Origin of the sequence: Bradyrhizobium dasycarpum (assembly GCF_042019905.1) — a bacterium.
Taxonomy (GTDB): domain Bacteria; phylum Pseudomonadota; class Alphaproteobacteria; order Rhizobiales; family Xanthobacteraceae; genus Bradyrhizobium; species Bradyrhizobium japonicum_B.
Genome location: NZ_CP169574.1, coordinates 6,068,153 through 6,124,764, shown reverse-complemented (window position 1 = coordinate 6,124,764; position 56,612 = coordinate 6,068,153). Strand labels below are relative to the sequence as shown.

General features: G+C 64.8%; 49 protein-coding genes and 5 pseudogenes (2 of these 54 running past the window's edge). 30 read left to right on the top strand and 24 right to left on the bottom strand.

From position 1 onward, the window contains the following. Window positions 1-1,041, bottom strand: partial view of an efflux RND transporter periplasmic adaptor subunit gene (locus ACETMP_RS29195; protein ID WP_375158828.1) — the 5' portion only. 228 nt of this gene lie to the left of the window's left edge; the window shows 1,041 of its 1,269 coding nt (coding positions 1-1,041); it begins with the start codon at window positions 1,039-1,041; its stop codon lies off the left edge, out of view. Between the two features lie 332 nt (window positions 1,042-1,373). Here ACETMP_RS29195 and ACETMP_RS29190 point away from each other — a divergent pair, with 332 nt between their 5' ends. Further along, on the top strand, window positions 1,374-2,306 hold the full coding sequence (locus ACETMP_RS29190) for a DMT family transporter (RefSeq protein WP_375158827.1): 933 nt from the start codon (window positions 1,374-1,376) through the stop codon (window positions 2,304-2,306). Window positions 2,307-2,501: 195 nt separating this feature from the next. Here ACETMP_RS29190 and ACETMP_RS29185 read toward each other — a convergent pair whose 3' ends face one another. Continuing rightward, window positions 2,502-2,891, bottom strand: a complete 390-nt coding sequence (locus tag ACETMP_RS29185) for a DUF1330 domain-containing protein (protein WP_375162021.1) — start codon at window positions 2,889-2,891, stop codon at window positions 2,502-2,504. 104 nt (window positions 2,892-2,995) lie between these two features. Between ACETMP_RS29185 and ACETMP_RS29180 the strand changes: the two genes are divergently transcribed. Continuing rightward, on the top strand, window positions 2,996-3,931 hold the full coding sequence (locus ACETMP_RS29180) for a DMT family transporter (RefSeq protein ID WP_375158826.1): 936 nt from the start codon (window positions 2,996-2,998) through the stop codon (window positions 3,929-3,931). A gap of 146 nt (window positions 3,932-4,077) precedes the next feature. Beyond that, window positions 4,078-5,055, top strand: coding sequence for a Bug family tripartite tricarboxylate transporter substrate binding protein (locus ACETMP_RS29175; protein WP_375158825.1), 978 nt, complete (start codon window positions 4,078-4,080; stop codon window positions 5,053-5,055). 176 nt (window positions 5,056-5,231) lie between these two features. Here ACETMP_RS29175 and ACETMP_RS29170 read toward each other — a convergent pair whose 3' ends face one another. Next, window positions 5,232-6,917, bottom strand: a complete 1,686-nt coding sequence (locus tag ACETMP_RS29170) for a methyl-accepting chemotaxis protein (RefSeq protein ID WP_375162020.1) — start codon at window positions 6,915-6,917, stop codon at window positions 5,232-5,234. Window positions 6,918-7,171: 254 nt separating this feature from the next. Here ACETMP_RS29170 and ACETMP_RS29165 point away from each other — a divergent pair, with 254 nt between their 5' ends. From ACETMP_RS29165 to ACETMP_RS29150, 4 genes are all read left to right on the top strand, one after another. Then, window positions 7,172-8,215: a C-terminal binding protein gene (locus tag ACETMP_RS29165; RefSeq protein WP_375158824.1), complete on the top strand. Its 1,044-nt coding sequence runs from the start codon at window positions 7,172-7,174 to the stop codon at window positions 8,213-8,215. Window positions 8,216-8,301: 86 nt separating this feature from the next. Continuing rightward, window positions 8,302-9,642 carry an ABC transporter substrate-binding protein gene (locus tag ACETMP_RS29160; protein WP_375158823.1) on the top strand — a complete coding sequence of 447 codons (1,341 nt, stop codon included), beginning with the start codon at window positions 8,302-8,304 and terminating at the stop codon, window positions 9,640-9,642. Between the two features lie 139 nt (window positions 9,643-9,781). After that, a complete protein-coding gene (locus ACETMP_RS29155) occupies window positions 9,782-10,738 on the top strand; it encodes a carbohydrate ABC transporter permease (protein ID WP_257193018.1) in 957 nt (318 codons plus the stop codon). Continuing rightward, window positions 10,731-11,630 carry a carbohydrate ABC transporter permease gene (locus ACETMP_RS29150; protein ID WP_373568113.1) on the top strand — a complete coding sequence of 300 codons (900 nt, stop codon included), beginning with the start codon at window positions 10,731-10,733 and terminating at the stop codon, window positions 11,628-11,630. Before ACETMP_RS29155 ends, ACETMP_RS29150 begins: the two co-directional genes overlap by 8 nt. Window positions 11,631-11,635: 5 nt before the next feature. Here the strand turns inward: ACETMP_RS29150 and ACETMP_RS29145 are convergent, their stop codons facing one another. Continuing rightward, on the bottom strand, window positions 11,636-12,529 hold the full coding sequence (locus ACETMP_RS29145) for a LysR family transcriptional regulator (protein ID WP_375158822.1): 894 nt from the start codon (window positions 12,527-12,529) through the stop codon (window positions 11,636-11,638). A 352-nt stretch (window positions 12,530-12,881) separates the two neighbouring features. On the opposite strand from ACETMP_RS29145, the gene ACETMP_RS29140 reads away from it, so the two are divergent. Continuing rightward, window positions 12,882-13,886, top strand: a complete 1,005-nt coding sequence (locus ACETMP_RS29140) for an alpha/beta fold hydrolase (protein WP_375158821.1) — start codon at window positions 12,882-12,884, stop codon at window positions 13,884-13,886. Window positions 13,887-14,031: 145 nt separating this feature from the next. After that, window positions 14,032-15,387: an esterase-like activity of phytase family protein gene (locus ACETMP_RS29135; protein WP_375158820.1), complete on the top strand. Its 1,356-nt coding sequence runs from the start codon at window positions 14,032-14,034 to the stop codon at window positions 15,385-15,387. Window positions 15,388-15,441: 54 nt separating this feature from the next. Here the strand turns inward: ACETMP_RS29135 and ACETMP_RS29130 are convergent, their stop codons facing one another. From ACETMP_RS29130 to ACETMP_RS29105, 6 genes are all read right to left on the bottom strand, one after another. Further along, the gene (locus ACETMP_RS29130) at window positions 15,442-16,269 is read right to left on the bottom strand and encodes a TonB family protein (protein WP_375158819.1); all 828 of its coding nucleotides are present in this window, start codon (window positions 16,267-16,269) and stop codon (window positions 15,442-15,444) included. Beyond that, window positions 16,269-16,709 carry a TonB system transport protein ExbD gene (gene exbD / locus ACETMP_RS29125; RefSeq protein ID WP_375158818.1) on the bottom strand — a complete coding sequence of 147 codons (441 nt, stop codon included), beginning with the start codon at window positions 16,707-16,709 and terminating at the stop codon, window positions 16,269-16,271. The genes ACETMP_RS29130 and exbD overlap by 1 nt, the downstream gene beginning before the upstream one ends. Before the next feature lie 4 nt (window positions 16,710-16,713). Next, entirely contained in the window at window positions 16,714-17,490 is a 777-nt protein-coding gene (gene exbB, locus ACETMP_RS29120; protein ID WP_375158817.1) for a tonB-system energizer ExbB, read from the bottom strand. A gap of 23 nt (window positions 17,491-17,513) precedes the next feature. Next, window positions 17,514-18,029 carry a heme utilization cystosolic carrier protein HutX gene (gene hutX, locus ACETMP_RS29115; RefSeq protein WP_375158816.1) on the bottom strand — a complete coding sequence of 172 codons (516 nt, stop codon included), beginning with the start codon at window positions 18,027-18,029 and terminating at the stop codon, window positions 17,514-17,516. Window positions 18,030-18,053: 24 nt separating this feature from the next. Further along, complete coding sequence (locus ACETMP_RS29110; protein ID WP_375158815.1) at window positions 18,054-18,389, bottom strand: antibiotic biosynthesis monooxygenase family protein; 336 nt, start codon at window positions 18,387-18,389, stop codon at window positions 18,054-18,056. Between the two features lie 119 nt (window positions 18,390-18,508). After that, window positions 18,509-20,902, bottom strand: coding sequence for a TonB-dependent hemoglobin/transferrin/lactoferrin family receptor (locus ACETMP_RS29105; protein ID WP_375162019.1), 2,394 nt, complete (start codon window positions 20,900-20,902; stop codon window positions 18,509-18,511). Window positions 20,903-21,173: 271 nt separating this feature from the next. Between ACETMP_RS29105 and ACETMP_RS29100 the strand changes: the two genes are divergently transcribed. From ACETMP_RS29100 to ACETMP_RS29085, 4 genes and pseudogenes are all read left to right on the top strand, one after another. Continuing rightward, the gene (locus ACETMP_RS29100; protein WP_375158814.1) at window positions 21,174-21,380 is read left to right on the top strand and encodes a hemin uptake protein HemP; all 207 of its coding nucleotides are present in this window, start codon (window positions 21,174-21,176) and stop codon (window positions 21,378-21,380) included. Between the two features lie 6 nt (window positions 21,381-21,386). Continuing rightward, window positions 21,387-22,341 (top strand): annotated as a pseudogene (locus ACETMP_RS29095) (hemin ABC transporter substrate-binding protein). Further along, window positions 22,338-23,429 (top strand): FecCD family ABC transporter permease, encoded by a 1,092-nt coding sequence (locus ACETMP_RS29090; RefSeq protein WP_375158813.1) that lies wholly within the window; start codon window positions 22,338-22,340, stop codon window positions 23,427-23,429. Before ACETMP_RS29095 ends, ACETMP_RS29090 begins: the two are co-directional and overlap by 4 nt. Then, window positions 23,426-24,227, top strand: a pseudogene (locus ACETMP_RS29085) (heme ABC transporter ATP-binding protein). The gene ACETMP_RS29090 and the pseudogene ACETMP_RS29085 overlap by 4 nt, the downstream one beginning before the upstream one ends. Window positions 24,228-24,367: 140 nt before the next feature. Here ACETMP_RS29085 and ACETMP_RS29080 read toward each other — a convergent pair. After that, window positions 24,368-26,047, bottom strand: coding sequence for a mucoidy inhibitor MuiA family protein (locus tag ACETMP_RS29080; protein WP_375158812.1), 1,680 nt, complete (start codon window positions 26,045-26,047; stop codon window positions 24,368-24,370). A gap of 165 nt (window positions 26,048-26,212) precedes the next feature. After that, the gene (locus tag ACETMP_RS29075; RefSeq protein WP_375158811.1) at window positions 26,213-26,833 is read right to left on the bottom strand and encodes a response regulator transcription factor; all 621 of its coding nucleotides are present in this window, start codon (window positions 26,831-26,833) and stop codon (window positions 26,213-26,215) included. Between the two features lie 203 nt (window positions 26,834-27,036). Here ACETMP_RS29075 and ACETMP_RS29070 point away from each other — a divergent pair, with 203 nt between their 5' ends. Continuing rightward, complete coding sequence (locus ACETMP_RS29070) at window positions 27,037-28,068, top strand: AraC family transcriptional regulator (protein WP_375158810.1); 1,032 nt, start codon at window positions 27,037-27,039, stop codon at window positions 28,066-28,068. A 2-nt stretch (window positions 28,069-28,070) separates the two neighbouring features. Here ACETMP_RS29070 and ACETMP_RS29065 read toward each other — a convergent pair whose 3' ends face one another. Continuing rightward, a complete protein-coding gene (locus tag ACETMP_RS29065; RefSeq protein ID WP_375158809.1) occupies window positions 28,071-29,282 on the bottom strand; it encodes an NnrS family protein in 1,212 nt (403 codons plus the stop codon). 129 nt (window positions 29,283-29,411) lie between these two features. On the opposite strand from ACETMP_RS29065, the gene ACETMP_RS29060 reads away from it, so the two are divergent. After that, window positions 29,412-30,122, top strand: coding sequence for a Crp/Fnr family transcriptional regulator (locus tag ACETMP_RS29060; RefSeq protein WP_375158808.1), 711 nt, complete (start codon window positions 29,412-29,414; stop codon window positions 30,120-30,122). Between the two features lie 118 nt (window positions 30,123-30,240). Here ACETMP_RS29060 and ACETMP_RS29055 read toward each other — a convergent pair. Both ACETMP_RS29055 and hemN read right to left on the bottom strand, forming a co-directional pair. Continuing rightward, a pseudogene (locus tag ACETMP_RS29055) lies at window positions 30,241-30,439 on the bottom strand (DUF1858 domain-containing protein). A 117-nt stretch (window positions 30,440-30,556) separates the two neighbouring features. Continuing rightward, entirely contained in the window at window positions 30,557-31,909 is a 1,353-nt protein-coding gene (hemN, locus tag ACETMP_RS29050; protein WP_375158807.1) for an oxygen-independent coproporphyrinogen III oxidase, read from the bottom strand. A gap of 165 nt (window positions 31,910-32,074) precedes the next feature. On the opposite strand from hemN, the gene ACETMP_RS29045 reads away from it, so the two are divergent. The 5 genes and pseudogenes from ACETMP_RS29045 (at window position 32,075) to ACETMP_RS29025 (ending at window position 37,489) form a co-directional block, all read left to right on the top strand. After that, on the top strand, window positions 32,075-32,275 hold the full coding sequence (locus ACETMP_RS29045) for a hypothetical protein (protein ID WP_375158806.1): 201 nt from the start codon (window positions 32,075-32,077) through the stop codon (window positions 32,273-32,275). A gap of 278 nt (window positions 32,276-32,553) precedes the next feature. Further along, window positions 32,554-33,651, top strand: a complete 1,098-nt coding sequence (gene nirK, locus ACETMP_RS29040; RefSeq protein ID WP_375158805.1) for a copper-containing nitrite reductase — start codon at window positions 32,554-32,556, stop codon at window positions 33,649-33,651. Window positions 33,652-33,704: 53 nt separating this feature from the next. Next, window positions 33,705-34,584, top strand: a pseudogene (locus ACETMP_RS29035) (SUMF1/EgtB/PvdO family nonheme iron enzyme). A 177-nt stretch (window positions 34,585-34,761) separates the two neighbouring features. Next, the gene (locus tag ACETMP_RS29030) at window positions 34,762-35,787 is read left to right on the top strand and encodes a Fe(3+) ABC transporter substrate-binding protein (protein WP_375158804.1); all 1,026 of its coding nucleotides are present in this window, start codon (window positions 34,762-34,764) and stop codon (window positions 35,785-35,787) included. 55 nt (window positions 35,788-35,842) lie between these two features. After that, complete coding sequence (locus tag ACETMP_RS29025; protein ID WP_375158803.1) at window positions 35,843-37,489, top strand: ABC transporter permease; 1,647 nt, start codon at window positions 35,843-35,845, stop codon at window positions 37,487-37,489. 133 nt (window positions 37,490-37,622) lie between these two features. Here ACETMP_RS29025 and ACETMP_RS29020 read toward each other — a convergent pair whose 3' ends face one another. Next, window positions 37,623-38,273 (bottom strand): CoA transferase subunit B, encoded by a 651-nt coding sequence (locus tag ACETMP_RS29020; RefSeq protein WP_028138350.1) that lies wholly within the window; start codon window positions 38,271-38,273, stop codon window positions 37,623-37,625. An 18-nt stretch (window positions 38,274-38,291) separates the two neighbouring features. Continuing rightward, window positions 38,292-38,999, bottom strand: a complete 708-nt coding sequence (locus tag ACETMP_RS29015; RefSeq protein WP_011089830.1) for a CoA transferase subunit A — start codon at window positions 38,997-38,999, stop codon at window positions 38,292-38,294. A gap of 286 nt (window positions 39,000-39,285) precedes the next feature. Here ACETMP_RS29015 and ACETMP_RS29010 point away from each other — a divergent pair, with 286 nt between their 5' ends. The 4 genes from ACETMP_RS29010 (at window position 39,286) to ACETMP_RS28995 (ending at window position 44,602) form a co-directional block, all read left to right on the top strand. After that, window positions 39,286-41,178 carry an AsmA family protein gene (locus ACETMP_RS29010; RefSeq protein ID WP_375162018.1) on the top strand — a complete coding sequence of 631 codons (1,893 nt, stop codon included), beginning with the start codon at window positions 39,286-39,288 and terminating at the stop codon, window positions 41,176-41,178. Between the two features lie 208 nt (window positions 41,179-41,386). Further along, complete coding sequence (locus ACETMP_RS29005; RefSeq protein WP_375158802.1) at window positions 41,387-42,772, top strand: ABC transporter substrate-binding protein; 1,386 nt, start codon at window positions 41,387-41,389, stop codon at window positions 42,770-42,772. A 94-nt stretch (window positions 42,773-42,866) separates the two neighbouring features. Beyond that, complete coding sequence (locus ACETMP_RS29000; RefSeq protein WP_028138353.1) at window positions 42,867-43,739, top strand: carbohydrate ABC transporter permease; 873 nt, start codon at window positions 42,867-42,869, stop codon at window positions 43,737-43,739. Further along, on the top strand, window positions 43,736-44,602 hold the full coding sequence (locus ACETMP_RS28995) for a carbohydrate ABC transporter permease (protein WP_375158801.1): 867 nt from the start codon (window positions 43,736-43,738) through the stop codon (window positions 44,600-44,602). The genes ACETMP_RS29000 and ACETMP_RS28995 overlap by 4 nt, the downstream gene beginning before the upstream one ends. Before the next feature lie 114 nt (window positions 44,603-44,716). Here ACETMP_RS28995 and ACETMP_RS28990 read toward each other — a convergent pair whose 3' ends face one another. The 5 genes and pseudogenes from ACETMP_RS28990 to ACETMP_RS28970 all read right to left on the bottom strand — a co-directional run bounded on the left by ACETMP_RS28990 (window position 44,717) and on the right by ACETMP_RS28970 (window position 51,976). Next, the gene (locus ACETMP_RS28990) at window positions 44,717-45,529 is read right to left on the bottom strand and encodes an ABC transporter permease (protein ID WP_375158800.1); all 813 of its coding nucleotides are present in this window, start codon (window positions 45,527-45,529) and stop codon (window positions 44,717-44,719) included. A 4-nt stretch (window positions 45,530-45,533) separates the two neighbouring features. Next, on the bottom strand, window positions 45,534-46,448 hold the full coding sequence (locus ACETMP_RS28985) for an ABC transporter permease (RefSeq protein WP_375158799.1): 915 nt from the start codon (window positions 46,446-46,448) through the stop codon (window positions 45,534-45,536). Beyond that, window positions 46,445-47,615: pseudogene (locus ACETMP_RS28980) on the bottom strand (ABC transporter ATP-binding protein). Before ACETMP_RS28980 ends, ACETMP_RS28985 begins: the two are co-directional and overlap by 4 nt. A gap of 61 nt (window positions 47,616-47,676) precedes the next feature. After that, the gene (locus ACETMP_RS28975) at window positions 47,677-49,146 is read right to left on the bottom strand and encodes a glycerol-3-phosphate dehydrogenase (protein ID WP_375158798.1); all 1,470 of its coding nucleotides are present in this window, start codon (window positions 49,144-49,146) and stop codon (window positions 47,677-47,679) included. A 142-nt stretch (window positions 49,147-49,288) separates the two neighbouring features. Then, window positions 49,289-51,976: an EAL domain-containing protein gene (locus tag ACETMP_RS28970; RefSeq protein WP_375158797.1), complete on the bottom strand. Its 2,688-nt coding sequence runs from the start codon at window positions 51,974-51,976 to the stop codon at window positions 49,289-49,291. 202 nt (window positions 51,977-52,178) lie between these two features. Here ACETMP_RS28970 and ACETMP_RS28965 point away from each other — a divergent pair, with 202 nt between their 5' ends. Next, window positions 52,179-53,282: an NAD(P)/FAD-dependent oxidoreductase gene (locus ACETMP_RS28965; protein ID WP_375158796.1), complete on the top strand. Its 1,104-nt coding sequence runs from the start codon at window positions 52,179-52,181 to the stop codon at window positions 53,280-53,282. A gap of 127 nt (window positions 53,283-53,409) precedes the next feature. On the opposite strand, the gene ACETMP_RS28960 is transcribed toward ACETMP_RS28965, so the two are convergent. Further along, a complete protein-coding gene (locus ACETMP_RS28960; RefSeq protein WP_028138361.1) occupies window positions 53,410-53,589 on the bottom strand; it encodes a YdcH family protein in 180 nt (59 codons plus the stop codon). A 330-nt stretch (window positions 53,590-53,919) separates the two neighbouring features. Here ACETMP_RS28960 and ACETMP_RS28955 point away from each other — a divergent pair, with 330 nt between their 5' ends. From ACETMP_RS28955 to ACETMP_RS28945, 3 genes are all read left to right on the top strand, one after another. Then, complete coding sequence (locus ACETMP_RS28955) at window positions 53,920-54,126, top strand: YdcH family protein (protein ID WP_008546179.1); 207 nt, start codon at window positions 53,920-53,922, stop codon at window positions 54,124-54,126. Window positions 54,127-54,241: 115 nt separating this feature from the next. After that, window positions 54,242-54,460, top strand: coding sequence for a hypothetical protein (locus ACETMP_RS28950; protein ID WP_026201909.1), 219 nt, complete (start codon window positions 54,242-54,244; stop codon window positions 54,458-54,460). Window positions 54,461-54,481: 21 nt separating this feature from the next. Beyond that, entirely contained in the window at window positions 54,482-54,733 is a 252-nt protein-coding gene (locus ACETMP_RS28945) for a hypothetical protein (RefSeq protein WP_375158795.1), read from the top strand. A gap of 3 nt (window positions 54,734-54,736) precedes the next feature. Here ACETMP_RS28945 and ACETMP_RS28940 read toward each other — a convergent pair whose 3' ends face one another. Then, window positions 54,737-55,462 carry a GGDEF domain-containing protein gene (locus tag ACETMP_RS28940; protein WP_375158794.1) on the bottom strand — a complete coding sequence of 242 codons (726 nt, stop codon included), beginning with the start codon at window positions 55,460-55,462 and terminating at the stop codon, window positions 54,737-54,739. Window positions 55,463-55,603: 141 nt separating this feature from the next. On the opposite strand from ACETMP_RS28940, the gene purE reads away from it, so the two are divergent. Beyond that, entirely contained in the window at window positions 55,604-56,092 is a 489-nt protein-coding gene (gene purE, locus ACETMP_RS28935; protein ID WP_257176763.1) for a 5-(carboxyamino)imidazole ribonucleotide mutase, read from the top strand. Beyond that, window positions 56,089-56,612: the 5' end (the start) of a 5-(carboxyamino)imidazole ribonucleotide synthase gene (locus ACETMP_RS28930; RefSeq protein ID WP_028138365.1), read on the top strand. It continues 583 nt past the right edge of the window; the window shows 524 of its 1,107 coding nt (coding positions 1-524); it begins with the start codon at window positions 56,089-56,091; its stop codon lies beyond the right edge, outside the window. Before purE ends, ACETMP_RS28930 begins: the two co-directional genes overlap by 4 nt.

Sequence of the window (56,612 nt, the reverse complement as noted above, 5' to 3'; positions counted from 1 at the left end):
GGCGGCAATCTCGATGTCGACCGAGACCGTCATGTCTTGGCGCAGATAGTCCGGAGGGTCGGCGACCGTCAGCTTGACCTCGACCGAGGCGCGCGAAATGTCGATGCCGGGATTGATATAGCTGATGGTGGAGGCAAACCTCCGGTCCGGATAGGCGTCGGCCGAGGCGAGCGCGTTCTGCCCGAGAGCAATCTTGCCGAGATTGCGCTCATCGATCTGCAGCACGAGCTGCACGTCCCCGTCCGGCGCCAGCACCAGCAGGGCCTTGCCGGGCTGCACCACCGTGCCGCGCTCGACATTGCGCGTGATCAGGACGCCGTCGCGCGGTGCGGTAATCGTTGCATAGCCGAGCCGGGACTCGGCCGTATCGAGATTGGCGCGCGCCTGGTTGGCCTGCGTCTGCGCCATCACGTAGTCGCTGCCGCCCGGGCTCGCGGTGTAGACCTGGAATTGCGCGGCACGCATGGCGGCGCGTGCGACGTCGAGCGTCTTCTGGGCGTCATCAAGTGCGGCGCGGGTCGCATAGCCGTTGCGCTCGAGCTGGGCGGTGCGGTCATAGGTCTGCTGGGCATTGAGCAGCGTGGCCTGCGCCTGGGCCAATGCCTCCTTGGCGGAGGGCAGCGTCAGTTCCTCGAGTTGTCTGATGCGCGCCTCGGCCTGCGCCACCGCGCCTTCCGACTGGACGACGGCCGCCTTCAATTCGCGTGCCTCCAGCGAGATCAACGGCTGGCCCTTGCTGACCCTTTCGCCTGCCCGAACCAGCACCTCCTGCACGGTGGCCGTGATCTGGCTGCCGATCTCGACCCGGTAAGGCGTTTCGACATGGCCGCTCGCCACCACCGTCTCAACCAGCCGGCCCTGCCTGACCTGATCGACAACGATCGTCGGCCCCACGAGCATGCGGACGCTCTGCCAGACGCCAAGGCCGAGCAGAACGATCGCGAGGAGGATGAACCATTTGTGAGCGAGGAATCCCGACCACAGCGCCGCGATGGAGGGCCGGTCCTTGTGCTGCCGCAGGATGATTGTTTGCTCGACCATGCCACTGCCATGCGGCTCGCGCGAAAGCCACGCGACCGACGTCTCGCTTCGATTGCTGGCCATGAGGATCTGGCCGATACCGAGACGCTAGCGGGGCGCCGGAAGTTGAGATTGTTCTAAGTCAATAGGTTACGCTGAATTTAGGGGCGCGCGTGGTTTCGCCTCCCTGTCGGGCCGGCGGCCCAGGTTCCCCGCAATGACGTGCATGGGCGTGATGCACCAGCCCCATTGATATTCGGGGCATTTCCGTGTCTTTGAGACTGGCCGGGCGACGAAACGGCCCGCCACCGGGCCGGGCCCCGGCGTATGACTCGGGGGCCATACCCATCACAATGTCCGCCACCGGTCAGACCACGAGCGCGGAGAAGTCCGGTCACAGCTGGATCGCCAACCAGCCTTACCTGCTGCTCAGCATCACCGCCTTGTGCTGGGCCGGCAATGCCATCGTCGGGCGGCTCGCCGCCGGCCACATCCCGCCGGTCACGCTGTCGTTCTTGCGCTGGCTCTTTGCCTTCCTGCTGGTGCTGCCGTTCGCCTGGAAGCATCTGGCCCAGGACTGGCCGGCCATCCGCGGCAAGCTCGGCCCGATGGTCACGCTCTCGATCACCGGCATCGGCGCCTTCAACACCCTGCAATATTGGGCGCTGGAGCACACCCAAGCCCTCAACACGCTGCTGCTGCAGTCGGCCGCGCCGCTGATCGTGGCGCTGTGGTCCCTCGCCATCCTCGGCATCCGCCTCACCGCGGCACAGGCGTTCGGCGTGCTGCTGTCGATGTGCGGCGTGCTCACGATCCTGCTGCACGGCGATTTCACCACGCTGTCGAACATCGATTTCAACAAGGGCGACCTCATCTTCATCATCGCGCTCGTCATCTTCGCGCTGTACTCGGTGCTGACGCTGAAGCGGCCGCCGATGCACGGCCTATCGTTCCTCGCCTTCACTTTCGGGGTCGGCGCCGCCTGCCTCGTTCCGCTGGAGATCTGGGAATTGTCCGCGCGGCCCGTGATGAAGCTCGACGGGCCGAACCTGCTGACGCTGTTCTACGTCGCGGTGTTCCCCTCGACGCTCGCCTATCTCTGCTTCAATCGCGGCGTGCGCCTGATCGGCGCCAACCGCGCCGCGCCGTTCTTCCACGTCGTGCCGGTGTTCGGCTCGATCATGGCGATGGCGTTCCTCGGCGAGCACCCGCAGGCATTCCATTTCATCGGCTTTGCGCTGGTGCTGTCGGGTGTGTTCGTGGCGTCGCGGAAGCAGGCGACGTAGCCGTCGCTTTCATTCAAGCAGAGGTGCCGCTTTCACCCTCCCCTGGAGGGGAGGGTCGATCGCGCAAAGCGCGAGCGGGGCGGGGTGATCTCTCCACTCGGGCACTGTTTGATGTGGACCGTCACTCCGCCCCGCTCCGCATTGCGCTTCGCTTCATGCGCAGCGACCCAGGGGGAGGGTAAGAAAGAGCGCAGGCTATTTCATCTTGAACTTGCTGTAGGCCTCGCTCGTCGCGATGATGACGTGCTCGGCGCAGCCGTTGACGCGGTGCGGATCGGCCTCGCGCTCGTAGGCCTCCGACGTCATCATGTCCAGGAAAGCCGCGACGGTCGGATAATAGACCAGTGCGACGAAATCCCAGCCGTTGCCGGCGTGCGGACCGAGTGCGACCGCCTTGGCCTCGCCGGTCCAGAGCAGCGAGCCGCCGCGCGCCTTGATCATCGGCACCGTGATGGCGCTGTAGCGCAAATAAGCGTCCCAGCCGGATCCGTAGCCGTCGCGCGAGCGCGCGTGGAAACGCATCAGGTTCAGCATCACCACCGGCGCCTGCGGATCGAGCCGCTCCAGGCCTTCGATGTTCAACATGTTGACCGCCAAGGGCACCTCCCCGATCATGCCTGCATTGTAGCATTGCGACCCCGTGACTTGTGCCACGACGCCGATCCGGCGCAAGCTCCCAGGCAACGCCAATGACGATCGCTTCGCCCGCGCCAAAGGCCTCCAATCCGGCCGGTTGGCTCAACAATCAGCCTTATCTGCTGCTCAGCCTGAGCTCGCTGTTCTGGGCCGGCAACATCGTGCTCGCGCGTCATGTCGGCGCGCATGTGCCACCGCTGACGGTGACCACGATCCGCTGGTTTGGCGTGTTCCTGATCCTGCTGCCGTTTGCCTGGCCGCATCTGAAGCGGGACTGGCCTGCCTTGCGCAGCAGTCTGCCCTTGATGCTGTTCCTGTCGCTGGTGGGCTTCGCCTACAACAACGCGATCTCGTACTGGGCGATGCAATATACGGAGGCGCTGAACGCGCTGCTGATCCAGTCGGCAGGTCCCCTGTTCGTGGCACTGTGGTCGCTGGTGCTGTTCGGCGTGCGGCTGACGGGTGCGCAATTCGCCGGCATCGCGATTTCGCTCGTTGGCGTACTGATCATCATCCTGCGGGGCGATCTCGCTGCGCTGGCCGGCATCAGCTTCAACAGGGGCGACATCATGTTCGCCTCCTCGCTGGTGGCGTTCGGGATCTACTCCGCCTTCATCCCGCGGCGGCCGAAGATCCATCAGCTGTCCTTCCTGTCTTTCACCACGTGGTGCGGGGCGACGATGCTGCTGCCGACGGCGATCTGGGAGGCGGCAAGCGGCCGCGTCCTGCAACTCGACGGCATCACGCTGGCGACGCTGGGCTACATCCTGATCTTTCCCTCGACGCTGGCCTATCTGTTCTTCAACCGCGGCGTGGCGCTGATCGGACCGAACCGGGCTGCGCCGTTCTTCCATTTGGTGCCGGTATTCGGCTCGGCGATGGCGATCCTGCTGCTCGGCGAGAAACTGCAGCCGTTCCACCTGATCGGCTACGCCCTGGTGCTCGCCGGCGTCGTGATCGCCTCGCGTCAGGGGTCGGCCGGCAAGTAATTCCGCACGGCGGACGCGGTTCAGCGGCGCATCACTGCGTGCTGTGCTGCGCCCAGGGGCACGAGAATACGTGCGATGACGCATCTTCCACTTTGCCCTTCGAGCAGCTAGGTTCCCCACCAACCAAAAAGAGGGAACGTCTCAAGATGATTTCAGCGCTGATTCGAAACTTGCGTGTCGTGGCTGCGGCCGCATTGTGCTTCGCCACCGCATCCACGGCCCAGGCCGACAATTATCCGAGCCGCAACATCACGCTGGTGCTGCCGTTCGCGGCCGGCAGCGGCACGGACACCACGACGCGGCTGATCTCGCAGCATTTGTCGCAGGCGCTCGGCGTCGGCATCGTGATCGAGAACAAGGCGGGCGCCAACGGCATGCTCGCCGCGACCTATGTTGCGAAGGCCGCCCCCGACGGCTACACGCTGCTGGTGACCACCAACACCACGCATTCGGCCAATCCCTATCTGCTCAAGAGCCTCACCTACGATCCGGTCAAGGATTTCACTCCGATCGCGCGCACCGGCGACCTGCCCTTCATGCTGGTGGTCAATCCGGAGGTGCCGGCCAAGACGGTCGCCGAGCTCGTCGCCTATGGCAAGGCCAATCCGGGCAAGCTGAGCTATGCCTCGGGATCGTCCTCGGCCATCGTCTCGGGCGCGACCTTTGCGCACAATGCCGGGCTCGACCTCCTGCACGTGCCCTACAAGAGCTCGCCGCCGGCGCTTAACGACGTCATGGGCGGACGCGTCTCGATGATGTTCGTCGACATCCTGACCGGTCTGCCGCACGTCAACGGCAACGCGCTGCGCGCGCTCGCCGTCACCACCAAGGATCGCTCGCCGCTGGTGCCGCATCTGCCCTCGATGCAGGAGGCCGGCGTACCGGACTTCGACATCTCGTCCTGGCAGGGCTATTTCGGCCCGGCCGGCCTGCCCAAGGAGATCGTGACGCGGCTCAACGCGGAGATCAGGAAGATCATCGAGAATCCGGAGATCAAGGCCAAGCTCGCAACGCTCGGCATGGACGCCTTCTCCGGCACGCCGGAACAGCTCGAGGCGTTCGTAAAGGATCAGCTCGTGCTGTGGGACAAGCTGATCACGAACGCGAAGATCGAGAAGCAGTAGGCCGGTCTGGTGTCCCGGACGCGGCGCGGCATGAAATGACGCGACGCTGAGCCGGGACCCAGAGTGCCGCTCGCATGGGCCCCGGCTCTGCAGCGCACCGCTGAAGAAGCGCTGCCATAGCGCGTCGAAGACGCGCGTAAACGCGCTTACGGCGTCCGGGGCACGAGAGCTCGTGATTACGCCGCGCGCACCTTGGCGAGGAAGCCGTCCACCGCGCTACGCAGCGCGCCGGACTGGGCGTCCAGCTCGCGGGCGTTGGTGAGCACATCGCCTGCCGCCGCGCCGGTCGCTTCCGCGGCCGAGGTGACGCTGCCGATATGGGCGTTGATCTCACCCGATCCGGCCGCGACCGACTGGATGTTGCGGGCGATCTCGCGGGTGGCCTCGCCCTGCTGCTCGATCGAGGCGGAGATGCCCGCGGTGATCTCGCTCATTTCCGCGATCGTCTGCGTGATGCCCCCGATCGCGACCACCGCATCGCTGGTCGAGGTCTGCATCGCCGCAACCTGAGCCGAGATCTCCTCGGTAGCCTTGGCGGTCTGGTTGGCGAGCGCCTTGACCTCGGAGGCGACCACGGCAAAGCCGCGGCCGGACTCGCCGGCGCGTGCCGCCTCGATGGTGGCGTTGAGCGCGAGCAGGTTGGTCTGCGCCGCGATCGAGTGAATGAGCTTGACCACCTCGCCGATCTTCTCGGCGCCGGTGGAGAGCTCCTGCACCGTGGCGTTGGTGCGCTCGGCGTCGCTGACGGCGCGGCTCGCAACTTCGGTCGAGCGCGTCACCTGGCGCGAGATCTCCGCAACCGAGCTCGACAGCTCCTCGGCGGCGGCCGCGACCGTGCCGACATTGCCGGAGGCCTTCTGCGAGGCAGCGCCGACCGTCGCCGCACGCGAGGAGGCGTCGCTGGCGGTCGCGGTCATCGACTGCGCCGTCGTCTGCATGCCGGCCGCGGCCGTGGAGACCGAGCGGACGATGCCGTTGACGCTGCGTTCGAAGTCGTCGGCCAGTTCTTCCATCGCATGGCGACGTTCCGCCGCGGCGCGTTGCTGCGCAGCCGCTTCGGTCTGCTCGAGCTCGCGAATCTTCTCCGCATTGGTCTTGAAGATCTGGACGGTCGCGGCCATTGCGCCGACCTCGTCGCCGCGGCCGACGCCGGGAATGTCGCCTTCGAGCTTGCCGTCGGCGAGGTCCTTCATGCGGACGCCGAGGACGCTCAGCGGACGGCTGATGCTGCGACCGATCAGCCAGGCGACGCCACCAGCCACGACCATGATGCCGAGCAGGGAGAGGCCGAGCAGCCAGGCCACGGGCGCCAGCTTGGCATCGAGGTCGTCGAGATACACCCCAGTGCCGACGAACATATTCCAGCCTGGAATCGCCACAGCGTAGGACAGCTTGCGGGTCACGACCTTCTCGCCGGGCTTGTAATATTCGTAGCGCAGCGTGACCTCACCTTTGGCGGCGACACCGTCGCGCAGCTCGCGGGCGAGCTTGCGGCCATTGGTTTCGATGTCGAGGCGATTGGTGCCGAACTGCTTCGGGTCGGGCGTCACCACGGCGATGCCCTCCATCGTATAGGCGAAGATGTAGCCCGAGCCCTTGTCATAGGTCATCGAGCTGCCGCGCCGGACGAACTCCGCAATGGCTGCTTCCTTGGTCAGCTGCCCGGCATCGACCTGCTTCTGCAGACCGAGCGCCATATTGCGCGACATTTCGACCATGGCCTTGGTCTGCTCGAAACGGGCCTCGAGCAGTTGCTGCTGCATCAAATACCCTGCCAATGCCCCCGCGACGCACAGGCCGAGCATGGCCACGGCGACGAGGATGCCGAGCTTCGATGCGATCTTCAGATTGCTCAACTTCACCATGGGCCCCTTGGTTGGTGCGGACACACCGCAAATCTCTTTGATTTGAATCAACCTTTAGTAGGAGACCCCTTAGCAAGTTACTTACGCGCCCCCGTAGAAGCCCGGACCCGGCCACGAAATCCGACAACTTATCTCCATAACGACAACTGGGGATTGTACGCACACGCTCCGATTTCGCGTAAAAGACGCAAAGGCCCGCCCGCGGAGGCGGGTCGCAACAAGAACCGACAAACCAAATCGGGAGCGAGAAGATGCCGAAATACAGGGTGGTGACGCCGAAGGGCGCCAGCTTCACGGTCGCGGGCAGCGATTATTCCTATGAGCGCGAGGCGCTCGATCCGATCGATGCCGAGATCATCGAGGCGCCCGCCGACGAGGCCGGATTCATCGCCGCCGCGAAGAATGCCGACGCGATCTATGCCAAGGGCATTCCCATAACCAAGTCGATCATCGACGCCCTGGACAATTGCAGGGTCATCACGCTCGGCTCGGTCGGGGTCGACAGCGTCGACGTCAAGGCCGCCACCGCCCGTGGAATCCCGGTAACCAACATTCCCGACACCTTCATCGAGGAGGTCGCCGACCACGCCATGATGCTGCTGCTCGCCGGCTTCCGCCGCCTGGTCGAGCAGGACCGCATGGTGCGCGATGGCCGCTGGGCCGAAGGCCGGCCGGCGCTGCTCAAGGTCCCACGCCTGATGGGCCAGACGCTCGGCTTCGTCTCGTTCGGGCGCGTTGCACGTGCAGTCGCGAAGCGCGCAGCGCCGTTCGGCCTGCGCATGATGGCCTATGATCCCTTCATCCAGGAAACGCTGATGTACGACCATGGCGTGATCCCCGCGACGCTGAACGAGGTGCTCTCGCAATCCGACTTCGTCTCGATGCATGCTCCGGCAAGGCCCGAAGTGCATCACATGCTCACCGAGAAGCACTTCCGGCAGATGAAGAAGGGCTCGATCTTCATCAACACCGGGCGCGGCGCCACCGTGGACGAGGAGAGCCTGATCAAGGCGTTGCAAGAAGGATGGATCGCGCACGCCGCGCTCGACGTGCTGGAGAAGGAACCGCCGTCGCACAACAATCCCCTGCTCGGCATGGAGAACGTGACCCTGACCGCCCACGTCGCCTCGGCCTCGGCACGGTTTGACGAGGCGCGCAAGCGCCGAGTGGGCTACGAATTGTCACTGGTGTTGCAGGGCATGTGGCCGGTAAGCTGCGTCAATCCGTCGGTGCTGCAGAACACCACGCTCCGTCGCTGGCAACCCGTCAGCATGGATCGCGGGCCGAACAGCTAGGCGGCCGGCGCAAAGGCGCCAAGGGACCGAAACGACCCTTCACCGGCGGTCAACGCCGGGAAGGGAAAACATATAGGGAGGTACTGATGAGGAACGACATCACCCGTCGTGATGCCTTGGCGCTGGGCCTATCCGCTGCAACCTTCGCCGCCACCGGTGCTGCAGCGCAAACATCCAATATCAAGGCTGCCGACGTTCCGGCACCCAAACGCGAGATTGAGAAGGGTGCATCCTTGCGCATGCTGCGCCCGGTGCGCTTCGTCCAGGCCGACGAGGACGTGTTCCGCGCCAATGCGGCGAAGTTCACCAAGGAGACCGGGGTCGAGGTCAAGGTCGACTTCGTCGGCTGGGAGGACATCAACCAGCAGACCGCGGTCACCTCGAACTCCGGCGCCGGCCCCGACATCATCATCGGCTTCTCCGACGCGCCGCACATCTACATCGACAAGCTGATCGAGCTGACCGACGTCGCGGACTATCTCGGCAAGAGATATGGCGGCTGGCTGCCACTGGCGCAGCGCTACGGCAAGAAGAACAAGAGCGACGCCTGGATCGGGCTTCCGTTCGGCGCCACCGCGGGGCCCCTGATCTACCGCAAGTCGATTCTGCAATCGGTCGGCTTCGACAAGGTGCCGGAAGACCATGCCGGGATCCTCGACCTCTGCCAGAAGCTGCACAAGGCCGGCAAGCCGGCCGGCTTCGCGCTGGGCAATGCCAAGGGCGACGGCAACGGCTTTGCGAACTGGGCGCTGTGGTCACACAATGCCTCCCTGCTCGACGAGGAGGGCAACGTCATTATCAACAGCAAGGAGACGATCGCCGCGCTGAACTGGGTCAAGCAAATCTACCCGACCTTCATCGCCGGCACGACGTCGTGGAACGACGTCAGCAACAACCGCGCCTATTCCTCACAGGAAATTTCCCTGACCGCGAACGGCGTCTCGCTGTACTTCTCGCTGAAGAACGATCCGGCGACCAAGGCAATCGCCGACGACAGTGAGCACCAGCTGCTGCCGAAGGGCCTCGCCAAGGTCTCGCCGATGGCGGGCCTCACCCTGAACGCCATGCTGTTCAAGCACAGCCAGTACCCCAATGCGGCGAAGGCCTTCCTGCAGTTCATGCTGGAGAAAGACCAATACGAGCCCTGGCTCAATGCCAATTCCGGCTATTGGTCGCAGCCACTGGCCGCCTATGCCGAGGCCGCCGTCTGGAAGGGCGATCCGAAGGTCTCGATCTTCAAGGATACGATGAACAGCACCTACTACGACGGCTACAAGGGGCCGATCTCCACGGCCACGGGCGCGGTGAGTGCCGACTACGTGCTGATTCAGATGTGCTCGGCGGTTGCAACCGGCGCGGCCACGCCGGAGGCCGCGGCGGCGGAAGCCGAGCAACGCTGCAAGCGGTACTTCCGGCGGCAGAGGTAACGCGACGACCGAGCCCTCGTCATTGCGAGGAGCACTTGCGACGAAGCAATCCAGACGATCACTCCGAGACAGACTGGATTGCTTCGCTTCGCTCGCAATGGCGATTGTAGCGACAGCATAGAACAGGACGCCGACACCGATGTCCGTGACGACACTTTCCTCCTCCGCCCTGGCGCATCGTCAGCCCTCCTGGCTGGTGCGGCTGTTCGACTACAAGCCGTTCCTGATCGTGATGTGCCTTGCTCCCGCGATCGGGCTGCTCACGGTGTTCCTGACCTATCCGCTCGGTCTCGGCATCTGGCTTGCCTTCACCGACACCACGATCGGCCGACGCGGCATCTATGTCGGCCTCGAAAACTTCCAGTATCTGCTCACCGATCCGCTGTGGTGGAATGCCGTGTTCTACAGCGTGGTCTATACCGGGATCGCGACGTTCGGGAAGTTCGCGCTCGGCTTCTGGCTCGCGCTGCTGCTCAACAACCATTTTCCGTTCAAGAGCCTGTTGCGTGCGATCATCCTGTTGCCCTGGATCGTGCCGACCGTGCTGTCGGCGCTGGCGTTCTGGTGGATCTACGATCCGCAATTCTCGATCATCTCCTACCTGCTCGTCGACGTGCTGCACTGGCGGTCGAGCAATATCGACTTCCTCGGTTCGCCCTGGCCGGCGCGCTTCTCGCTGATCGCCGCCAACATCTGGCGCGGCATTCCCTTCGTCGCGATCTCGCTGCTGGCGGGGCTGCAGACCATCTCGCCTTCGCTCTACGAGGCCGCGATGCTCGACGGGGCCAGCGCCTGGCAGCGCTTCCGCTACATCACCTTCCCGATGATGATGCCGATCCTCGCCATCGTCATGACCTTCTCCATCATCTTCACCTTCACCGACTTCCAGCTGGTCTACGCCATCACCCGCGGGGGTCCCGGCAACTCGACGCATCTGCTGGCGACGCTGGCCTTCCAGCGCGGCATCGCCGGCGGCGAGCTCGGCGAAGGTGCGGCGATCGCGGTGTCGATGATCCCGTTCCTGGTGTTCGCGACGCTGTTCTCCTATTTCGGCCTGGCGCGCCGCAAATGGCAGCAGGGAGAAGACAATGACTGATACCGTCGCGCAAAACGGCACCGCCGACGCCAAAGCCGCGCCCGACACCATGGCGTGGGATTCCGGCCTGCGGCGGCTGATGATGATCTATTTGCCGCTCGGCTGCTTCGTGCTGATCCTGCTGTTCCCGTTCTACTGGATGGCGATCACCTCGTTCAAGCCGAACGCGGAGCTGATGAACTACAAGGCGCACAATCCCTTCTGGATCTCCTCGCCGACCCTCGCCCACATCAAGCATCTTTTGTTCGACACAGCCTACCCGCATTGGTTGAAGACGACGATGCTGGTCGCGATCGGCTCGACCACGCTGTCCCTGGTCGCATCGACGCTCGCTGCCTATGCCATCGAGCGCCTGCGCTTCCGCGGCAGTCCCTATGTCGGGCTCGGGATCTACCTCGCCTATCTCGTGCCGCCGTCGATCCTGTTCATTCCGCTCGCCACCGTCGTGGTGCAATTCGGCCTGTTCGACAGTCCTCTTGCGTTGATCCTGGTCTATCCGACCTTCCTGGTGCCGTTCTGCACCTGGCTCCTGATCGGCTATTTCAAGTCGATCCCCTATGAGCTCGAGGAGTGCGCGCTGGTCGACGGCGCGACGCGGCTGCAGATCCTGCGCCGGATCACGCTACCGCTGGCGGTGCCCGGCCTGATCTCGGCCGGCATCTTCTCCTTCACGCTGTCCTGGAACGAGTTCATCTACGCGCTTGCCTTCATCCAGAGCGGCGCCAACAAGACCGTTCCGGTCGCGATCCTGACCGAACTCGTCACCGGCGACGTCTATCAATGGGGCGCGCTGATGGCGGGATCGCTGCTCGGCTCGCTGCCGGTGGCGATCTTCTACTCGCTGTTCGTGGATTACTACGTGTCGTCGCTGACCGGCGCGGTGAAGGAGTAGCAGAACTAGGCCAGCCGCGCCTTGAGGCGCGGCGTGGCCCAATCCAGAAATGCGCGGAGCTTGAGCGGAGCCGGCTTCCGCTCCGCGTAGATGATATGCACGGGCCAGGGCGCCTGCTCGAATTCCTCCAGCATCAGGACGAGCTTGCCGCAACGTCGTGCAGCCTCCATCTTGTAGGACATCACGCGCGTGACGCCGGCGCCTGCGACGGCCGCTTCGACCGCCGCTTCCGAGTCGCTCACCGTCAATCTCGATCGTATCGGCACCGTGACCTCGCTGCCGTCCTTGACGAACTTCCAGCTCTTTTGCGCCGCATGGCTGTCGACGCCGATACAATCGTGCGACGCCAGATCGGCGGGCTCAATCGGATGACCCCGCTTTGCGAGGTATCCCGGACTGGCGCAGAGCACGAACCGGATCGAGCCAACCCGGGTCGCGATCAGGTTGCTGTCGGGCAGACTGCCGATTCGAATCGACACATCGATGTTGTCGTGGACGGTGTCGACGATGCGATCGGTCAGGACGAGCCGCAGCGCGACCTCGGGATAAGCCTCCATGAACTCGAGCGCGATCGGCAGAAGGTGCATGTGGCCGAGGCCCCACGGCGCCGTGACCGCGAGATCGCCCCTCGGACTTCTGTACTCGCCGGAGACCTCCCTCTCGGCATCGTCCACCTGCGCGATGATCCGCTTGCAGGCCTCGATATAGGACCGTCCCGCATCGGTCAGCGTCATCTGGCGCGACGACCTCTGAAACAGCTGGGCATTCAGCCGCGCCTCCAGCTCGGCAACCGTTCGGCTGACCGTTGCGACCGGCATCCTGAGACGCCGGGAGGCTGCCGAGAAGCTTCCTGTGTCATTGACGGCGATGATGACCGACATCGCCTCCAGCCGGTCCATCAGACGCGTCTTTCCGTAACCTGAGAAGTTGCTTCTCGATTTTAGGGGCTGATCCCGCCGGTCGCAATCGTTTACGCGAAGCTCGCTGCGGACTTTGGAATGGACGGCTGGAAGGTGCCTGGAAAACGATCATTCGACGACGGCCGGACACCGTCCGGCTGCTCGCAATTCCGGCACATCGGACTGGCGCGCGAAGGCAGCGTGCGTTTGCATCCGGCTTCAGCATCCCTCGGCGCACCAATCATCCGCCACCGAGCACAAGTTCGCCGCCCGCTTTGACGACATCATCGCAGAACGCAGCGCCGGGCCCGCGACCGGCGACGAATATCACTTACTCTGATTGGAGATCGACATGAGCACCGAGAACGCCACACGCCCGTCAACCGGCCTCGATCGCCGCCACCTTGTCCTCGGCTTGTCCGGAGTTGCCGTTGCCGCGGCTGCGCCGGCTGCCGCGGCGAAACCACAACGCGATCAAGCCAAAGCCATAAGCTATCCGGTCACATACCATCGGACCAGGACCGTCGACGGGATCAAGATCTTCTACAGGGAAGCAGGGCCGAAGGATGCACCGGTGGTGCTGCTGCTGCACGGCTTTCCGACATCGTCGCACATGTTCCGCAACCTGATTCCGGCGCTGGCCGACCGGTACCACGTGATCGCTCCCGACTATCCCGGCTACGGGCAGAGCGACATGCCGCCACGGGCGACATTCAAGTATACATTCGATCGTTTCGGCGAGCTCGTCGACGGATTGCTCGACCAGCTTGGCGTCAAGCGCTACGCCATGTACGTCATGGACTACGGCGCGCCGGTCGGCTGGCGGCTGGCGCTGAAGCATCCCGAGCGCATCAGCGGCCTCATCGTCCAGAACGGCAACGCCTACGACGAAGGCCTGAAGGAGTTCTGGAACCCGATCAAGCAATACTGGGCCGACGGGTCAGACGCGAGCCGTCAGGCGCTGATGAAGCTGCTGACGCTGGAGACGACCAAATTCCAATACACCGACGGCATGTCCGACGTGAGCCGCATCTCGCCCGACAATTGGGTCCATGACCAGGCGCTGCTGGACCGGCCCGGCAACAACGAGATCCAGCTGGACATGTTCTACGACTACCGAACCAATCTGCCGCTGTACCCGGCAGTGCAGGCCTACTTCCGCAAGCACAAGCCGCCGACGCTGATCGTGTGGGGCAAGAACGATTTCATCTTTCCGGCCGACGGCGCCCATCCTTACAAGCGCGACCTGCCCCAGGTCGAGTTTCATCTCATCAACTCCGGCCACTTCCTGCTCGAGGACAGGTTCGACGAGGTAACGCCCCTGATTCGCGATTTCCTCGCCCGAAAGATCGCCTGACATTCGCGCCCGGCCTCCGCGAAGTCGCCGCGCGCGCGGCGACTTCGCAAGTCCAACAGGGACGACGCTGCGGCCTTTGGCCCGGCTTCACAAAACTGCAATCTGCCGTCCGCATAACGCGTGCGTCCGCCAACAGGAGACGCACATGCGCGCGACTTTTCTCAGCACCGTCGCAACGATCATTCTCACCGCGAGCTCCGCGCTCGCGCAGAGCGAGGGCGAATTCCCGGCCAAGCTGGCCGGCCACGTGGTGATGCCGGCGGAGACTTTCATCGACGCCCCGGCTGACGCACCCGCAGATCTCAAGACCCCAGGCAAATACACCACCGGCAAGCGTGTCGACGCGCTCGGCACCGTCATGGGCAAGTCCTATGAACGTCCGACCGGGGTGTCGCTGCCGTTCAAAGGCCAGCCGCTGCAGGGCCATTCCGGCATCAAGACCATGCCCGACGGCAGCTTCTGGGTCATCACCGACAACGGCATGGGTGCGCGCGCCAACTCGCCGGACTCGATGCTGTACCTGAACCGCTACAAGATGGACTGGGCGAGCGGCAAGATCGAGCGGCTGGAGACCATCTTCCTGCACGATCCCGACAAGAAGGTGCCCTTCCGCATCCTGCATGAGGACACACAGAAGCGCTATCTCACCGGCTCCGATTTCGATACCGAGGGATTCCAGATCGTCGGCGATACCTTCTGGATCGGCGACGAGTTCGGCCCCTATATCCTGAAGGCCGACAAGTCGGGCAAGGTTCTCGGCGTGTTCGACACGGTCGCCGACGGCAAGCCGGTGCGCTCGCCGGACAATTGGGCGGTGGGGACGCCGGCCGCGCCGGGCGCAACCTACACCAACGTCAACCTCCGCCGCTCCAAGGGCTATGAGGGCTTTGCCGCGTCGAAGGACGGCAAGTTCCTCTACGGCCTGCTCGAAGGGCCGCTGTGGGACGCCGAGAAGAAGGATTGGGAGAAGGTGGACGGCAAGGAAGCCGCCCGCATCCTCGAATTCGACGTCGCCGCGGAAAAATTCACCGGCCGCTATTGGCAATATGTGTTCGAGCAGAACGGCAATGCCATCGGCGACTTCAACATGATCGATCAAGCCTCCGGCCTCGTCATCGAGCGCGACAACGGGGAAGGCACGGCCGACAAGGCCTGTCCGCAGGGCACCCGCGGCGAGAATTGCTTCCCGGATCTGGCCAAGTTCAAGCGCATCTACAAGGTCGAGCTGACCGACGCCAATGTCGGCAAGCCCGTGCGCAAGATCGGCTATATCGACCTCATGAAGATCAGGGACCCCGACAAGAAGGCAAGAAAGCCGCTGAATGACGGCGTCTACACCTTCCCGTTCTTCACCATCGAGAACGTCGACCGCGTCGACGACAGCCACATCATCGTAGGTAACGACAACAACCTGCCGTTCTCGTCCAGCCGCGACCCCAACAAGGCCGACGACAACGAGTTCATGCTGCTCGAGGTCGCGGATTTCCTGAAGGCGAAGTGAGCACTGCACCCTTCCGTCCTCTCCCGCCCTTCGCGGGAGAGGACGTCGTGCCAATCATCGGTCCCCGAACTTCACCCCGACCTTGATGAGCATGGTGCCATAGGTGATCTCGGCCGGTACCGGCGGAAATGGCTGGGCCTGGCGCACCATGGCCATGGCCTGAGCATCGAGCACTGCGACCCCCGACGAGCCGCCCACGCGACTGGACAAGACTTGACCACCGCGACCGAGAGTAAGGTTCAGCGTCACCACACCCTTTTGCCCGTTGGCGCTCTTCGGATACTGGTGGAACCGCATGAGATGCGCGCGGACACGCTGGTTGTATGTCGCGATCGTCGAGGCCACTGAACCGGCATTCACGGCGGACGCAAGCGGAGCTTCACGCTCCGCACGCGGCGGTGCACTGGTGCGCGGCACCGGAAGCGCATCCGACGGCTTCCGGGCCTCGGGGCGCACTACCCTGGGCTTCGCCGGAGCGGGCTTCTCCACGGGCACGACTTTCGCGGGCTCGGGCTTCGGACTTGGCTCGAGCTTCTGCTCCGGTGGAGCGACTACATCCGGCTGCTCCTGCGGCGGCGTCGGCGGGATCATTTCCTCGACAGCCTGCTGCTGCACCGGCTCGGGCGGCGACGCATCCGCCTGCTGCATCATCGGCCCGGGCGCGATGTCCAGCGGCGTCGACTGCGGTGCCGACGTCTCCGGCGTCATGTCGATCAGGATGGCCGGCATGTCGACGCCCTCGTCCGGCACCTGCTTCAGCCAGTTCATCGCAACCAGCGCGGCGCCGAGATGCAACGCCACGATCAGGGCCGCCGAGGCGCCCCAGCGCGCGCCCTCCCGCTCGTCAAGCGGCTGGTGCAGGGCAAAGGCGTTCGCGGCCATCAGCTGCGTCCGTCGAGGCCGACCAGGGCGACCTTGAGATAGCCGGCATTGCGCAAGGCGTTCATGACCTCCATCAGGTCGCCATAGGCGACGGCTTTGTCGGCGCGCAGATAGATGCGCTCGTTCTTGCGGCCCTTGGTGGCGGCATCGAGCGAGGTGCTGAGCCCGTCGCGAGCGACGATATCCTCGCCCACGGCGATCGAAAGGTCCGGCTTGACGGTGACGAAGACCGGCTTGTCGGGCCGCGGGGCCGGCTCGGCCGCCGTTGCCGGCAGATCGACGCCGATGTCGACGGTAGCGAGCGGTGCGGCCACCATGAAGATGATCAGCAGCACCAGCATCACGTCGATGAACGGCGTGACGTTGATCTCGTGGCTGACCTCGAGTTCGCTCGCGTCGCCGCGCGAGCCAAGCTTCGATGTCCCGAGCCGGGCGGCCATGGCCCTACTCCGCCGCCCGGGCCAGACGGAAATGGCCGTGGTCGCGCTGGCGGCTGACCAGCAGCATGAGCTGAGCCGAGGCGTCGCCGAGCAGGGCACGGTAATTGGCGATGCCGCGCACGAGGTGATTGTAGATCACGACCGCCGGGATCGCCGCGACGAGACCGAGTGCGGTGGCGAGCAGCGCCTCGGCGATGCCGGGCGCGACCACGGCGAGGCTCGTGGTGTGGCTCTCGGAAATGCCGATGAAAGAGTTCATGATGCCCCAGACCGTGCCGAACAGACCGACGAACGGCGCGATGGCACCGATGGTCGCCAGCACGCCGGTGCCGCGCGCGATCTGCCGTGACATCGCCGCCTCGACCCTTTCGAGCCGCAGCGCGATACGTTCCTGAAGGCCGTCGTCGAGCACGCCGCCGGAGAGCTCGGCCTCCCTGGCGCAGGACTGGATCAGCTGGGCGACGGCGTCGTTCGCGTCACCGGCACGCGCGGATGCCTCGGCGAGAGACATGTTGCCCTCGAGCGCGCGCGTCCGCTGCAGGGCAAGAGCGCTCTTGCGGCGGAGCTCGATGGTCTTGGCAAGCCATACTGTCCATGTCGCCAGCGAGGCGATAGCGAGCCCGACCATCACGATCTTCACGATGACGTCGGCGCCGACGAACATGCCCCACGGTGACAGATTGCGCGGCAACAGCGCTTGCTCGATCGCGAAGGCGGGTGCCGGCGCGATCGTCAGCGCGATCGTGAGGATCACGTGCCGAAGCCTGGAAGTGCCCTGCATCCTGATCTCCCGACAGATGGAAGTTACGCCGAAGGCTTCGCCGCGATACGGTCAGCAAGTCCCCGGAACCGCGCCAGCTGATCCGCGCGCAACGACCGGCTCTCGTCGCGGCCGACGAAGACCTTGAACATGATTCCGCCGTCGGCGTTGATGAACGCGACGAAGGCCGAGGACTTGCCCATGAAGGGCCGCTCGACAAAGGCGATGCCTGCGCAGCGCTCGTGGCGGAGATGGCCGTGCAGGCCCTTCGGCTGCATCAGGTTGAAATAGCCGCGGCCAATCTCGCCCCTGGGAACGGTCCCGGTGAACTCGAAGATCGCATCATCGGTGTGGACGATCAGGGTGACCTCGCCCCATTCCGCGATGTCCTGCATGGCGGCGGCAAAACGTTCGCCGCTCCCCATGCGAACCATGGACGGCGGCAGCGCCTCGATCACCGCGCGCGGCGTGACGCTGCGCTCGCGCGCAACGTCCTCGATCACCGCGCCGGGATTCTCCGCCATATGCGCCCTGAGATCGGCAAGATCTGTGCTTAGCATGTCCGGCCTCCTCAACCAGCCGCCTCAGGCCGCCGCGCTCGCCTTGCGCTCGGTCATGATGACCTCGAACCCTTCAAACTTGGGGTGACCGAGGTAGAGGCTTTCGCCGGTCTTGTTGTCGGCGCGCGCATGAGCACGGCGGAATTCCTTTGAGCGCGTCCAGGCCTCGAAAGCCGCCTTGTCGACCCACACGGTATGCGAGGAGTACAGCGTGTGGTCGTCGGCGACGGGTCCCTTGAGCAGATGGAATTCGACGAACCCCGCCATGCTGCCGAGATAGGACTCCCGAGTGCGCCAGACGGTCTCGAAAGCGGCTTCCGAGCCGGGCTTCACCTGAAAACGATTCATCGCAATGAACATTCGACTTTTCTCCTGTGTCTTTCGAATCGGCAATCGCCGATCGGATATTTCAGAACGGACCGAAGCCACGCTGACGCATCAGCGTGGCTTCGGAGATGGCTAGCGCATCCCGGCGGAGCTCAGGTGCCGCCAAAGTGGTATTTGAGGCCTCCCTTGATCACGAGTCCGGCACCAGCGCTCGCCCACTTCACGTCGTTCTGCGTGTCACCCGTGCTCCCCACCGGAATGGCGTACGGCCGGTAGTAGCGGTTGAAGAGGTTCTCGACAGAGAAGTTGAGGGTGAGATCGGGCGTCGGGTGATACTGCGCGTAGAGATTGACGAGATCGTACGACGTCGCCGGCGTGTAGGTCCTGGGGATGTCGTAGTTGGCGAGTGCCGACGTCCACATCATCGAGAGGATGAGGGTGCGGTCGAGCAGACGCACGCCGGCCGTCGTCGTGATCTTCTGCGGCGGAATGCTGTAGAGGCCGAACCCGGTCTGGAGATTCTTTCCGCTCTGATAGGTCCCGGAGAGACCGAAGAACCACAGATTGGCGTCATACATCGCCTCCGCCTCGAAGCCTTGAATGCGCGCGGACGCCACGTTTTGGTACTGCAGGAACGGAAGCACGGTAATCGACGGTGCGGGCGGCGGCCCGGTCGGAACCACGAGCGGGTTTCCATAAGCGACCTGATCGATGAAGTCGCTGATGTCGTTACGGAACACGTTGATCTTGCCGCGCAGCGTGTCGCCCGCCGTGAACAGATCATTCTTCTTGATGTTGAAGCCGATCTCCTTGTTCTTGCCGATCTCGGGGCGCAGGTTCGGGTTCGGTACGAAGCAGAAGGTCGAATCCGCCCCCGGTCCCGGCGTGCCCGACGGACAGCGGAAGAACGAGTCGTTGACCGTCGCGCCGGCATGTGGGCCGCTCACCAGCGTCTCCGTGATCGAGGGCGCCCGATAGCCTTCCGCGTAGCTGGCATAGGGGGTCACGACCGCGGTCGGAACGAGAGCAACGGTGATCTTCGGCGAGAGGCGATCGCCGCCTGACGACGAAGACGCCGAGGAAAGCTGATAATTGTCGTAGCGCAGCGCGCCGATCACCTCGAGCATCGAAGTGTAGCTCGCCTTCCATTGCACGAACCCGCCCGATACGGTGCGCTGACCGCCGGGCGTCGTGACCTCGGATGTACCGGTCCTGTCACGAGACGACACCTTGTCCTGGAACGCATCCAGGCCGTAAGTCACCGCGTGGCGCCAGCTTCCCGTTTCGAACCGCGTCGTGTTGTGCACATCGATACCGATCGTATCGAGCAGGTATCCGCGATTGCTCCCGATGCATCCCGAGACGGCATTGCCCGGCACGCCGCCGCAATAAACGGAGGGCGTCGTGGTGGTGTGCCTGGTCTTGATCTGATCGTTCTCGGTGCGATTCCAGTAGATCTTCGCATCCCAGTCGAACCACTGATCGTCGGGCTGGGAGTATTTCCATCCCAGCGTGGTCGTATAGTTCTTCACGTTGGAAGCGTAGACCGACGTGCCGTTCAGGTTGTTGGTACCGTTCGCATTGGTCGAATTGGGATCGCCGGCGCGCCGCGGCGGCTGGCCCACACTGAAGATGTCCTCCTGGAAGATGGCCCCGAGCTTGACTTCGTGGCCATCGGCCGGACGAACCGTCAGCTTGGCGATGCCGCTGCTCAGACGGTTGCCTGTGTTTGCGACTTCGTAGCCGGTACCGTCCTTGTAGCTCTCCTGAGTCGAATAGGTGCCGCCTGCGAATACGTCGACATTGGGGTTGACGTGAACACCGCCAAAGGCGGATCCGAGTGCGCGCCCGTAATTGCTGCCGAGGATGGTCTTCACGTCGACGCCCCAGCGCTCTCCCACGCGGACGACGTCCTCGATGTCCTTGGTGCGGAACGAGGCCACGCCGCCGATCGCGCCGGAGCCGTAGATGTTCGCGGTCGGGCCGCGCACGATGTCGATGCCGCTGATCAATTCCGGATTGAGGAAGAACGAGCCATTGGCGAAATGACCGGTGCGCTGGTAGTTCTGCCTCGCGCCGTCGACCACGACGGCAACACGGCCGAAGTCCTGGAGGCCGCGGATGTTGATCGAGGTGGCGGGATCATCGCCGCGGTTCTGAACCCAGACGCCGGGCACGTTGTAGATGAGATCGCCGACGGTACTGGCCTGGCGGGCTTCGATCTGCTCGGACGTCACGACGCTGACCGGCGCCAGTGCGTCGACGGCTCGCTCTTCCGTCTTGGTCGCCGCAACCGTGATGGTGTCGAGCACCTGAACGGGCGAGGCGCCGCCCGCCTGCGCCCGGGCATTCATCACGCTGGGCGCTGCCTGCTGCGCGACCTGCGGCGCCTGCTTGCGCTTGGCTTGTTTCGGCCGTTCCATGGACGCGTCTTCGGCCTGCGGCGACGCAGTCTGCGCGAGACCGCTCTCCGTCATCACTGCCGCAATTGAAACCACCGACGCGCCCAAAATCAGGGCGCGCGAATACCTAGCCCCGTCAGCCATATCAACCCCAGCCTGCACTTCACTTCAAAATTTTTGAATCTTCTGGCTGGCTGGCGTGCGTTCGCAACGCGAACGGCTGGCTGGCTGACTTGCTCAGGTCGAAGGGCAGGTTTCCCCCGCCCGCCACAATTGGTTACGTGGCAATATCCTGACGGTCAATGACATCAGGTTACAGTTTATATCGATTGTAAATCGCAGCCATTGGAATGCGCTCGTTGCCGCCTGTACAAACAAGCAGCACTCCCAGGTTCCGAAGGCGCATCACACTTCTATGTCAGCAACGTCCGCAAGCAATAACGGCGACGCCGCGGGGGCAGCAGAAGGCTCTTCTGCGACGACGAGAACCCTGACCATCCGTGGAAGCCAGATCGACAGCCGCGAGTTGTTCGCGGCCGCCCGCGAGATCATCATCGCGCATGGCGAAGACAGCTATCGGCTTCGGCTGACCTCGCAGAACAAGCTGATCCTGACGAAGTAATCCGCAATGGCATTTTGTCGCATCCTCGCGAATCTCCTGCTCTGCGGCGGAATCGCGCTCGCGCCGGCCGCGCACGCCGCCGGCATCACCGTGCATGACGCACGCAATCGCGAGATCGCCGTGACCGATTTCGCGCGCACGGTCTCGATCGGCGGCGCCATCACCGAGATCCTCTACGCGCTCGGGCCTCGAGAGCCGGCTTGTCGGCGTCGACACCACGAGCCTCTATCCGGCGGCGGCGCTGCGGGACAAACCCAATGTCGGCTACATGCGCCAAATCTCCGCCGAAGGCGTGCTGGGACTCAATCCGACCCTGATCCTGGCGATCCAGGGCTCGGGTCCGCGCGAGACCATGGACATCCTGGAAACAGCGAAAGTGCCGTTGGTGCTGGTGCCCGATACCTTTACCGAGGCCGGCCTGATCGAGAAGATCAAGCTGGTCGGTCACGCCATGGGCGTCGACGCGCGCGCCGCGTGCCTGAGCGCGGCGGTCAGCGCCGATTTTGCGCAGCTCCGCGCCCTGCGCGCCAAGGTGACCAAGCCGGTGCGCGTGATGTTCGTGATGTCGCTGCAGAACGGCAGAGCGCTGGTGGCGGGCCGCAAGACTGCGGCCGAGGAGATCATCCAGCTCGCTGGCGCCGCCAATGCCATCGACGATTTCGACGGCTACAAGATCATCGGCGACGAGGCGATCGCGGCAGCAAGGCCCGATGTCGCGCTGTCGATCGAACGCGGCAAGGACCAAGTCCAGGCCGAGGCGATCTATGCCCACCCCGGCTTTGCGCTGACGCCGGTCGCGGCCAACAAGAGCTTCATCGCCATGGACGGGCTCTATTTGCTCGGCTTCGGCCCCCGGACGGCGGCGGCAGCGCGCGATCTTTCCACAAGGCTCTATCCGGCACTGGCCGAACGGAGCGACGGGTTCACGTCGGCGCTGTCGGCGGCGAACTGCCGGCAATGAGCGTTGCGACCGGGACCGGAGCGGGTACACCGCAACGACGCGCCAGCGCCGGACGACGGTCCGCGCCTTTGGCGATCGTCGTCCTGATCGCGGCGCTCGCGGTCACCGCGATTGTGGCGCTGACGCTCGGCGCCGCCGGCATTCCCCTCTCCCGCCTTCCTGCCGCGCTCGGACTGTCGGGCGAAGGCACGGCCATGACCGCCCGCGACCAGCTCGTGCTGTGGTCGATCCGCGTCCCCCGGATCGCGGCGGCAGCGATGATCGGCGGCCTGCTCGCCGCGGCCGGTGCGATCATGCAAGGATTGTTTCGTAACCCGCTGGCCGATCCCGCCCTGGTCGGCGTCTCCAGTGGCGGCGCGCTCGCAGCCGCAAGCGCGATCGTCTTCACCGATTCTCGATTCGGCGAGACGCTGCGCTTCCTCCAGACCGAACTGCTTCCGCTCGCGGCATTCGCGGGATCGTTGGCCACGACCGCAATCCTCTACGGCATCTCGAGCCGTTCGGGGCGCACCTCGATCGCGATCTTCCTGCTGGCCGGCGTCGCCATCACCGCCATCGCCAATGCCGGCATCGGGCTTCTAGTCTTCGTCGCCGACGATCGCCAGCTCCGCGACATCACGTTCTGGATGCTGGGCTCGATGAGCGGCGTAACCTGGACCAAAGCCGCCGTGCTCGCACCGGTCCTCGTCGTCGGGCTCGGCGCCTGCACGTTCATCGCGCGCGGACTCGATCTCCTGGTGCTCGGCGAGACCGACGCCTTTCACGGTGGGGTCGATGTCGAGCGCCTCAAGCGGATCTCGATCGTAGTGGTCTCCGCCATGACCGGCGTCGCCGTGTCGATCAGCGGCGTCATCGGCTTCGTCGGCATCGTCGTTCCGCATCTGCTGCGCCTCGTCATCGGGCCCGCGCATCGGCTGTTGCTGCCGGCCTCGATGCTGCTCGGCGCGATCCTGATGGTCGGCGCCGACACGCTGGCGCGCACGATCGTCGCGCCGGCCGAGATGCCGATCGGCATCCTGACCGCGGCAGTCGGCGCGCCGGTCTTTCTCTTCATCCTGCTGCGGCAGCGCGGGCTCGCCTCGCTATGAGTGCCGTGATCGAGGCCCGCGCCTTGAGCAAGCGCGCCGGCCGCGCGCAGTTGCTCGATGGCGTCGGCCTGACGGTCGAGGCCGGCGAGATGGTCGCCGTGATCGGTCCGAACGGCGCCGGCAAATCGACGTTGCTGCGGCTGCTCTCCGGCGATCTCCGGCCGAGCGCAGGCGAGGTGCGACTGAAGCAGCGCAACATCGGCAGCTTCACGCCGCGCGAACTCGCCGCGCGGCGCGCGATGCTGTCCCAGCACATCAGCGTCTCGTTCCCCTTCACAGTCGAGGAGATCGTGCTGATGGGCGCGAACGATCGCAGCGGGCGAGACGCGGGCCCGCTGGTCGATGCCGCCCTCGAGGAGGTCGGCCTTGCGCATTTCCGCGAACGGCAATTGCCGACCCTGTCAGGCGGCGAGCAGCAGCGCGCCCATTTCGCCCGTGTGCTGGTGCAGCTCGCCTGCGGCGAGGCCGAGCATGGCCCGGGACTTCTGCTGCTGGACGAGCCGACCTCGAGGCCTCGATCTGCGTCACCAGATCGATCTCGTCGAGGCGGCGCGCCGCCGCGCCTGCAGCGGCACGGCGGTGATCGCGATCCTGCACGACCTCAATCTCGCCATCCGCTTCGCCGACCGGCTGATCGTGCTGGCTGGCGGCAAGCTCGTCGCAGACGGCTCGCGCGCAGAGGTCGTCACGCGCGAGACGATCCGGGATATTTTCGAGATCGACGCGGACGTGCATCAGGTTGACGGCGTGCCTTATGTGCTGCCGCAGTCGATGCGGGCGGCTGTGCCACCACGGTGAAGGTGGGCTCCCTCCCCCGCTTGCGGGGGAGGGTTGGGGAGAGGGTGTCTCCACAACGGGACAATCCCCTGGAGGTGAGAGCCCTCACCCCAGCCCTCTCCCGCAAGCGGGAGAGGGACCGCACTTCGGCGCGACCGGGGCTATCCCGCCGGCACGATCACCATGCTCTTGTCTTTCGGCCAGCGGATGCGCCAGGCAAAGTTGATGTCGCGGACTTCGCCGGGCTTAGCCTCGAACGACCATTCCAGCACGCCGCGCTTGTCGCGGATGTTGCTCGCGGTCGGCGGCGTGGTCGCCGGCAGCATCTCGACGACGATGTCCTCGCTCTCGCTGACCGGCAACTGATCCTCGATCGCGACGCGAATCGGGAAATCGTGACCGTTGCGGATGGTGGTCTTGAACGCACGCTCGTCGGTCTTGGACGTCGTGACGAGGAGGCCGGCCGAGCCCTCGTTGCGCTTGAGCACGGCGCGCTCGATCCTGACCTTGTCGTCGGCGCCGAAGCCGAGCCGGACGACGTCATCCTTGGCCGACGCCGAGATCTTGCCGCGACCGACAAAGACGCCGTCGCGATAGATCGCAACCTTGCCAGGCAGCAGGGTCGTGTCGTCGGTCTGCTTGAAGCTGGCTTCGAGGAAGGCGGTCGGGTCCAGCACGGGCGCGGCACGGACGGCGAGTTCGGCAGGGACGGTCATGGCCGCGATGCGCATGCTCTTGGCTCCCTCCTGGGCGCCGAGGCTGACGCGGCCGGGAATCTTGAACGTGGCCTGGAAGCCGCCGATCTCGGCCACCGCCTGCTGCTCGTCGGCGCGTTCGCGCGACTCGGACGCCTCCGCGATCTTGGCCATCGCGGGCGAATGTGCCTGGCGCGTCATGGGTGCGGGCCGCGCCAGGTCCGAGGCCGTGCCGAGCGCCAGCGGCTTGGGCGGCTGCGGATATTGCGCCACCAGCGAGCCGAGCTCCGGCGCACTGCCGCCACGGCCGATACGCACCGTGGAGACACCGAGCGCGACATTCGACCAGTCTTCGCCGGTCGACTGCGTGATCTCGGCGCGACGAACGAGCTCGAGCTGCGGCTTGCGATCCTTGGCGCCGGTGTCGAGCCTGGCGTCGTAGAGCGGCACCCAGCGCGCGTTGCGCACGGCGTAGGTCACCCGCAGCGTCGCCTTGGTCGCAGCGGCGGAGGCGACATCGATCCGCACCTCCAGCTTGCTCGGCGGCTTGGCCGAGCGCTCGGCCTCAAGCTGGGCGATCTGGCGGTCGATCTCGCGCTGCTTTCGCGTGGCGTCACGGATCGTCGTGTCGGAGGTTGCGATCTCCTCGGCGACCGCGGCGAAAGCCGCGCGCCATTCCGTGATCGGCCGGGCCTCGCCCTTGTCGCCGAGGCCGGCGGGCGAGGCTTCGGCAAAGCGCTGGGCAAAGCTGCGCCTTGCGCTTGCCGAGTCGATCGCACCTTGCAGGTCGGCGCGCTGATCTTTCAGCGCTTCGATGCGCTTGTCGAGCTCGGAGAGGTTGATGGGCGGCGCGGCCCGCGGCGGCCGGGCATCGATCGTGCCGATGGTAAGCTTGGCGCCCGCCTCGCCTTCGACGCGAAGCGAGGACGGATCGAGCGAGAGCGGAAAATCCCTGGCGACCAGCGTCGAATCGCCGGAGGCGAGGTCCAGCGAGATGATGCGGGTGACGGTGGCGCCATCGGGATAGACAGTCACGGCGTCGATCGCCGACTTGGCGTCCAGTTCGGCGGCCCATGACGGCACCGCGAGGGCCGTGGTCACCAGGACAAGGCTCGTCGTTGCCAGACATTTTGCGGTGATGCGCATGAAATTCCTCCCTGCCGATATCGACGCGTCGCCAGCCGGACGCGCGAAAGATGCCTTGCCAAGATGGTTGGACGCGGCAGGGAAGGAACCGGTTCGATTGGGGTTTCCGTTGGGCACCGCTGCGGCGGCACCAAGGCTGCGGAACGGCTGGCGATCCCGCGGCTCTTAAGCCTGTGTCGGCGCGCCTTGGCCGAAGATGCGTCGGAGCAGATCGGTCACGTTCTTGGCCCCAGCCTTCTTCAAGATGCCGGCGCGGTAACCTTCGACCGTCCGCGCACTCAGATGCATGCGGCGGGCGATCTCCTTGTTGGTCAGGCCAGCGGCAAGGTGCTCGAGCACGCCGGCTTCGCGCGCGGTCAGCGGCTCGCAGCCGGGCAGCCAGCCCTGTCGGCTCGTGCGGGGCTGCGCGAATTCATCGATGGCGGCATCGATCCGGCCGACGATGTCATGGGTGCGGAACGGCTTTTCGATGAAGTCCGCCGCGCCGCTCTTGATGGCGTCGACCGCCAGGGCGATGCTACCGTTCGCCGAGGTCACCAGCACCGGCGCCATGCAGTTTTCCTGGCGCAGCCGCCTGAGCATGTCGAGGCCGGAGCGATCGGGCGGCAGCTCCATCAGCACGCAGGCCGGCATCCGGGCCTTTGCCTCGGACAACAGAGACGCACTGTCAGCGAAGCAGATCACGTCATAGGCGCTCTGTTGGAGCGCGGCTGAAAGTTGTTCGCGGGAGGCCGCGTCGGTCTCGATGACGAATACCTCACCCTTGGAAAGCGTGTTTCCCGGCATATCCAGATCCAGCAATGTCTTGGTCAAATGGTCCGAGACGGACAGCAGGCCCCATCGCCACGCCGCGCCGTCATGAGCACGGCATTCACGCCAGTGCCTCGGTTTTCCTATGTATGTTCCGCCTGGTTCCCGGATTTGACGGACCGAGACAGAAACTTTACATTTCGGGACATCTGCGGGAATGGCTGGCAGGAACGGTTCGCATGACCGACCTCGTTCGCAGCGCAGGCTTGAGCTATTACCCGGAAATCGCCCGGTCGGTGGGGCTCGATCCCAAACAGATGATGCGCAAGGCCAGGCTGCCGCTGGCCTGTCTCGACAAGCCCGACACTCCCATCGCCGTCGCCGGCCTGCGCCGTCTGCTCGAATTGTCGGCAGCGGCGTCCGGCGCCGAAGATTTCGGCTTGCGCCTCGCCGAGCGCGGCGGCCTGACCAATTTCGGCGCGGTCGGCCTGATCGTGCGCGAGCAAGCGACCGTGGGTGAAGCGATCGAAGCGTTCTCGCGCTTCATCCATATCCATCATGACGGCATGCGGCTGGAGGTGACGCGCGGCAGGCAGACCGTGACCGTCGCGCTGCATCTGCGCGGCCGGCAGCCGAGCGCGCCGCGGCAGTCGATCGACATGGCGCTCGGCAGCGTCCACCGCATCATCCAGTCGCTGTTCGGCCATGACTGGCGGCCGCAGGAAGTGCATCTGCATTATCCGCCGCCGAAGGACCGCAAGCGCTATCGCGACTTCTTCGGTTGCCGCGTGACTTTCAACGCCGAGGACGATGCGATCCTGCTGTCGGCGCACGACATGGAGCGCCGGATCCCGGGCGCGCATCCCCTGGTCGCGACTTATCTGCGCAAGCGGATCGAGGCAATCGAGACCCGGCCGGCAAGTTGGGAGGGGAAGGTCGACGAGGTCGTGCGGACCCTGCTCGCTACCGGCGACTGCACCGTCGAGCGCGTCGCCGAGCATCTTGCCTGCACCCGCCGCACCATCCACCGCCATCTCGCCGCATCAGGCACCAGCTTCTCGGCCATCCTGGATGCGCAACGCGCCGATCTCGTCACTCAGCTGATCGACGACCCCGGGCGGCCGCTGGGTGACATCGCGCTGCAGCTTGGCTTCTCCGCGCAGAGTGCCATGGCGCGCTGGTTCCGCGGTCGCTTCGGCTGCACCATCACCGACTGGCGCAAGGGCGTGAGGCCACCGGCGGCCGATGCGCCGTCGGCGAGCGCGGCCTGAGTTCAGCGCGCCGGAGCCGGCACGCCCATGATGGCGAGGGCGCGCCGCCGGCTGCCGGCGAGCAGCGGGCCGAACGCGACGGCAAATCCAAGGAACGCGACGAGCCAGCCGCAGGCTGCAACGTGCAGCAACACATAGCCGTGCGCGGGAAAGATCACGGCCATGACCCGGGCCAGAGCCGCGATGACGATTGCGGCATAGATGCCTTGGATCGCCGGCGAAGCCGTCAAGGCCTGTCCGGTATGGCCGAGGCTCGCACGGGTCATCACCGCGAGCGTCATCGTCCCCGCCGCACCTGTCATCCAGGCGTGGATGCCGGCGCTCGGCGGCAGCGCTCCGAACACCGCAATGGCGTGCAGGATGAAGCCGAACGGCACGAACGCGTAACCGACATGCAGGATCACGAGCAGCCGCTCGCGCAAGGTGCGATCACCGGCCCAGCGCGCAAGCCGCACCAGATGCAGCCCGCCGGCAAACGCCATCAGCACACCGGTGACGGAATTGAGCGGCGCCACGACCCAAGAGACGAGCGCGAGCGCGCTGCATCCGATCACTGCGCCGTCAAAGCGCCCGAACGGCACCGGCAGACGGCCGGGATTGAACTTGACCAGCCAGTTGCGGGTGAAGCTCGGAATGATGCGGCCGCCGATCAACGCGATCAGCAGCATGACCCCGCCGATGCCGACGCGGATGCTGACATCGGCCGCGCCCTGATAATGCGCCTCGATATGAAAAGCGACGTTGCCGGCGAGCAGAATGGACACCAGCCCCACCACCGGCAGGTTGCGCCAGTTGCCGCCTGCGATGACTTCACGCGCCGCGGCGGCGACGACCAACGCCAGGAAGGCGGCGTCGACGGCCAACGCGAATGCCCAGCCGGTATCGGCCGACAGCGTCACCACGACCCGCCCGGCCAGCCAGACCATCACCAGCGCCCCGAGCGAGGTGCCCTGGATCGGCAGCCGGCCGGTCCAGTTCGGAATGGCCGTGAACAGGAACCCGGTGATCACCGCCGGCAGGAAGCCGTAGAGCATCTCGTGGACGTGCCAGTCGCGCGCCGCGAATGCGGAACTCACCGACAATTCGCCGTAGAACATCGGCAGCCAAGCCAGGATCGACAATCCGGCCTGGATCGCGGCCAGCAGGAAAAAAGGCCGAAAACTGTGCGCAAACAGCGGCCAGCCCTGATAATTGCGGGATCGGGCGCCAGCCATGGGGTCAACTCCAATGATTTCAGTCCGTTGTCTGGAAAAATACTGCCAGCCCACCGTTCCGTTTTGCGCTATCGCAAACTATCGGACGATTGCAGGTGCCATCACACTCCGTGACGCCAAGGAGGCAGAATGGCCAAGGTCGACACATCGCTGGTTGCGCATTTGCCGCTGTTTGCCGGGGTCACGCCAGAAGCTCTGGACGAGATCCTGCGTGAGGCCCGTTCGGCGCGATATCCCAAGAACAGCGCCATCTTCGAGCAGGGTGCGGACGCACAGTCGTTTTTCCTACTGCTGCACGGCCACGTCCGCGCGGCCAAGACCACGCCGACCGGCGAGCAGATCGTGGTGCGCTATGTCGCGCCTGGCGAAACATTCGGGCTCGCCATGGCGATCGGCGCCGCACGGTACCCGGCGACCGCGACCGCAGTCGACGACAGTGTGGTGCTGATCTGGCCGACCTCGGCCTGGCCGCGGCTGGTCGAGCGATTTCCCTCGCTTGCCGCCAACACGCTTCAGACCGTCGGCACCCGCCTCCAGGAGAGCCACACCCGCATCCTGGAAATGTCGACTCAGCAGGTCGAGCAGCGCGTCGCGCATGCGCTGCTGCGCCTCGCCAAGCAGTCCGGCAAGAAGCTCGACCGCGGCATTGAGATCGACTTCCCGATCAGCCGTCAGGACATCGCGCAGATGACCGGCACCACCCTGCACACCGTCAGCCGTATCCTTAGCGGCTGGGAAAGCCAGGGCCTCGTCGAAAGCGGCCGTCAGCGCATCATCCTGCGCGATCCGCACGGGATCGTCGTGCTGGCGGAGCGGAGCGCAGACAGCGGGGCAGCGTGACGGCCGCACCAAGGCGTCTGCGGCCAAGACGAAGATAGGAGTGAGGGCGCCTGCGCTTGCGGCGCAAGCCGCCCCTCACCCGAGAATCCGCGCGCGCCCGCACGAATTCCAGACCGTTTTACGCCGGCACGCAATCGACCAGTGCGGCAAGGAATTTTTTCGCGGTCGATGCCATGCTCGCGGCAGGCATCATCCACCGTGTGGAAGGTTGCGATCGGGCAACCGACACAAGCCAATTTGAAGGCTAGAAACACGCGGATGGTGTGCGGCGCCGTACGCATGATGTCATCGACCAGATCGTCGGATCCAAAGGACATGGACAACTCCGTTCGGAGACGACGATAACGGAGGGGCGCGGAGTTTCTTTGTGGAAGCGCAAGCAGTTGCCGATTCCTCAACTCGTCATTCCGGGGCGCGCCGCCCCGAATGACGAATTACACCGCCCGGCTGTGCAGCTGCTTTGCCGGGTTGAGATGCGCGTCGAACGCGGCGGCGACGCTGCGGACCAGGAAGCGCGAGTCTTTTGCGACCGCGAGGCGATTGCCCTCCAGCCTCACGACGCCGTCGGAGATCAGCGGGCTCAGACGCGCCGCGGAACGCAGCATCGCCGAGGCCTCAGCGCCATGGCGCGCGCAGATGTCGCCGAGATCGGCGCTGAACTCGCACATGATGCGCTCGATGATGTCGGCGCGCAGCCGGTCGTCTTCGGTGAGCCGATAGCCCTTCGCGGTCGCGGGACGGCCGGCCGCGATGCTCTGCGCATAGGCGCCGATCTGCACCTCGTTCTGGACGTAACCCTGCGGCAAATGACCGATCGCGCTGGCGCCAAAGCCCAGCAGGACTTCACCCTTGTCGGTGGTGTAGCCCTGAAAATTGCGCCGCAGCGTCCCTTCCTCGAAGGCCACCGCCATGGCGTCACCGGGCCGGGCGAAATGATCGAGCCCGATCTGCACGTAACCGGCCTCCTTCAGCGCATTGGCGATCGCGCAAGCCTGGTCGTGGCGTGCGAGGCCGTCAGGCAGCACGGCTTCGTTGATCATGCGCTGGTGCTTCTTGAACTGGGGCACATGGGCGTAGCCGAACACGGAGAGACGGTCGGGCGCGAGGGTGAGGCTGCGCCGAACCGTGTCCAGGCACGATGCGACGGTCTGATGCGGCAAGCCGTAGATCAGGTCGAAATTGATTCCCGCGATGCCGGCGCGCCTGAGCATGTCGACCACGGACGCCGTCTGCTCGAAGCCCTGCACGCGATTGATCGCCCGCTGCACCACGGGATCGAAGCTCTGCACGCCGAGGCTCGCGCGGTTGACGCCGGAGAGCCGCATCGCCTCGACCATGTCGGCGGTCAAGGTGCGGGGATCGATCTCGACCGCGATCTCGGCCGAGGGCAGCACAAAGAACTTCTGGCGCATCGTCGCCATCAGCTCGACGAAAGCTTCCGGCGCCATGATCGTCGGCGTGCCGCCGCCGAAATGGATGTGCTCCACCTTGATGCGACGGCCGATGGTTTCGGCGATCTGCGCGATCTCGTTGCGCAGGGTCCGCTGATAGCCGGCGATGAGCTCGTCCCGGCGGGCGATCTGGGTGTGGCAGCCGCAATACCAGCACATCTCCCGGCAGAACGGCACGTGGAGATAGAGCGACGCGCTGGCACCCGCCGGCAGCTCCGCCAGCCACCGGGCATAGGTGTCCGGGCCGATCGCCGTCGAGAAATGGGGTGCGGTCGGGTAGCTCGTGTAGCGCGGCAATCGCTCCTCGCCATAGCTTGCCGCAAGATCAGCTCTCATGTCTTACCCATTCGTAAATCTAGGCCGTGTGCAGACATCACGGCAAATCACGGAACGACTTCAACTAACCCGGATGCGCCGAGGTGACTTTGCGCTCGCGCAAAGCCCGGCGGCCGGTTCCCGGCAATGATGAGAACATTCGTGCGGCCATCCGGAGCGTTTGCCATGAGGCTTCTCGCACTCGAACTGATCCTTTCCCTGCTCGACGTCCGCGGCCATATCCCGCGTTTCGACGACTTCCGGCCGACCCCGGTCGCACCGGCTCCGGCCGGCGCCGCGCGCGCTCTGGCCGCCATCATCGCTGTCCTCGCCGTGCTGTCGCTGGCGATCTGGGCAACGGTCTGGCTTGTCACGCATCTGTTCTAGTCGCGCCTTCTCCAAGGCCTCTTCTCCAAGGCCTCTCTTCACGCATCTTCATGCTGAAGGCCATGGCCGTCGTCCGGCCGCTTATCGCTCGGCTTCGACATCCGCATCACGCCATCGGATGCGGTTAACGTGCCGCGCCGATCGTGCTCCGTTGAGACACCTAGGTGCTGTTGCGGAGGCGAATCCGGCAGAAACTTGTTGCAGCGCAAACACCATCGCCGAGATCGGAGCACACTGCATTCCGTCATCAAAACCCTTTCAGATGAAGGATGCTTCCGATGTTCACCCGCAGAGCCGCATTGATCAGCGCCGCCGCGACCGCCTTGATGCTGGCGGCCCCAGCTTTCGCCGCCAGCGATCTCAAGCTGCCGCGTCAGAAGGTAGAGCTGGTTGCTCCGCCCTTCGTGCACGCGCACGAGCAGGCCACGACGCAGGCCCCCAAGATCGTCGAGTTCACGATGACCGTCGAGGAGAAGAAGGTCGTCATCGACGACAAGGGCACCACCTTCCAGGCCATGACGTTCAACGGCTCGATGCCGGGACCGCTCATGGTCGTGCACGAGGGCGACTACGTCGAGCTGACGCTGGTCAATCCCGCGACCAACACCATGCCGCACAACATCGACTTTCATTCCGCGACCGGCGCGCTCGGTGGCGGCGAGCTCACGCTCGTCAATCCCGGCGAGCAGGTCGTGCTGCGCTGGAAGGCGACCAAGACCGGCGTGTTCGTCTATCACTGCGCACCGGGAGGCCCGATGATCCCCTGGCACGTCGTCTCCGGCATGAACGGCGCCGTGATGGTGCTGCCGCGCGACGGACTGAACGACGGCAAGGGCCATGCCCTGAAATACGACAAGGTCTACTATATCGGCGAGCAGGACATGTACGTGCCGCGCGACGCGAAGGGCAATTTCAAGTCCTACGAATCGCCCGGCGAAGCCTTTACCGAGACGGAAGAGGTGATGAACAAGCTGATCCCCACCCATGTCGTCTTCAACGGCAAGGTCGGCGCGCTCACCGGCAAGAACGCGCTCACCGCCAAGGTCGGGGAGAACGTGCTGATCGTGCATTCGCAGGCCAATCGCGACAGCCGTCCGCATCTGATCGGCGGGCATGGCGATTATGTCTGGGAGACCGGCAAGTTCGGCAACGCACCGGAGGTCGGGCTCGAGACCTGGTTCATCCGCGGTGGGTCGGCGGGAGCTGCGCTGTACAAATTCCAGCAGCCCGGCATCTACGCCTATGTCACGCATAATCTGATCGAAGCGGCCAATCTCGGCGCCACCGCGCACTTCAAGGTCGAAGGCAAGTGGAACGACGATCTGATGACCCAGGTGAAGGCACCTGCCGAAATACCGGCGCCCAAGACCCATTAGACGCGACAAGGGGCCGGTCATCACCGGCCCCTTCTTCCTTTCGAGGAGCGACCATGCTGATCGCATTCAAGCTCAAACTGGCACTCGCCTGCGCCGCCGGGCTCGCAGGTCCGATCGCGATGGCGCCGCTGGTATCGACCATGGCGGTCCGCGGCACGGCGACGGAGCCCGTGATCGTCAGGGTCGCACCGGGCAGCCTGTCCTATCGCGAGGCCGGCGATTTCACACGCGGCGGGCAGCAGGCGGAAGCGCCGCTGCGCACGTTGCGCGTCGACCGGCCGCTGCACATCATGCGAAACCAGGTCGCGTCGTCCGACTATCAGCTTTGCGTCCAGGACGGCGCCTGCCGCGCCCTCGATCGCGACGTGGTGGTCGCCCCCGACCGCCCTGCGGTTCAGGTGAGTTGGCACGACGCCGAGGCCTATGCGGGCTGGCTGTCGCGCAAGACTGGGCATCATTACCGGCTGCCGAGCGATGAGGAATGGGCCTTTGCCGCCGGCTCCAGATTCAAGGACGACGGTCTCGCGGTCGATGCGAATGATCCTTCCAAGCGCTGGATCAGCCGCTATGAGCGCGAATCCGAACGCGACCTCTCCGACACCAAGGCCTATCCGTTCGGCAAGTTCGGACCGAACGAGCACGGCATCGAAGATCTTGCCGGCAATGTCTGGGAGTGGACCTCGACCTGCTTCGTACGCTCGCGCGTCGACGCTTCAGGCAATGCCGGCCGCCCGACCGTGAACTGCGGCGTGCGCGTCGCCGAGGGCGCGCACCGCGCCTATGTCACCGATTTCATCCGCGACGCTCGCGCCGGCGGCTGCGCCCAGGGGCGTGCCGCCCGCCAATCTCGGCTTCCGCCTGGTGCGCGAGGAGACGTCATGGGTGGCGAGCGTGTCGGCGCGCTGGAGCAAGGTGCGGGCGGCAAGATCATGATCGCAGCGGCGCGCATACGTTTTCCCGTCAACGTCGCGATCCATTGATTAGAATCGATCTAAGTAAGAAATATTGGAATCGCTCTAAGTCGCGCTCTTCGCGACATCGCGTCGCTGACTTTGCCGCATTGCCTGCGCTACTCAATCTGGCGTCAATCGCGCGCCTGGAGCAGCCCTTATGATCGATCTTCGCGTCCTCGCCGCCTCCGCGGCGGTGTTGAGCCTGACCTTATCCTTTGCCTCGAAAGCAGCCGCCAATGGCGAGGTCAACGTCTATACCTATCGCGAGACCAAGCTGATCCAGCCGCTGTTCGACGCCTTCAGCAAGGATACCGGCATCAAGGTCAATGTCGTCTCCGCAAGCTCAGGTCTGGAGCAGCGCATGAAGGCGGAAGGCGCCAACGGTCCGGCCGACGTGCTGCTGACGGTGGACATCGGCCGCATCGACGAGGCCGTGCAGGCGGGCGTCACCCAGCCGATCAAGTCGGAGGTGGTCGACAAGGTCGTGCCGGCGCAGTATCGCGATCCGGACGGACACTGGGCCGGCATCTCCATGCGCGCGCGCGTGATCTATGCCTCGAAGGATCGCGTCAAGCAGGACAAGATTACCTATGAGGAGCTCGCCGATCCCAAATGGAAGGGCAAGATCTGCATTCGCTCGGGCCAGCACATCTACAACAACGCCCTGTTCGCGGCCTACACGGCCAAGCACGGCGAGGCCAAGGCCGAAGAATGGCTGCGCGGCGTGAAGGCCAATCTCGCGCAGAAGCCGTCGGGCGGCGATCGCGAAGCCGCGCGTGACGTGGCCGCCGGCAAGTGCGACATTGGCATCGGCAACACCTATTACTGGGCGCTGATGATGAACAACGATCCCGAGAAGAAGCCGTGGGCGGAGGCGACCCGCGTCATCCTGCCGACCTTCGAGGGCGGCGGCACCCACGTCAACCTCTCCGGCGTGCTGCTGGCCAAGCACGCGCCCAACAAGGCCAACGGCGTCAAACTGATCGAGTGGCTCGTCAGCGAGCAGGCGCAGCAGATGTATGCCGACCAGAACTACGAATATCCGGTTCGGAGCGGCGTGCCCATCAACTCTACCATCGCGGGCTACGGCAAGCTCGGCCCAGATCCCTTGCCGATCGCAAAGATCGCCGCCAACCGCAAGGCTGCGGCCTCGCTGGTGGACAAGGTCGGCTTTGACAACTGATCTCTGGCGGCCCTCGTCACTCGAACTGGCAGAAGCTTCGGGCGCACGGCCTCGTTTGAGAGGCCGCGCCCACGCCGGGCGCGCTGCAACCGCAATCGCGATCGCAACCGCGATCCTGGTCGCGGCGCCCGTGATCTCGATCGTTTCGTTGGCTTTGCAGCCCGCGACCGATGTGTGGCACGACCTGATCAACTACGTGCTGCCGGCCGCGCTCCTGGACACCGCCCTTCTGCTCGTCGGGGTCGGCGCGCTCACACTTCTGGTCGGCGCCGGCACTGCATGGGTGATATCGCGCCACGATTTTCCCGGCCGGGGCATGCTCCTGTGGCTGATGCCGCTGCCGCTGGCGATCCCGACCTATCTTGCGGCCTACGTCTATGCCGACCTGTTCGAGCCGCTCGGCCTGGTGCATCGCACCCTGGCCATCTGGCTGCCGCTGCGCGATGCCCTCGGCTATCTGCCCAACCTGCGCTCGCTGCCGGGCGCCATCTTCGTGATCGGGCTCGTGCTCTATCCTTACGTCTATCTGTCGGCGCGCGCGACGTTTCAGGTTCAGTCTGCCGAATTCGCCGAGGCGGCTACGACGCTGGGGGCCGGCCGATGGACTGTTTTCTGGCGCGTTTCACTGCCGATGGCGCGGCCGGCGCTCGCGGTCGGCGTGGCGCTGGTCGCGCTGGAAACGCTCAACGACATCGGCGCCAGCGAGTATCTCGGCATCCGCACGCTGACGGTCTCGATCTTCACCACCTGGCTCAACCGCGGCAGCCTTGCCGGTGCGGCGCAACTCGCATGCCTGATGCTTGCGATCGTCGCCGGCCTGATCGCGATGGAGCGTTACGGCCGTCGCAACGCCAATGCCGAGTTCTCGGCCGAAAGCCCGCATGTGAGGCAGCGAACCCCGCTTTCGGGCGCAAGAGCGTGGATCGCGTTCGCGGTCTGCGTGCTGCCGGTGCTGATCGGCTTCGTCGTGCCGCTGTTCTATCTGGCGCATCAGGCTCTCGGTCGCGGACTGCTTGCAAATTTCGATCCGCTCCTGTGGCGCCACACCTTCCATTCGTTTGCCTATGCAGCGCTCGCGACGCTGATGGCGCTGATGCTTGCGCTCGCCACGACGATCGCGCACCGTTTTCGGCCGGATCCCCTGCGATATCTGGCGATGAGCATCGCGCAGACCGGATACGCGCTGCCGGGTCTGGTGATTGCCCTCGGCCTGCTGACCCCCGTCCTGGCGGTCGACAGCGCGCTGAGCGCGGTCGCGACCTGGACGGGACGTTCGCTGCCCGGGCTGATCCTGGTCGGCTCGGGGACGGCCGTCGTCATCGCCTACACGATTCGTTTTCTGGCTGTGCCGGTCGGCATGATCAAGGCCGGGTTCGACAGCATTCCGCGCGACTATGACGAGAGCGCGCGCACGGTCGGCGCGGGCCAGGCGGTCATGTTGAGGCAGATCTATCTGCCATTGCTCCGGCCCGCGATGCTTGGCGCCGTCATCATCATGTTCGTCGACTGCCTGAAGGAGCTGCCGGCAACGCTGCTCTTGCGACCCCTCAACGTCGAAACGCTGTCGACGTCGATCTACCAGTTCGCAAGCCGCGGCAATTTCGAGGACGGCGCACTTGCGGCCCTCCTGATCATCGCCGCCAGCATCGGCCCGGTGGTCTGGTTGACCCGGTTCTCCGAGGTGCCGAGCGGCCCCGCTTGAAGGCATGCCCGTCGGGGGAGGCCGTGCGAGCTGGCTGTCGCGCAAGAGCGGCAAGACCTACCGCCCGCCGAGGGACGAATTGGACCACGGCGCCGCTGCAGCACACGCCGTCACCGACTTTATCGGCGATCGCTCAGGTGTTCTTCAGCGCGACGCGGAATTCGGCTTCGGTCTTGGACTTGACCTCGTCCAGCGTGACGCCGTCGGCGAGTTCGATCAGCGCCATGCCGCCATTGCCATGCTTGTCGATGGTGAAGACGGCAAGATCCGTGACGACCATGTCGACCACGCGCTCGCCCGTCAGCGGCAGATTGCACTTCTTCAGCAGCTTCGGGCCGTCCTTGGCCGAATGCTCCATCACCACGATGACGCGCTTGACGCCGGCGACGAGGTCCATCGCGCCGCCCATGCCCTTGACCATCTTGCCGGGGATCATCCAGTTGGCGAGATCGCCGTTCTGGGCCACCTGCATGGCGCCGAGGATCGACAGGTCCATGTGGCCGCCGCGGATCATGCCGAAGGAATCCGCGCTCGAAAAATAGGAGGTCGACGGCAGCTCGCTCACCGTCTGCTTGCCGGCGTTGATGAGATCGGGATCTTCTTCGCCCTCATAGGGGAACGGACCCATGCCGAGCATGCCGTTCTCGCTCTGCAAGGAGACGTCCATGCCGTCGGGGATGTAGTTCGAGACCAGCGTCGGGATGCCGATGCCGAGATTGACGTAATAGCCGTCGCGCAATTCCTTCGCAGCGCGCGCGGCCATCTGTTCACGGGTCCAGGCCATATGAGTCTCCTGATACGCCTAGGCGGCGGTGCGCGGGCGGGTGTTGCGGAATTCGATGCGCTTCTTGGCCGTGCCGACCTCGACGATGCGCTTCACGAAGATGCCGGGCGTGTGGATGTGGTCGGGATTGAGTTCACCGGCCGGAACCAGATGCTCGACCTCGGCCACCGTGATCTTGGCGGCGGTCGCCATCATCGGGTTAAAGTTGCGCGCGGTCTTGCGGTAGATGAGGTTGCCGGCGGTGTCGCCCTTCCAGGCATGCACGATGGCGAGGTCGGCGAACAGCCCGCGTTCCATCAGATACTTCTCGCCGTCGAATTCCTTCACTTCCTTGCCTTCGGCGATCAGCGTGCCGACGCCGGTCTTCGTGTAGAAGGCCGGAATGCCGGCGCCGCCGGCGCGGATGCGCTCGGCCAGCGTGCCCTGCGGATTGAATTCGAGTTCCAGCTCGCCGGCGAGGAATTGCTGGGCGAACAGCTTGTTCTCGCCGACATAGGACGAGATCATCTTCTTGATCTGCCGCGTTTCCAACAGGCGGCTGAGCCCGATGCCGTCGACGCCGGCATTGTTGGAGACCACCGTCAGGCCCTTGACGCCGGACTCGCGGATCGCATCCGACAGCTCCTCGGCGATGCCGCAGAGGCCGAAACCTCCCGACATGATCATCATGTTGTCTTTTAAGATGCCGTCGAGAGCCGACTTGGCGTCGGGATAGACCTTGTTCATACAAATACCTTCGACTGAACCTTCGGTTTGGAGGCGTCGTGCCGTATTGGCGGCGATTATTAGGCGAAATCCTCCAAAGCCGTCAATGATACGGGGTTCTCCGCACCGCGCCCGGGTGATAGAAGCTGCCCACGCCGTGGGCAGAACCGTCCACGGCCTTGAAAGCGACAAGAAAACCCATCAAGTTGCGGGACTTAACATCATAGGGCTTGGGCGTGGCCACGCAGGTTTTCCGACCCGCCCTTCCGGCTCCAACGACCAACCCGATCAGGACACGCCATTGACCATGGCCCAAGGAATGAAGCGCCTCGGGACGCCGATCGCGGCGCTGCTCGGCGTGGCGCTGATCGCCCTGATCGCGACCTCCTGGCTCATCAACCGCGACGCGCTGCGCAAGGCGGTCGAAGCGCAGATCCGCGACGTCACCGGGCTCGAGCTCAGCGTCGCAGGCAGCATCGACATCTCGGTGCTGCCGGCGAGCTACATCTCCTTCCGCGACGTCGGCCTGAAGGGCGGCGGCACCACCGATTCCGCGCTCCATGTCGACGTGCTCACCGCCAATCTGCGGCTGCTGCCGCTCCTGCTGCAGCGGTTCGAGATCGCCGACCTGACGCTGCTGCGGCCGCGCATCCATGTCAGCCTGAAGCCGGACGGTGAGAGCAACTGGACGCCCTTCATCCAAACCATCGCGCGCACCATGAAGCCCGGGGCCGAGAATCAGGTCTCGTTCTCCGAAATCCGGATCCAGGACGGCGTGCTCGACTACGAGGACGCGGCCACCCACGCCACCGAGCGGCTCGGCGACATCGACCTGTCGCTGGCCTGGCCCTCGATCTCGCGCTCCTTCGCCGCGACGGGACAGTTCGACTGGCGCGGCGAGCGTGTCGACGGCTCGATCAGCTTTTCCGATTTCGTCGCCGCCCTCTCCGGCGATCGCTCGGGGTTGAAGGCGCGGATCGCCAGCGCGCCGCTCAAGCTCGCATTCGACGGCAGCGTCGCCAACCGCACCAGCCCGATGATGGAGGGCACGCTGACGATCGACAGCCCCTCCTTGCGCAACGCGCTACGCTGGACCGGGCAGCCGCAGCCCGCCAGCGGCGGCTTCGGCCGTTTCGCGCTGAAGGCGCGCGCCAACGTCGTCGGCCCCTCGATCGCGCTCACCAATGTCAATGTCGAGCTCGACGGCAACGCCGCCGAGGGCGTCATGACCTACGCCAATAACGGCCGGCAGACGCTGCAGGCGACGCTTGCCGCCGACGCGCTCGACTTCACGCCCTATATCTCGACCTTCCGCCTGCTCGCGAGCGGGGCGCGCGACTGGAACAGGCAGCTGTTCGATCTACAGGGATTGTCGACCACCGACCTCGACATGCGCCTGTCGGCGGCCAAGCTGACGGTCGGACCCACCAAGCTCGGCCGCACCGCGATCGGCGCCAATCTGCGCAACGGCACGCTGGCGCTCTCGGTCGGCGAGGCCCAGGTCTATGGCGGCATCGCCAAGGGCTCGTTCGGCATCGCGCGATCCGACACCGTCGCCGACATCAAGGCGCAGTTCCAGTTCACCGACGTCGATCTCCAGGCCTGCGCCACCGAATTGTTCGGCCTCAACAAGCTGTCCGGCCGCGGCAACATCAACGTGTCGCTGTTCGCCTCGGGCTCGAGCCCGTTCGGTCTCGTCCAGTCGCTCGACGGCAGCGCCACCGTCACCGGGCATGACGGCGCGATCTCGGGCTTCAACGCCGAGCAGCTCCTGAAGCGCCTGGAGCGGCGGCCACTCTCGGGCGGCGGCAATTTCCGCAACGGCTCGACGCCGTACAACAATCTCACCATCGCAGTGAAATTCTCCGACGGGATCGCCACCGCGGAGGACATCCGCATCGAAGGGCCGGCGGCGAAGATCACGCTGACCGGCACCGCCTCGGTGCCGACACGCGAATACGACATGAAGGGCGTGGCGAGCCTCAATACGGCGTCCGGCTTTCAATTGCCCTTCATGGTGCAGGGCCCATGGGACGATCCGCTGATCTTCCCCGACCCTGAAAGCCTGATCCGGCAGTCGCCCGCGGCCTCGCCCTTCCTCGATCTGTTGAAGCAGCGCATCACCGGGGGCGGCAAGCGTCCCGCGCAGGACGGATCGCCGACGGCGGAGAACGCCAAGGAGAATGCGAAGTCGAACTGAGGATCGCGCGATCCTCTGCCGCTGCCCGAGCTTCGCGAATTGATCGGGGCGAATTGATGCGGCGATTGGATCGATGCGCGCGTTAAGCATCGCCACAGAGCGACACCCGCGACCTAGGTCTGACAACATGCTGCGTTGATTGCGCTACCATCCTGCGCTAGTGTTTTTTTCGACCGGTTAAAACACCGGCCGTTTGAGGGAGAAAAACGTGAAATCCAAGGTTATTGGCGCAGTATCACTGGCGGTCGCTGCGGCCGGGCTGTTTGCAGCCGCTGCACCCGCATTTGCGCAGCAGAAGACGATCACGGTCTGGTGGGGCAAGGGCTTCTATCGCTCCGAAGACGACGCACTGATCGAGACGATCAAGAAGTTCGAAGCCAAGACCGGCATCAAGGTCGAGCTGTCGCAATACGCGATCCAGGACATGATTCCGAAGACGGTCGCCGCGCTCGATGCCGGCACCGTGCCCGATGTCGCCTATTCCGATTCCTATGACGTCCAGGCGCAGGGCAAATGGGCCTATGAGGGCAAGCTCGAGGATCTCTCCGACGTCATGGAGCCGATCAAGGGCCGCTTCGTGCAGAACACGCTGGATGCCTCGATCCTCTACAACGACGTCGCCAAGAAGAAAGCCTATTACGGCTTTCCGCTGAAGCAGCAGAGCATGCACGTCCAGATCTGGAACGACATGCTGGAGAAGGCCGGCTTCAAGCTGGCCGATATCCCGAACGACTGGACGGGGTATTGGACGTTCTGGTGCGACAAGGTGCAGCCGGCGATCCGCAAGGCCACCGGCCAGCGCCTCTATGCCGTCGGCCAGCCGATGGGCGTGGAATCCACCGATTCCTTCCAGTCGTTCTACACCTTCATGGACGCCTATCATGTCAAGCTGGTCGACGACGACGGCAAGCTCACGGTCGACGATCCCAAGGTTCGCGAGAACCTGATCAAGGCGATGAAGGATTACACCGACACCTACATCAAGGGCTGCACGCCGCCGTCCTCCACGACCTGGAAGGATCCCGACAACAACGTCGCCTTCCATAACAAGACCATCGTGATGACCCACAACTTCACGATCTCGATCGCGGCGAAGTGGTTCGAGGACTCGCAGAACCAGGCGCTTACCCAGGAGCAGCGCGACGCCGGCAAGAAGGCCTACGAGCAGGACATCATCACGGCGTCCTTCCCCAAGGCGCCGGATGGTTCGACCATCAAGTACCGCTCCGACGTCAAGACCGGACTGGTGTTCACCGCGGCCAAGAACAAGGCCGAGGCCAAGCAGTTCATCAGCTTCCTGCTCCAGGAAGAGAACGTTCGTCCCTACATCGAGGGCGCGCTCGGCCGCTGGTTCCCGGTGACGAAGGAAAGCCAGGAAAGCCCGTTCTGGCAGGCGGACAAGCACCGCAAGGCCGTCTACACGCAGTTCAAGGGCGGCACCACGGCGTTCGACTTCACCAAGAACTGGAAGTTCACGATTCTCAACAACGAGAACATCTGGGCCAAGGCGATGAACCGCGTCGTCAGCGAGAAGGTTCCGGTCGAGAAGGCCGTCGACGAGATGATCGCCCGCATCAAGCAGGTCGCGGGTTGATGTCATCCTCATCTCCCTCGCGTTGCGGGAAGAGGTGTAAGAACAACACCGGCCGCGTTTCGCGGCCGGCTTCTCTTTGAAGAGTCCGAAAAGAATGGCGATCACCCTCTCTGGCGATCAGGCTATGCCCGGCCCGCCCCTGTCGTCGCGGCTGACCCCGGCGCAGGTCTGGGGCATCGTGCTGCTCGCGCCCTATCTGCTCGTTTTCCTCGCTTTCGTCGTCTATCCCGTCTGCTACGGGCTGTGGCTGGCGCGCGCGCCGGAAAACTACGTCGCGCTCTACAACGACCCGATCTTCGCGCGCGCCGCGATCAACACGCTGATCTTCCTCGTCATCGGCATCAACATCAAGATGCTGATCGCGCTGTTCCTGTCCGGCTTCTTCGTGCAGCAGCGCACCTGGATCAAATGGCTGTCGGTGATCTTCATCCTGCCGTGGGCGGTGCCGTCGATCCCGACCATCCTGTCGGTGCGCTTCATGCTCAATCCCGAGTGGGGCATGATCAACCACTACATCTTCTCCCTCACCGGCGATGACGGCCCGAACTGGCTGAACGACCCGACCGTGGCGCTCAGCATGGCGATCGCCGTGCACATCTGGAAGTCGCTGCCGTTCTGGACGCTGATCCTGATCACCGGGCGCCTTGCGATCTCGCACGATCTGTTCGAGGCCGCCGAGGTCGATGGTGCGAGCTGGTGGCAGAAGTTCCGCTACATCACATGGCCGTCGATGCAGACGCTCTACGTCACCTGCACGCTGCTCTCGATGATCTGGACGCTCGGCGACTTCAACAGCGTCTATCTGCTCACCGGCGGCGGCCCGGCAGACCTCACGCACGTGCTGGCAACGCTTGGCATCCGCTATCTCCGCCTCGACCAGCTCTCGCTGGCGATGGCATCCATCGTCTGCGCGATGCCGTTCGTCCTGCCGCTCGTGTACTTCATGATGAAACGGTTGTCGCGATGAAGCTCCCCGGCCTAAGAGAGTTTTCCTGGCGCGACGTCGCGACCGAAGCGCGGCTGTTGCTGATCGGCATTCCCGTCTTCCTGTGGACGATGATCCCGATCTATCACATGTTCCTGTTCGCGATCTCCCCGAAGGAGGACGCGTTCTCGGGCAAGCTGTGGCCGGATCACCCGACGCTGCACAACTTTCAGATCGTGTTCAAGCAGCAGCATTACTTCCTGCGCGACTTCTACGTCCAGTTCTGGAATTCGACCGTGATCGCCGTCTCCGTCGGCGTGCTGACGCTGTTCATCGCGACATCCGCAGCGTTCGCGATCTCGCGATTGAAGGTGCCGGGCGGGCGCACCGTGCTGAACCTTGCGCTGTTCACCTATTTCATTCCCGCGGCGTTCCTCGCCGTGCCGATGTACCGCACCATGGGCAATTACGGCCTGCTCAACAATCACTGGTCGCTGATCCTGGCGATGGTGACGATCGCCTCGCCCTACGCGATCTGGGTGCTGAAGCAGGCCTCGGACAAGCTGCCGGTCGAGCTGGATGAGGCCGCCGTAATGGACGGCGCGACGACGCTGCAGATCTTCCGCCTGGTCTATTTGCCGCTGATGATGCCCTCGCTGGTCGCGATCGGCACCTATGCGGTGTTGCTGGCCTGGAACGAATATCTCTACGCGTTCCTGCTGCTCTCAAACGACCGCGAGATCACCCTCCCCGTCGCGCTTGGCAACTTCCTCGCCGCCGACGATTCGCCATGGGAGCTGCTGATGACCACCGGCTTCATCTACGCTCTGCCGCCGGCCGCGGTCTACTACGCCTTCCGCCGCTACATGGTGGGCGGGCTGACGGCGGGTGCGGTGAAGTCTTAAATAGGCTGTCATTCCGGGATGGTCCGAAGGACCAGACCCGGAATCTCGAGATCTCAGGTGCGCAATTGCGCACCGTAGTTCGATGCTTCGCATCCCCCGGAATGACGCTCTCTCCTACAGCGGCGCTGCGCTCTCGCCCTGCGAGCTCGACAGTTTCGAGGCGAGCGAGGCGATCACGATGACGACCGCGATCAGGGCGATCACCAGTGTGCAGATGGCGTTGATCTCCGGCTTCACGCCCAGCCGCACCTCGGAATAGATCCGGATCGGCAGCGTCGCCGAGCCGGGACCGGTGGTGAAGCTCGCGATGACTAGATCGTCCAGCGACAGCGTGAAGGCGAGCATCCAGCCGGCGACGATCGCGGGCGCGATCAGCGGCAGCGTGACGGCCACGAACGCGCGGACCGGGTCGCAGCCGAGGTCCATCGCCGCCTCCTCCAGCGAACGATCGAGCGAGCCGAGGCGGGATTGCACCACCACGGCAACGAAGCACATCGTCAGCGTGGTATGGGCGATGGTCACGGTCCAGAAGCCGCGCTCGGCGTTGAGCGCCACGAACAGCAGCAGAAGCGACAATCCCGTGATCACCTCGGGCATGACCAGCGGCGCGTAGAGCATGCCGGAGAACAGCGTGCGGCCGCGAAACCGCTCGCCGCGCGACAGCGCGACCGCGGCGAGCGTGCCGAGCAACGTGGCGATGGTGGCGGAGGAGACCGCGACTCGCAGGCTCATCCAGGCCGCCTCGATCATGGCGCGGTCATTGAAGAACTCGTAATACCAGCGCAGCGACCAGCCACCCCAGACGGTCACGAGGCGCGAGGCGTTGAAGGAATAGATGACAAGGATGAGGATCGGCAGATAAAGGAACGCCAGCCCCAGCGCGAGCGAGGCGATGTTGAAGCGGGAGAGGCGTGAGAGCTTGCGCATTGTCTCAGCGCCCCTGTTCCAGCTGCCGCTTCTGCAGCCGCTCATACAGCAACAACGGCACCAGCAGCACCATCAGCAACACGATGGCTGCCGCAGAGGCGACCGGCCAGTCCTTGTTGGTAAAGAATTCGAGCCACAGGGTCTGGCCGATCATCAGTGAATTGGAGCCGGCCAGAAGGTCCGGGATGACGAACTCTCCGACGATAGGAATGAAGCACAGCAGCACACCGGCGCCGACGCCGGGCAGCGACAACGGGAAGGTGACGAGCCAGAACACCTGCCAGGGCGGCGCGCCGAGATCCGCAGCCGCCTCCTCCAGCGCCGGCTCCATCTTGGCAAGCGTGGCGTAGAGCGGCAGGATCATGAACGGCAAATAGGAATAGACGATGCCGATATACATCGCGCTGTCGGTGGAGAGCCAGACCACCGGCTGGCTCACCAGGTGCAGCGCCAGCAGGATCTGGTTGAGCAGGCCGTCATGCTGCAAAATGTTGATCCAGGCATAGATGCGGATCAGGAACGAGGTCCAGAACGGCACGATGACCAGCACCATCGCCACCGCCTGCCAGCGCTTCGGCAGCCGCGCCATGCCATAGGCGATGGGATAGCCGATCAGGAGCAACAGTGCGGTCGCCGTCATCGCAACGGTGAGGCTGCGAACATAGGCGAACAGGTAGATGTCGTCGGAGGCGAGCAGCCTGAAATTGTCGAACGACAACGCGGCCAGGGCCGTCCTCAGCGCATCCCACCCGGCCGCGAGGTCGAACACCGGCTCGTAGGGCGGCTGCGCGATCGCCGTCTGCGACAGGCTGATCTTCAGCACGAAGGCGAACGGCACCAGGAAGAACAGCGCCATCCAGACATAGGGGGCGATCGCGGCGAAACGCGCCGGCCTCGCGAAGATGCGGCGGGCGCTCATGATTGCAGCACCACGCAATCGTCGGGCGTGAACCAGGCGACGACATGCTGGTTCAGGCTGTAGGCATCGACGTCGGTGCGCGCGCTGTTGGCGACGGACGCCTGCACCGTTCCGCCGGTGTCGAGCTTCACCTTGTAGGTGGTGGTGCCGCCGAGATAGCAGATGTCGGCAATCACGCCGTCGAGCCGGTTGATCGCCGTCTCACGTCCGGCCTCGCTTACCGGGCCATGCCGCGACAGCTTGACCTTCTCGGGGCGGACCGCCACCGCCAATTTTCCGGTGCCGATCGGCTCGCGCGGCTCGGCCACCACCAGCGCTCCCGCATCGCGCGTGCCGATGACCAGACGATGACCGTCCCGCAATTTGAACTCGCCGTCGAACAGATTGACGTCGCCGACGAACTCCGCGATCCAGCGCGAGCGCGGCGCCTCGTAGAGCTCGCGCGGGCTCGCGACCTGAGCGAGCTTTCCGGCGTTCATCACGCCGATTCTATCAGCCATCGTCATCGCCTCCTCCTGGTCGTGGGTGACGATGATGAAGGTCATGCCGAGCCGGCGCTGCAGCTCCATCAGCTCGGCTTGCGTGCTCTCCCGCAGCTTCTTGTCGAGCGCCGCGAGCGGCTCGTCGAGCAGCAGCAATTGCGGGCGGCGTGCCAGCGCGCGGGCGAGCGCGACGCGCTGGCGCTGGCCGCCCGAGAGCTGGTCGGGCTTGCGCTTCCTCGAGCCCTTCGAGCTTCACCAGTGCGACCATCTCGGCCACACGGGTGGCGATGTCCGCACGCGCCATGCCTGCGCGCTTCAGGCCGAACGCGATGTTGTCGCGCACCGACAGATGCGGAAACAGCGCGTAATTCTGGAACATCATGTTGATCGGCCGCTCATGCGGCAACGCCTGCGCAATGTCCTCACCCCCGAGCAGGATCCGTCCCTCGTCCGGCGCCTCGAAGCCCGCGAGCATGCGCAGCAGCGTGGTCTTGCCGCAACCGCTTGGGCCCAGCAGCGCGAAGAACTCGCCGGCCTTGATATCGAGCGAGACGCCATCCACGGCGCGGAACGCCCCAAATGTCTTGGCGACGGCCTCGATGCGCAGCAACGGCTGGCCGGCTGCGGCCGCGTCTCCATCGGCAGCACCTGTCGCGGCGTGCGTTTTCGGCAATTCGTCCGTCATGTTTCCTGCCAACCCCGATTCCGCCGCACGCTAGCGGCCGATCGGCTTTTGCTCAACCGGGTCACGGTGGATCGTTCACACCCGCCATAAATGCGGCCAGCGCCTCACGATCCGCGGCCGGCATGGTCAGGCCGAGCTTGGACCGGCGCCACAGCACATCATCCGGAAAGCGCGCCCATTCGCGGGTCATGAGATGGCGCAGCTCGGCGCCGGTCAGCTCGGGGCCGAAGGTGGGCCCTAGCTCGCCGCAGGTCTTGGCCTCTCCCAGCACGGCGGCCAAGCGCGAGCCATAGGCGGCGACCAGGCGCTGCGCCTGCGCTTCGGAGAGAAAGCGCCAGCGCTCGCGTGCAAGATCGACTTCGCTGTCGAAACGATCCCAATTGAAATCGCCGCCGGGCAGTGCCGCGCCGCCAGTCCAGGGCGGCGACATCGGATAGAACGGCGTCAGCTTCGTCACCGCCCGCTCGGCGCGCAGGCGCGAGGTGGTGACGTCGCCGCCGAACATCGTGATCAGCGGCGCCTTGCGCCGGCGCGCGTGGAACAAGGTCGTGCCGTCACCTCGCGGTGCGGACGCCGGCTTCAAATTGACGCCGGAAACCGTCCGGACCACGTCGGCCGGGGCGACGCGCTCGCGGAAATAGCGGCTGGCTGCCTCGCAGAGATAGCTGACATCGGCCCCTCGCATCGCCACGATGGCGGGATCGCCGGTGAACTCGTTCGTGACGGTGCCGATCAGCGTGAACTCCCGCTCGAAAGGGGAGGCGAAGATCAGGCGTCCGTCGCTGTTCTGGAAGACGTAGACGTTGTCGGAATCGAACAGCCTGGGCACGATGATCTGGCTCATCTGCATGGGCACTGCGGCAGGTTGTGGCCGGCGCAGCACGGTCTCCGCGACCATCGCCGTCCACGCCCCGGTGGTGTTGGCCAGCGCCCGGGCCGTGATCGTGCGGCGATGGCCGCGATCGACCACCGCGAGCCGCCAGACGTCGGTTCTATCGGCACGCACGCAGCGCGCGCCGGTCCGGATCGCAGCACCGCGTTCGGCCGCATCCAGCGCCGTGAGCACCACCAGGCGGGAATCGTCGACGACGCAGTCCGAATATTCAAAGGCCGTGCCGAACGGGCGCTTCAGCGCGTTGCCGACCGGATGATGCGTGATGTCGATGGTGGCTGAAGGCGGCAGGCCGCCGCGGTTCGTGAGGGCGTCGTAAACATACAGGCCGGCCCGCAGCAGCCAGGGCGGACGCTCGTCGGAATGCGCGGGGATCACGAAGCGCATCGGCCGGACCAGATGCGGCGCGATGGCGAGCCAGATCCGACGCTCGGCCAGCGCCCGCCGCACCCGCCAGAACCCGCGCCGCTCCAGCACCGACAGATCGCCGTGGATCAGCCGCGGTGTCGCCGAGGACGCCGCGCCGCCGAGATCGCCCTGCTCGAACAGGACGACCCGCAGACCGCGGCCGGCCGCATCGCGCGCGAGGCTGACACCGTTCAGACCGCCGCCGATGATCGCAAGGTCGTAATCCGCCATGAGGCCGTCGAGAAGGAGCGAAGCGCCCCATCATCTCTAGAGCCATTTCCGTTCCAATGAAATCGGAATGGAAATGGCTCCAGATTCAAATTCTGACGCGTCTTCTTGACGCGAACCGGTATCCACTTCGCTCGAAGACGCTCTAGCCGGTCTTGAGCGCAAGCTCCATGACCTCGGCGCGGCCGACGAGTCCGGCATATTTGCCGATCGGCAACGGCTTGCCGAGCAGATAGCCTTGCACGCCGTCGCAGCCCTCCTTGGCGAGGAAGGCGAGCTGCTCGATCGTCTCGACGCCCTCGGCGATGATCGACATGTCGAGGCCGTGACCGAGATCGATCACCGCACGGACGATCGCAGCCGATTGCGGGTTACGGCCGAGATTGATGATGAAGGCGCGGTCGATCTTGATCTTGTCGAACGGGAACGCCTGAAGGTAGCTCAGCGAGGAATATCCGCTGCCGAAATCGTCCATGGAGATGCGGACACCGAGCGCCTTGAGGCGTCGCAGCAGCGCAAGGCCGCGGTCGAAATCCTCGATCAGCACGCCCTCGGTGATCTCAAGCTCGAGCCGGCCGGGCGCAAGGCCGGTCTCGAGCAGGATCGAATGGACGAGGCCAACCACGTCGCCGTGCATGAACTGCGCCGGCGACAGATTGACAGCGACCTGGAGCGGTTTCGGCCAGGACGCCGCCTCGCGGCAGGTCTCGCGCAGGATCCACTCACCCATTTCGACGATCAGGCCGCTTTCCTCCGCGATCGGGATGAATTCGGCCGGCGAGACCTGGCCGCGCACCGGATGCTGCCAGCGCGCCAGCGCCTCGAAGCCGATGATCTCGCTCTCGGCGACGCTGTCGCCGGTGGCCCCCTGCGGCTGGAAGGCGAGCGAGAGCTCGCCGTTCTTGATCGCCATCGACAGGTCCTGGTGCAGCACGCGGCGATCTCGGATCTGCTGGTCCATCTCCGGCTGGTAGAGGCTGATGGTGCCGCGGGACTTCTGCTTGGCGCGGAACAGCGCCGCACCGGCATTGGCGAGCAGCGAGGCGCCGTCGGTGCCATTGCGCGGGAAGACCGCCATGCCGGTGGTGGCGCCGGCGCGGACCGCCCGGCCGTCGATCTGGAATTCCTTGGCGACGGCCTCGCCGAGGTGCTGCGCCAGCGCAAGGCCGCAATCCGGCTGCTTGCCGTCGATGATGAGGCCGAATTCGTCGCCGGACAGGCGCGCGACCACGCCGCCGCGGGCGGAATCCTGAAGCCGCTGGGCCACCTCGATCAGGAGCTTGTCGCCGAGTGCGTGGCCGAAGACGTCGTTGACCTCCTTGAGGCCGTCGAGATCGACGCAGAGGACGGCGAACTCCTCGTCGGTACCTTCGCAGGCTTCGATCATCTGGGTCAGCGCCTGAAGGAAGGCCGCACGGTTCGGCAGATCGGTAAGGCCGTCGTGATAGGCCATGTGGGCCATGCGCGACTCGGTCTGCCGGCGATCGGTGACGTCCTCGTGGGTCTTGATCAGATATTGTGGCTCGCCGGTGTCGCCGAGCACGGTGGCGCGGCGGGTCAGGAACAGCCGCAGGCCGTCCTTGGTGGAGATCGGATGCTCCTCGGTGATCATCCCGCGTTTCTTGATCGCGGCCTCGTCGCGCGCGATGATCAGCTTGGCTTCCTTGGGGTTGAAGATGTCGGACGCCGTCAGGCCCGTGGCTTCCTCGCGCCGGCGATTGAGGATCGTCTCCGCGCTGCGGTTGGCAAGCAGATAGCGGCCGTCCTTGACCTGCTCGACGATCAGGGCCACCGGGATGTTGTCGACCACCAGTTCGAGGAACTTCTTGGTGCTCTCCAGTTCCTGCGACAGCGAGCGGCGATCGGTGATGTCCTCGAACATGAGCATCAGGAATTCGGGCTTGTTGCTCTCGTTGCGGACCACGATCCGGATCGAGGCGACCATGCGCCGCTCGCCGCCGCGGTCGACCTCGAATTCGTTGCGGAACTGGCCGTCCGGCGAATCCAGCGCTGCCCGGTCCGTCGCCTCGATGCTGTCAGCCGAAGCGGATTCGAACAGCTCGCGCGCGTTCTTGCCGACGACGTGGTCGCGCGAGAAGCCCCAGAACCGCTCATAGGCGCTGTTGGCGAAGATGTAGCGGCCGTCCCCGATGTTCTTGGCGGCCACGCAGGCCGGAACGTTGTCCAGCACCGTTTCGAGGAACTGCTTGGTCGAGGCGAGCTGTCGCGACAGCTTGCGCTGCTCGCTGACGTCGAGATGCGTCGCCACCGAGCCACCGTTCGGTAGCACGAAATATTTCACCAGGATGGCCCGCCCGTCCGGAAGCTCGGTGATCAGGCCGTTGGTGCTGGCCGCCTTCTCATAGAACTCCTCGTTGGAGGCGACGCCGAGCACCCCGCGCTTGCGTCGCAGCTCAAGCAACTCATAGCCGTTCATGTTGGCCCAGACATCCGAGCGCGTCAGGCCGTAGATCTCGAGATAGCGGTCGTTGCAGAAGATGATGCGGCGCTGCGAATCCGTCATCACCACGCCCTGATTGAGACTGTTCATCGCAGAGGAGACGAAGGCGTTGCGCCGCAGCTGCAAGCGTCTGGTCCGGCGCAGCGAGGAATGGATCCACAGCGAGATCGCGGCGAGGAAGGCACAGACGACGACGCCCGCGATCAGGGCTTCCCAGACCACGTTGGGATCGAGCTGACCAAAATAGCCCGGCGCGGCGAGGCCGTCCGACAGCGCGAAGGCGCGCGCGGGCGCAACCGTGCCGGCGAGGCACACAACGGCCTGCACAGCAATCGGAAGCGTGCTGCCCTCGTGCCAGTTCTTCTCAGCCATCAGCCACCCGCGATTTCAACGTCGGATTGTCTGGCTTCACGGGTTTGGATCGGGTAAACGCCTGTACGCGCAACAGAAAAATGTGACGTGAAATACGGCAATTGCCCTGACATGATAAATTCTTCCTTAACGGAAAGCGGCCCCGGCCCGTTCTTTCAAGGTCTGATCCGATCGGCGCGCCCAACGGACATGCTGCACAACCATGGATAGGGTCGATTGCGTCGTCATCGGGGCTGGCGTGGTCGGGCTCGCTGTGGCCCGCAGGCTGGCGCAGGCCGGGCGCGAGGTCATCGTGCTTGAGGAGGCCGAGGCGATCGGCACCATCACCTCCTCGCGCAACAGTGAGGTGATCCATGCCGGCATCTACTACCGTGCCGGGAGCTGGATGGCGCGCATGTGCGTCGCCGGCAAGCACGCGCTCTACCGGTACTGTGCCGAGCGCGGCATCCCGCACAGGAATTGCGGCAAGCTGATCGTCGCGACCACCCCGCAGGAGACCGCGAAGCTGCAATCGATCAAGGCGCATGCCGAGGCCAATGGCGTGCTCGACATGCAGCTGCTCGCGGGCGAGGCGGCACGCGCGCTGGAGCCCGCGCTGGCCTGCGACGCCGCGCTGCTGTCGCCCTCGACGGGCATCATCGACAGCCACGCCTACATGCTGTCGCTGCGCGGCGAAGCCGAGGACGCCGGCGCCGCCTTCGCGTTCCGCACCCCGCTGATCCGCGCCAAGGCGGCTGGTGGCATCATCGAGATCGAGGCCGGCGGCGAGGCGCCGATGACGCTGCAATGCAGCCTGCTCGTCAATGCAGCGGGGCTGTCGGCGACGAATGTGGCGCGCAATATCTGCGGCATGCCGCTGGACCGCATTCCGCCGGCCTATCTCGCCAAGGGAAACTACTTCAGCTGCAACGCCAAGGCGCCGTTCTCGCGCCTGATCTACCCGGTGCCCGAACCCGGCGGTTTGGGGGTGCACCTGACGCTGGACATGGCCGGCCAGGCGCGGTTCGGGCCTGACGTCGAATGGATCGAGACGATCGATTACGAGGTCGATCCGTCACGCGCCGAGCGCTTCTATCCGGCGATCCGCAGATATTGGCCGACGCTGCCCGACGGCGCGCTGATGCCGAGCTATTCAGGCATCCGGCCGAAGATCGTACCGCCCGCGGTGGCCACGCAGGACTTCCTGATGCAGGGACCGCGCGACCACGGCGTCGCAGGCCTTGTGAATTTGTTCGGGATCGAGTCGCCTGGACTGACGTCATCGCTCGCGATCGCAGATCACGTCGCCGAGCTCGCAGAGGTCTAGAGCGCAGGCAGATCCAAGCATCGCGCAAACGCCTAGCGCGATGCTTGCCCAGCAGCAGGGACGAGCGCAAAGACTCTCATCCCTGCATGATAGGGGTACGATCAACTCTACGCTGTTATGGGGGTTACTAGTGAAGCGTGTCGCCGTGCTTCAGGCGCTCGATCTGATCCTTCACCATCAACTTCCGGCGCTTCAACTCAACAATTTGCAGGTCGTCTGTTGAAAGGTGCACGAGAGCGTCGTGCAATTCGTTTTCGAGAAGTTTGTGCTTCCGTTCCAATTCAACGAGATGTGCCTGAATTGTCATTCGAAACCTCCTCGGTAGGGTTGAACCTCAGGATTCGATCCGGACAACGAAGTCTACATCACCGATTCGTTCTGTCGATGGGTATCCGTCGTCGCAGCTTCATTTTTGAAAATTCATATGTAACGAAGCGTGAGTAAAGGAACCGCGCCGGAAAAATCCGTGATATCAATGCGCTCACGCAGCCGCTCGGCTCCTCGCAGAAATATGTTGCCGGAGATCGGCGGGGCAGGCTTGCAGATCGCTTGCGATCACACCGCGCAAGGACGATAATTTCCACAGGGCATCCACAGCCCAGAGTCTCACGCCTATCGGTTTTCGGCCACCGCAGACATGACCAATGAAGACGAGCGTGAGCTCGAAGCCGAGCTCACCCGGTTGCAGCAGGAACACCGAGATCTCGATGCGGCGATCGATGCACTGCATCAATCGCCCGCCCCCGACCTGTTGCGGTTGCAGCGGCTGAAGAAACGCAAGCTGTTGTTGCGCGACCGCATCGCGTTCATCGAAGACCAGATCACGCCCGACATCATCGCCTGATCCACAGGCTGCGCGACGAAGCTCACCTGATATCGAATCCGCTTGACTCGAAAAGAACAAAATAAGAACATTCGAGGTGCAGCAACGCCCCCAGGAACACACCGAGGACACGCAGATGTCGACAGCCGCCCTTCTCGACAACAGCCACTATGAACAGGCCTGTGACCAGGCCATCGCGATGTGCGACGGCAATCTGCGCAGCACCATCAAGGCGCTGATCATGGCCAACGAATACCTGGAGGCCGAGTTGGAGGAATTGCAGGCGGCAATCTCCGCCGGCTGCATCCCCGAGACCTCACGCAGCAAGATGCGGAGCAAAAGCAGCGCCGCCTGAGTTCAACGTCGGAGCAACGCCATGTCGGACGTGACCTATTACGTTGCAATGCCCTTCTTGATGGATGCCGACGGCTCGCCTGTCGCAGGCGCAGCGGAAGAATGCCAGAGTTCGACGGCCGCGTTGCGGCGCGCCGAGGCCTTGTCGCGCGGCGCCGGCTACATCGGTGCGGTCGCGTTCAGCCGCAGCGGCGATCCCATGACCGGCGAATTCGGGGACGCCACGCTGCTGCGCAGATTCGGCAACGTGCCGGAAGATCTCGCCACATTGTGAGGATCAGCTGCTGACCAGCCTGATCCGCGGCTCGTGCCGCCGGTGCGCCTTGCGCACATACATGGCGGCATCCGCCTCCTCCAGGGCGCGACCTGCATCGGATTGCGCCCCCAGCAGCGCGACACCGGCGGAGGCTCCCGCGGTCACGTGCTGGCCGCGAAAGACGAAAGACAATTCGTCGATCGCCTGTTCGAAGGCGGCGGCCTTCGCCTTGGCGTCGGTCTCGCTCAGGTTCCAGAGCAGCAGCGCGAACTCGTCGCCTCCGAGCCGCCCGACCACGTCGGAGGCACGGACCTGCCGCGTCAGCGCGGCGACAATCGCCTTGAGCACCTCGTCGCCGGCGCCGTGACCAAACGAATCGTTGATCGGCTTCAGCCGATCGACGTCGAGCACGATCAGCGCCCCGCTGGCGCGATAGCGCTTCATGTAGGCGATGGCGCGCGCAAGCTCGCGCTCGAAGCCGCGCCGGTTGGGAATCCCGAGCAGGAAATCGGTATCGGCCGCAGCTTCCAGCTCGGCGACCCGGCGCTGCGCCTGCTTGAGCTTGGCCCGCAAGTCCCGGATCGTCGCCCTGACGGTTTCCTTGGCTCCATCGCCGCCCGACCCGGCGCGCCGCGGCGGCTCCGCCGGACGCTTGGTCGGCCGCTTCGGGGCGGCTTTGGAACGGCCAGCGCTGGTCTTCCGGCCCGCCGTGGCCTTCGCAGCACTCGCCCTTTTCGGTTTCTTCATGGGCATCCTGCTCAATGAAGGCTTGCGGGGATTCACCAAGACAGGATAGTGGATTCCCTTCTCCTTGCCACCGCCTTGCGAGCCGCCGGCCGGAACCGTCAATCTGGCCTATCCTTCTGTTTTTCGGGCACAATCAACGCCATGACCGCGCCGATCGCCATCATCATGGGAAGCCAGTCCGACTGGGACACGATGCGGCATGCCGCCGACACGCTCGCCGCGCTCGGCGTTGCAGTCGACAGCCGCATCGTTTCGGCTCACCGCACCCCCGACCGGCTGTTTGCTTTCGCCAAGGGCGCCAAGGCCGCGGGGTACAAGGTCATCATCGCCGGCGCTGGAGGCGCTGCGCACCTGCCCGGCATGGCGGCGGCGCTGACCGAGCTGCCGGTATTCGGCGTTCCCGTCGAATCCAAGACGCTCAAGGGCCTCGATTCGCTCTATTCGATCGTCCAGATGCCCGCCGGCATCCCGGTCGGCACCCTCGCCATCGGCAAGGCCGGCGCGACCAACGCCGCGCTGCTGGCAGCATCCGTCCTGGCACTGTCCGACCCGGCCTTGTCCGACCGCCTCGCCGCCTGGCGCAAGGCTCAGACCGAGGCGGTCGCCGAGCGCCCGGAGGGCAAGGCGTGACTGACACCCGGCACGTGAAGCTGAAGCCCGGTGACACCATCGGAATCCTCGGCGGCGGACAATTGGGCCGGATGCTGGCGATGGCTGCGGCGCGGCTTGGCCTGCGCTGCCAGGTGTTCTCGCCCGATCCGGACTCGCCGGCTTTCGACGTCGTCTTGAACGCGACCTGCGCCGAATATGCCGATGTCGAAGCGCTCGAACTGTTCGCGGGCGACGTCGACGTCATCACCTACGAATTCGAGAACGTCCCCTCAGCCGCTGCGATGGTGCTGGATGCGCGCCGCCCGGTGCTGCCCAATCGCAAGATCCTCGAGACCACGCAGGACCGGCTCGCCGAGAAGGATTTTGTCACCCGCCTCGGGATCGGCACCGCAGCCTACGCCGACGTCACGTCCGTTGCCTCGTTGCGCGAGGCGATCGCCAGGATCGGCCTTCCGGCCGTGCTCAAGACCCGCCGCTTCGGTTATGATGGCAAGGGCCAGGCTATCATCCGCGAGGGCGACGACATCGCCAAGGTGTG

Bases quoted from the DNA above. Each gene is read 5' to 3' on its own strand.
- ACETMP_RS28940 (WP_375158794.1), bottom strand. From the start codon at position 55,462: ATGAAGAAACCGAAAAGGGCGAGTGCTGCGAAGGCCACGGCGGGCCGG.
- ACETMP_RS29160 (WP_375158823.1), top strand. From the start codon at position 8,302: ATGAGGAACGACATCACCCGTCGTGATGCCTTGGCGCTGGGCCTATCC.
- ACETMP_RS28990 (WP_375158800.1), bottom strand. From the start codon at position 45,529: ATGCGCAAGCTCTCACGCCTCTCCCGCTTCAACATCGCCTCGCTCGCG.
- ACETMP_RS29075 (WP_375158811.1), bottom strand. From the start codon at position 26,833: ATGCCGGGAAACACGCTTTCCAAGGGTGAGGTATTCGTCATCGAGACC.
- ACETMP_RS28995 (WP_375158801.1), top strand. From the start codon at position 43,736: ATGAAGCTCCCCGGCCTAAGAGAGTTTTCCTGGCGCGACGTCGCGACC.
- ACETMP_RS29140 (WP_375158821.1), top strand. From the start codon at position 12,882: ATGAGCACCGAGAACGCCACACGCCCGTCAACCGGCCTCGATCGCCGC.
- ACETMP_RS29185 (WP_375162021.1), bottom strand. From the start codon at position 2,891: ATGTTGAACATCGAAGGCCTGGAGCGGCTCGATCCGCAGGCGCCGGTG.
- ACETMP_RS29060 (WP_375158808.1), top strand. From the start codon at position 29,412: ATGGCCAAGGTCGACACATCGCTGGTTGCGCATTTGCCGCTGTTTGCC.
- ACETMP_RS29000 (WP_028138353.1), top strand. From the start codon at position 42,867: ATGGCGATCACCCTCTCTGGCGATCAGGCTATGCCCGGCCCGCCCCTG.
- ACETMP_RS29190 (WP_375158827.1), top strand. From the start codon at position 1,374: ATGTCCGCCACCGGTCAGACCACGAGCGCGGAGAAGTCCGGTCACAGC.
- ACETMP_RS29100 (WP_375158814.1), top strand. From the start codon at position 21,174: ATGTCAGCAACGTCCGCAAGCAATAACGGCGACGCCGCGGGGGCAGCA.
- ACETMP_RS29110 (WP_375158815.1), bottom strand. From the start codon at position 18,389: ATGTTCATTGCGATGAATCGTTTTCAGGTGAAGCCCGGCTCGGAAGCC.
- ACETMP_RS28945 (WP_375158795.1), top strand. From the start codon at position 54,482: ATGTCGGACGTGACCTATTACGTTGCAATGCCCTTCTTGATGGATGCC.
- ACETMP_RS29090 (WP_375158813.1), top strand. From the start codon at position 22,338: ATGAGCGTTGCGACCGGGACCGGAGCGGGTACACCGCAACGACGCGCC.
- ACETMP_RS29030 (WP_375158804.1), top strand. From the start codon at position 34,762: ATGATCGATCTTCGCGTCCTCGCCGCCTCCGCGGCGGTGTTGAGCCTG.
- ACETMP_RS28975 (WP_375158798.1), bottom strand. From the start codon at position 49,146: ATGGCGGATTACGACCTTGCGATCATCGGCGGCGGTCTGAACGGTGTC.
- ACETMP_RS28985 (WP_375158799.1), bottom strand. From the start codon at position 46,448: ATGAGCGCCCGCCGCATCTTCGCGAGGCCGGCGCGTTTCGCCGCGATC.
- hutX (WP_375158816.1), bottom strand. From the start codon at position 18,029: ATGCTAAGCACAGATCTTGCCGATCTCAGGGCGCATATGGCGGAGAAT.
- ACETMP_RS28960 (WP_028138361.1), bottom strand. From the start codon at position 53,589: ATGACAATTCAGGCACATCTCGTTGAATTGGAACGGAAGCACAAACTT.
- ACETMP_RS28965 (WP_375158796.1), top strand. From the start codon at position 52,179: ATGGATAGGGTCGATTGCGTCGTCATCGGGGCTGGCGTGGTCGGGCTC.
- ACETMP_RS29105 (WP_375162019.1), bottom strand. From the start codon at position 20,902: ATGGCTGACGGGGCTAGGTATTCGCGCGCCCTGATTTTGGGCGCGTCG.
- ACETMP_RS29165 (WP_375158824.1), top strand. From the start codon at position 7,172: ATGCCGAAATACAGGGTGGTGACGCCGAAGGGCGCCAGCTTCACGGTC.
- ACETMP_RS29155 (WP_257193018.1), top strand. From the start codon at position 9,782: ATGTCCGTGACGACACTTTCCTCCTCCGCCCTGGCGCATCGTCAGCCC.
- ACETMP_RS29065 (WP_375158809.1), bottom strand. From the start codon at position 29,282: ATGGCTGGCGCCCGATCCCGCAATTATCAGGGCTGGCCGCTGTTTGCG.
- exbD (WP_375158818.1), bottom strand. From the start codon at position 16,709: ATGGCCGCCCGGCTCGGGACATCGAAGCTTGGCTCGCGCGGCGACGCG.
- ACETMP_RS29015 (WP_011089830.1), bottom strand. From the start codon at position 38,999: ATGAACAAGGTCTATCCCGACGCCAAGTCGGCTCTCGACGGCATCTTA.
- ACETMP_RS28950 (WP_026201909.1), top strand. From the start codon at position 54,242: ATGTCGACAGCCGCCCTTCTCGACAACAGCCACTATGAACAGGCCTGT.
- ACETMP_RS28955 (WP_008546179.1), top strand. From the start codon at position 53,920: ATGACCAATGAAGACGAGCGTGAGCTCGAAGCCGAGCTCACCCGGTTG.
- purE (WP_257176763.1), top strand. From the start codon at position 55,604: ATGACCGCGCCGATCGCCATCATCATGGGAAGCCAGTCCGACTGGGAC.
- ACETMP_RS29010 (WP_375162018.1), top strand. From the start codon at position 39,286: ATGGCCCAAGGAATGAAGCGCCTCGGGACGCCGATCGCGGCGCTGCTC.
- ACETMP_RS29175 (WP_375158825.1), top strand. From the start codon at position 4,078: ATGATTTCAGCGCTGATTCGAAACTTGCGTGTCGTGGCTGCGGCCGCA.
- nirK (WP_375158805.1), top strand. From the start codon at position 32,554: ATGTTCACCCGCAGAGCCGCATTGATCAGCGCCGCCGCGACCGCCTTG.
- ACETMP_RS29135 (WP_375158820.1), top strand. From the start codon at position 14,032: ATGCGCGCGACTTTTCTCAGCACCGTCGCAACGATCATTCTCACCGCG.
- ACETMP_RS29145 (WP_375158822.1), bottom strand. From the start codon at position 12,529: ATGGACCGGCTGGAGGCGATGTCGGTCATCATCGCCGTCAATGACACA.
- ACETMP_RS29130 (WP_375158819.1), bottom strand. From the start codon at position 16,269: ATGGCCGCGAACGCCTTTGCCCTGCACCAGCCGCTTGACGAGCGGGAG.
- ACETMP_RS29020 (WP_028138350.1), bottom strand. From the start codon at position 38,273: ATGGCCTGGACCCGTGAACAGATGGCCGCGCGCGCTGCGAAGGAATTG.
- ACETMP_RS29045 (WP_375158806.1), top strand. From the start codon at position 32,075: ATGAGGCTTCTCGCACTCGAACTGATCCTTTCCCTGCTCGACGTCCGC.
- hemN (WP_375158807.1), bottom strand. From the start codon at position 31,909: ATGAGAGCTGATCTTGCGGCAAGCTATGGCGAGGAGCGATTGCCGCGC.
- exbB (WP_375158817.1), bottom strand. From the start codon at position 17,490: ATGCAGGGCACTTCCAGGCTTCGGCACGTGATCCTCACGATCGCGCTG.
- ACETMP_RS29150 (WP_373568113.1), top strand. From the start codon at position 10,731: ATGACTGATACCGTCGCGCAAAACGGCACCGCCGACGCCAAAGCCGCG.
- ACETMP_RS28970 (WP_375158797.1), bottom strand. From the start codon at position 51,976: ATGGCTGAGAAGAACTGGCACGAGGGCAGCACGCTTCCGATTGCTGTG.
- ACETMP_RS29070 (WP_375158810.1), top strand. From the start codon at position 27,037: ATGACCGACCTCGTTCGCAGCGCAGGCTTGAGCTATTACCCGGAAATC.
- ACETMP_RS29180 (WP_375158826.1), top strand. From the start codon at position 2,996: ATGACGATCGCTTCGCCCGCGCCAAAGGCCTCCAATCCGGCCGGTTGG.
- ACETMP_RS29080 (WP_375158812.1), bottom strand. From the start codon at position 26,047: ATGCGCATCACCGCAAAATGTCTGGCAACGACGAGCCTTGTCCTGGTG.